General features: G+C 36.3%; 72 protein-coding genes and 1 tRNA gene (2 of these 73 only partly in view). 4 read left to right on the top strand and 69 right to left on the bottom strand.

The features are described 5' to 3' along the window. Positions 1–29, top strand: partial view of an SPJ_0845 family protein gene (locus MHB61_RS12015; protein WP_003132378.1) — the end only. 154 nt of this gene lie to the left of the window's left edge; only the last 29 of its 183 coding nucleotides appear in the window; its start codon lies off the left edge, out of view; its stop codon occupies positions 27–29. 58 nt (positions 30–87) lie between these two features. Beyond that, positions 88–204, top strand: coding sequence for a DUF4044 domain-containing protein (locus tag MHB61_RS12010; RefSeq protein ID WP_014570713.1), 117 nt, complete (start codon positions 88–90; stop codon positions 202–204). A gap of 57 nt (positions 205–261) precedes the next feature. On the opposite strand, the gene ileS is transcribed toward MHB61_RS12010, so the two are convergent. From ileS to MHB61_RS11945, 13 genes are all read right to left on the bottom strand, one after another. Then, positions 262–3,060 (bottom strand): isoleucine--tRNA ligase, encoded by a 2,799-nt coding sequence (gene ileS / locus MHB61_RS12005; RefSeq protein WP_003132382.1) that lies wholly within the window; start codon positions 3,058–3,060, stop codon positions 262–264. Positions 3,061–3,375: 315 nt separating this feature from the next. Then, positions 3,376–4,302, bottom strand: a complete 927-nt coding sequence (locus MHB61_RS12000) for a DivIVA domain-containing protein (RefSeq protein ID WP_003132384.1) — start codon at positions 4,300–4,302, stop codon at positions 3,376–3,378. Positions 4,303–4,358: 56 nt separating this feature from the next. After that, entirely contained in the window at positions 4,359–5,150 is a 792-nt protein-coding gene (locus tag MHB61_RS11995; RefSeq protein ID WP_010906173.1) for a YlmH family RNA-binding protein, read from the bottom strand. Further along, complete coding sequence (locus MHB61_RS11990; protein WP_010906174.1) at positions 5,147–5,422, bottom strand: YggT family protein; 276 nt, start codon at positions 5,420–5,422, stop codon at positions 5,147–5,149. The genes MHB61_RS11995 and MHB61_RS11990 overlap by 4 nt, the downstream gene beginning before the upstream one ends. Then, on the bottom strand, positions 5,422–6,012 hold the full coding sequence (locus MHB61_RS11985) for a cell division protein SepF (protein WP_003132390.1): 591 nt from the start codon (positions 6,010–6,012) through the stop codon (positions 5,422–5,424). Before MHB61_RS11985 ends, MHB61_RS11990 begins: the two co-directional genes overlap by 1 nt. A gap of 33 nt (positions 6,013–6,045) precedes the next feature. Further along, positions 6,046–6,723 carry a YggS family pyridoxal phosphate-dependent enzyme gene (locus MHB61_RS11980; RefSeq protein ID WP_003132391.1) on the bottom strand — a complete coding sequence of 226 codons (678 nt, stop codon included), beginning with the start codon at positions 6,721–6,723 and terminating at the stop codon, positions 6,046–6,048. 3 nt (positions 6,724–6,726) lie between these two features. Further along, positions 6,727–7,980, bottom strand: a complete 1,254-nt coding sequence (gene ftsZ, locus MHB61_RS11975; protein WP_003132392.1) for a cell division protein FtsZ — start codon at positions 7,978–7,980, stop codon at positions 6,727–6,729. 30 nt (positions 7,981–8,010) lie between these two features. After that, positions 8,011–9,381 (bottom strand): cell division protein FtsA, encoded by a 1,371-nt coding sequence (gene ftsA, locus MHB61_RS11970; protein ID WP_003132393.1) that lies wholly within the window; start codon positions 9,379–9,381, stop codon positions 8,011–8,013. A gap of 160 nt (positions 9,382–9,541) precedes the next feature. Continuing rightward, entirely contained in the window at positions 9,542–10,411 is an 870-nt protein-coding gene (locus MHB61_RS11965) for a DegV family protein (protein WP_010906175.1), read from the bottom strand. Between the two features lie 112 nt (positions 10,412–10,523). Next, entirely contained in the window at positions 10,524–11,252 is a 729-nt protein-coding gene (gene rlmB / locus MHB61_RS11960) for a 23S rRNA (guanosine(2251)-2'-O)-methyltransferase RlmB (protein ID WP_137015740.1), read from the bottom strand. Positions 11,253–11,397: 145 nt separating this feature from the next. After that, positions 11,398–12,516, bottom strand: a complete 1,119-nt coding sequence (locus MHB61_RS11955) for an NAD(P)/FAD-dependent oxidoreductase (RefSeq protein WP_010906176.1) — start codon at positions 12,514–12,516, stop codon at positions 11,398–11,400. A 130-nt stretch (positions 12,517–12,646) separates the two neighbouring features. Beyond that, positions 12,647–13,492: an aldo/keto reductase gene (locus MHB61_RS11950; RefSeq protein WP_003132398.1), complete on the bottom strand. Its 846-nt coding sequence runs from the start codon at positions 13,490–13,492 to the stop codon at positions 12,647–12,649. 11 nt (positions 13,493–13,503) lie between these two features. Continuing rightward, complete coding sequence (locus MHB61_RS11945; protein ID WP_003132399.1) at positions 13,504–14,832, bottom strand: MFS transporter; 1,329 nt, start codon at positions 14,830–14,832, stop codon at positions 13,504–13,506. A gap of 114 nt (positions 14,833–14,946) precedes the next feature. Here MHB61_RS11945 and MHB61_RS11940 point away from each other — a divergent pair, with 114 nt between their 5' ends. Next, the gene (locus MHB61_RS11940) at positions 14,947–15,894 is read left to right on the top strand and encodes an IS30 family transposase (RefSeq protein ID WP_003130410.1); all 948 of its coding nucleotides are present in this window, start codon (positions 14,947–14,949) and stop codon (positions 15,892–15,894) included. Positions 15,895–16,201: 307 nt separating this feature from the next. Here MHB61_RS11940 and MHB61_RS11935 read toward each other — a convergent pair whose 3' ends face one another. The 8 genes from MHB61_RS11935 to glmU all read right to left on the bottom strand — a co-directional run bounded on the left by MHB61_RS11935 (position 16,202) and on the right by glmU (position 22,594). Next, positions 16,202–16,954, bottom strand: a complete 753-nt coding sequence (locus MHB61_RS11935; RefSeq protein WP_249351786.1) for a LysR family transcriptional regulator — start codon at positions 16,952–16,954, stop codon at positions 16,202–16,204. Between the two features lie 15 nt (positions 16,955–16,969). Then, the gene (locus tag MHB61_RS11930) at positions 16,970–17,374 is read right to left on the bottom strand and encodes a MerR family transcriptional regulator (RefSeq protein ID WP_003130788.1); all 405 of its coding nucleotides are present in this window, start codon (positions 17,372–17,374) and stop codon (positions 16,970–16,972) included. 81 nt (positions 17,375–17,455) lie between these two features. After that, positions 17,456–18,766: an aminopeptidase C gene (gene pepC, locus MHB61_RS11925; RefSeq protein WP_032398888.1), complete on the bottom strand. Its 1,311-nt coding sequence runs from the start codon at positions 18,764–18,766 to the stop codon at positions 17,456–17,458. Between the two features lie 128 nt (positions 18,767–18,894). Next, the gene (yqeK, locus tag MHB61_RS11920) at positions 18,895–19,488 is read right to left on the bottom strand and encodes a bis(5'-nucleosyl)-tetraphosphatase (symmetrical) YqeK (RefSeq protein ID WP_017864967.1); all 594 of its coding nucleotides are present in this window, start codon (positions 19,486–19,488) and stop codon (positions 18,895–18,897) included. A gap of 57 nt (positions 19,489–19,545) precedes the next feature. After that, positions 19,546–20,226: a 5'-methylthioadenosine/adenosylhomocysteine nucleosidase gene (locus tag MHB61_RS11915; protein ID WP_003130794.1), complete on the bottom strand. Its 681-nt coding sequence runs from the start codon at positions 20,224–20,226 to the stop codon at positions 19,546–19,548. 31 nt (positions 20,227–20,257) lie between these two features. Continuing rightward, on the bottom strand, positions 20,258–20,536 hold the full coding sequence (macP, locus tag MHB61_RS11910; protein WP_003130796.1) for a cell wall synthase accessory phosphoprotein MacP: 279 nt from the start codon (positions 20,534–20,536) through the stop codon (positions 20,258–20,260). Continuing rightward, a complete protein-coding gene (locus MHB61_RS11905; RefSeq protein WP_003130797.1) occupies positions 20,529–21,113 on the bottom strand; it encodes an NUDIX hydrolase in 585 nt (194 codons plus the stop codon). Before MHB61_RS11905 ends, macP begins: the two co-directional genes overlap by 8 nt. 104 nt (positions 21,114–21,217) lie before the next feature. Continuing rightward, positions 21,218–22,594 carry a bifunctional UDP-N-acetylglucosamine diphosphorylase/glucosamine-1-phosphate N-acetyltransferase GlmU gene (glmU, locus tag MHB61_RS11900; protein WP_003130798.1) on the bottom strand — a complete coding sequence of 459 codons (1,377 nt, stop codon included), beginning with the start codon at positions 22,592–22,594 and terminating at the stop codon, positions 21,218–21,220. 227 nt (positions 22,595–22,821) lie between these two features. Here glmU and proC point away from each other — a divergent pair, with 227 nt between their 5' ends. After that, positions 22,822–23,610: a pyrroline-5-carboxylate reductase gene (gene proC, locus MHB61_RS11895; protein WP_012898440.1), complete on the top strand. Its 789-nt coding sequence runs from the start codon at positions 22,822–22,824 to the stop codon at positions 23,608–23,610. 78 nt (positions 23,611–23,688) lie between these two features. Here the strand turns inward: proC and rpsO are convergent, their stop codons facing one another. The 48 genes from rpsO to MHB61_RS11655 all read right to left on the bottom strand — a co-directional run. Continuing rightward, the gene (gene rpsO, locus MHB61_RS11890) at positions 23,689–23,958 is read right to left on the bottom strand and encodes a 30S ribosomal protein S15 (RefSeq protein WP_010906184.1); all 270 of its coding nucleotides are present in this window, start codon (positions 23,956–23,958) and stop codon (positions 23,689–23,691) included. A 181-nt stretch (positions 23,959–24,139) separates the two neighbouring features. After that, entirely contained in the window at positions 24,140–26,023 is a 1,884-nt protein-coding gene (gene pknB / locus MHB61_RS11885) for a Stk1 family PASTA domain-containing Ser/Thr kinase (RefSeq protein WP_003130801.1), read from the bottom strand. After that, positions 26,023–26,799 carry a Stp1/IreP family PP2C-type Ser/Thr phosphatase gene (locus MHB61_RS11880; protein ID WP_003130802.1) on the bottom strand — a complete coding sequence of 259 codons (777 nt, stop codon included), beginning with the start codon at positions 26,797–26,799 and terminating at the stop codon, positions 26,023–26,025. The genes pknB and MHB61_RS11880 overlap by 1 nt, the downstream gene beginning before the upstream one ends. 80 nt (positions 26,800–26,879) lie before the next feature. Further along, on the bottom strand, positions 26,880–28,154 hold the full coding sequence (rsmB, locus tag MHB61_RS11875) for a 16S rRNA (cytosine(967)-C(5))-methyltransferase RsmB (protein WP_014570715.1): 1,275 nt from the start codon (positions 28,152–28,154) through the stop codon (positions 26,880–26,882). A 953-nt stretch (positions 28,155–29,107) separates the two neighbouring features. Then, on the bottom strand, positions 29,108–29,887 hold the full coding sequence (locus tag MHB61_RS11870; protein ID WP_014570716.1) for a peptidoglycan amidohydrolase family protein: 780 nt from the start codon (positions 29,885–29,887) through the stop codon (positions 29,108–29,110). Next, a complete protein-coding gene (locus tag MHB61_RS11865; RefSeq protein ID WP_014570717.1) occupies positions 29,887–30,174 on the bottom strand; it encodes a phage holin in 288 nt (95 codons plus the stop codon). Before MHB61_RS11865 ends, MHB61_RS11870 begins: the two co-directional genes overlap by 1 nt. Before the next feature lie 12 nt (positions 30,175–30,186). Continuing rightward, on the bottom strand, positions 30,187–30,537 hold the full coding sequence (locus MHB61_RS11860) for a hypothetical protein (protein ID WP_014570718.1): 351 nt from the start codon (positions 30,535–30,537) through the stop codon (positions 30,187–30,189). A gap of 114 nt (positions 30,538–30,651) precedes the next feature. Further along, positions 30,652–30,891, bottom strand: coding sequence for a DUF7365 family protein (locus MHB61_RS11855; protein WP_418887594.1), 240 nt, complete (start codon positions 30,889–30,891; stop codon positions 30,652–30,654). A 35-nt stretch (positions 30,892–30,926) separates the two neighbouring features. After that, complete coding sequence (locus MHB61_RS11850; RefSeq protein ID WP_137016573.1) at positions 30,927–33,284, bottom strand: BppU family phage baseplate upper protein; 2,358 nt, start codon at positions 33,282–33,284, stop codon at positions 30,927–30,929. A gap of 17 nt (positions 33,285–33,301) precedes the next feature. Beyond that, positions 33,302–36,055 carry a phage tail spike protein gene (locus MHB61_RS11845; RefSeq protein WP_014570721.1) on the bottom strand — a complete coding sequence of 918 codons (2,754 nt, stop codon included), beginning with the start codon at positions 36,053–36,055 and terminating at the stop codon, positions 33,302–33,304. After that, positions 36,055–36,816, bottom strand: coding sequence for a distal tail protein Dit (locus MHB61_RS11840; protein WP_137015764.1), 762 nt, complete (start codon positions 36,814–36,816; stop codon positions 36,055–36,057). Before MHB61_RS11840 ends, MHB61_RS11845 begins: the two co-directional genes overlap by 1 nt. Before the next feature lie 9 nt (positions 36,817–36,825). Next, positions 36,826–39,639, bottom strand: a complete 2,814-nt coding sequence (locus MHB61_RS11835) for a phage tail tape measure protein (protein ID WP_014570723.1) — start codon at positions 39,637–39,639, stop codon at positions 36,826–36,828. 13 nt (positions 39,640–39,652) lie between these two features. After that, entirely contained in the window at positions 39,653–39,973 is a 321-nt protein-coding gene (locus MHB61_RS11830) for a hypothetical protein (RefSeq protein ID WP_371400166.1), read from the bottom strand. A 38-nt stretch (positions 39,974–40,011) separates the two neighbouring features. Then, complete coding sequence (locus tag MHB61_RS11825) at positions 40,012–40,347, bottom strand: tail assembly chaperone (RefSeq protein WP_014570725.1); 336 nt, start codon at positions 40,345–40,347, stop codon at positions 40,012–40,014. Positions 40,348–40,462: 115 nt separating this feature from the next. Further along, positions 40,463–40,960, bottom strand: coding sequence for a phage major tail protein, TP901-1 family (locus tag MHB61_RS11820; RefSeq protein WP_014570726.1), 498 nt, complete (start codon positions 40,958–40,960; stop codon positions 40,463–40,465). A 10-nt stretch (positions 40,961–40,970) separates the two neighbouring features. Further along, positions 40,971–41,366: a hypothetical protein gene (locus tag MHB61_RS11815; RefSeq protein ID WP_014570727.1), complete on the bottom strand. Its 396-nt coding sequence runs from the start codon at positions 41,364–41,366 to the stop codon at positions 40,971–40,973. Then, a complete protein-coding gene (locus MHB61_RS11810; RefSeq protein WP_014570728.1) occupies positions 41,363–41,701 on the bottom strand; it encodes an HK97-gp10 family putative phage morphogenesis protein in 339 nt (112 codons plus the stop codon). Before MHB61_RS11810 ends, MHB61_RS11815 begins: the two co-directional genes overlap by 4 nt. Further along, positions 41,698–42,009 carry a hypothetical protein gene (locus MHB61_RS11805; protein WP_003131945.1) on the bottom strand — a complete coding sequence of 104 codons (312 nt, stop codon included), beginning with the start codon at positions 42,007–42,009 and terminating at the stop codon, positions 41,698–41,700. Before MHB61_RS11805 ends, MHB61_RS11810 begins: the two co-directional genes overlap by 4 nt. Continuing rightward, on the bottom strand, positions 42,006–42,338 hold the full coding sequence (locus MHB61_RS11800) for a phage head-tail connector protein (RefSeq protein ID WP_003131944.1): 333 nt from the start codon (positions 42,336–42,338) through the stop codon (positions 42,006–42,008). Before MHB61_RS11800 ends, MHB61_RS11805 begins: the two co-directional genes overlap by 4 nt. After that, positions 42,325–42,522: a HeH/LEM domain-containing protein gene (locus MHB61_RS11795; RefSeq protein WP_014570729.1), complete on the bottom strand. Its 198-nt coding sequence runs from the start codon at positions 42,520–42,522 to the stop codon at positions 42,325–42,327. Before MHB61_RS11795 ends, MHB61_RS11800 begins: the two co-directional genes overlap by 14 nt. Next, the gene (locus tag MHB61_RS11790; RefSeq protein WP_058207139.1) at positions 42,522–43,343 is read right to left on the bottom strand and encodes a N4-gp56 family major capsid protein; all 822 of its coding nucleotides are present in this window, start codon (positions 43,341–43,343) and stop codon (positions 42,522–42,524) included. Before MHB61_RS11790 ends, MHB61_RS11795 begins: the two co-directional genes overlap by 1 nt. Position 43,344: 1 nt before the next feature. Further along, complete coding sequence (locus tag MHB61_RS11785) at positions 43,345–44,007, bottom strand: capsid assembly scaffolding protein Gp46 family protein (protein WP_081144361.1); 663 nt, start codon at positions 44,005–44,007, stop codon at positions 43,345–43,347. Between the two features lie 114 nt (positions 44,008–44,121). After that, positions 44,122–44,376, bottom strand: a complete 255-nt coding sequence (locus MHB61_RS11780; RefSeq protein WP_014570732.1) for a hypothetical protein — start codon at positions 44,374–44,376, stop codon at positions 44,122–44,124. Further along, positions 44,373–44,600 carry a hypothetical protein gene (locus tag MHB61_RS11775; protein ID WP_014570733.1) on the bottom strand — a complete coding sequence of 76 codons (228 nt, stop codon included), beginning with the start codon at positions 44,598–44,600 and terminating at the stop codon, positions 44,373–44,375. The genes MHB61_RS11780 and MHB61_RS11775 overlap by 4 nt, the downstream gene beginning before the upstream one ends. 14 nt (positions 44,601–44,614) lie before the next feature. Then, positions 44,615–45,325 carry a hypothetical protein gene (locus MHB61_RS11770; RefSeq protein WP_014570734.1) on the bottom strand — a complete coding sequence of 237 codons (711 nt, stop codon included), beginning with the start codon at positions 45,323–45,325 and terminating at the stop codon, positions 44,615–44,617. A gap of 39 nt (positions 45,326–45,364) precedes the next feature. Beyond that, positions 45,365–46,309, bottom strand: coding sequence for a minor capsid protein (locus MHB61_RS11765; RefSeq protein WP_137016034.1), 945 nt, complete (start codon positions 46,307–46,309; stop codon positions 45,365–45,367). A 3-nt stretch (positions 46,310–46,312) separates the two neighbouring features. Further along, positions 46,313–46,501: a hypothetical protein gene (locus tag MHB61_RS11760; protein ID WP_025016873.1), complete on the bottom strand. Its 189-nt coding sequence runs from the start codon at positions 46,499–46,501 to the stop codon at positions 46,313–46,315. After that, positions 46,488–47,876: a phage portal protein gene (locus tag MHB61_RS11755; protein ID WP_014570736.1), complete on the bottom strand. Its 1,389-nt coding sequence runs from the start codon at positions 47,874–47,876 to the stop codon at positions 46,488–46,490. Before MHB61_RS11755 ends, MHB61_RS11760 begins: the two co-directional genes overlap by 14 nt. 13 nt (positions 47,877–47,889) lie before the next feature. After that, positions 47,890–49,278: a phage terminase large subunit gene (gene terL, locus MHB61_RS11750; RefSeq protein WP_014570737.1), complete on the bottom strand. Its 1,389-nt coding sequence runs from the start codon at positions 49,276–49,278 to the stop codon at positions 47,890–47,892. Then, positions 49,271–49,687 carry a hypothetical protein gene (locus MHB61_RS11745; protein WP_003131930.1) on the bottom strand — a complete coding sequence of 139 codons (417 nt, stop codon included), beginning with the start codon at positions 49,685–49,687 and terminating at the stop codon, positions 49,271–49,273. The genes terL and MHB61_RS11745 overlap by 8 nt, the downstream gene beginning before the upstream one ends. A 59-nt stretch (positions 49,688–49,746) precedes the next feature. Further along, positions 49,747–49,821 (bottom strand) — tRNA-Lys (locus tag MHB61_RS11740). A 221-nt stretch (positions 49,822–50,042) separates the two neighbouring features. After that, the gene (locus MHB61_RS11735; protein ID WP_010905372.1) at positions 50,043–50,465 is read right to left on the bottom strand and encodes a RinA family protein; all 423 of its coding nucleotides are present in this window, start codon (positions 50,463–50,465) and stop codon (positions 50,043–50,045) included. A 524-nt stretch (positions 50,466–50,989) separates the two neighbouring features. Next, complete coding sequence (locus tag MHB61_RS11730) at positions 50,990–51,145, bottom strand: hypothetical protein (protein WP_137016032.1); 156 nt, start codon at positions 51,143–51,145, stop codon at positions 50,990–50,992. Next, on the bottom strand, positions 51,142–51,327 hold the full coding sequence (locus MHB61_RS11725) for a hypothetical protein (protein ID WP_014570738.1): 186 nt from the start codon (positions 51,325–51,327) through the stop codon (positions 51,142–51,144). Before MHB61_RS11725 ends, MHB61_RS11730 begins: the two co-directional genes overlap by 4 nt. Positions 51,328–51,334: 7 nt before the next feature. After that, a complete protein-coding gene (locus MHB61_RS11720; RefSeq protein ID WP_014570739.1) occupies positions 51,335–51,538 on the bottom strand; it encodes a hypothetical protein in 204 nt (67 codons plus the stop codon). Continuing rightward, on the bottom strand, positions 51,538–51,660 hold the full coding sequence (locus tag MHB61_RS11715; protein ID WP_014570740.1) for a hypothetical protein: 123 nt from the start codon (positions 51,658–51,660) through the stop codon (positions 51,538–51,540). Before MHB61_RS11715 ends, MHB61_RS11720 begins: the two co-directional genes overlap by 1 nt. Beyond that, on the bottom strand, positions 51,661–51,783 hold the full coding sequence (locus MHB61_RS11710) for a DUF1660 family phage protein (RefSeq protein ID WP_260313839.1): 123 nt from the start codon (positions 51,781–51,783) through the stop codon (positions 51,661–51,663). 50 nt (positions 51,784–51,833) lie between these two features. Continuing rightward, complete coding sequence (locus MHB61_RS11705) at positions 51,834–51,977, bottom strand: hypothetical protein (RefSeq protein ID WP_010905362.1); 144 nt, start codon at positions 51,975–51,977, stop codon at positions 51,834–51,836. A gap of 77 nt (positions 51,978–52,054) precedes the next feature. After that, positions 52,055–52,735: a hypothetical protein gene (locus tag MHB61_RS11700; RefSeq protein ID WP_063283376.1), complete on the bottom strand. Its 681-nt coding sequence runs from the start codon at positions 52,733–52,735 to the stop codon at positions 52,055–52,057. Between the two features lie 26 nt (positions 52,736–52,761). Continuing rightward, on the bottom strand, positions 52,762–53,034 hold the full coding sequence (locus MHB61_RS11695) for a hypothetical protein (RefSeq protein ID WP_014570742.1): 273 nt from the start codon (positions 53,032–53,034) through the stop codon (positions 52,762–52,764). Positions 53,035–53,037: 3 nt separating this feature from the next. Further along, positions 53,038–53,457, bottom strand: coding sequence for a dUTP diphosphatase (locus MHB61_RS11690; RefSeq protein ID WP_003129863.1), 420 nt, complete (start codon positions 53,455–53,457; stop codon positions 53,038–53,040). Beyond that, on the bottom strand, positions 53,454–54,128 hold the full coding sequence (locus tag MHB61_RS11685; RefSeq protein ID WP_014570539.1) for a DUF1642 domain-containing protein: 675 nt from the start codon (positions 54,126–54,128) through the stop codon (positions 53,454–53,456). Before MHB61_RS11685 ends, MHB61_RS11690 begins: the two co-directional genes overlap by 4 nt. After that, a complete protein-coding gene (locus MHB61_RS11680) occupies positions 54,121–54,300 on the bottom strand; it encodes a hypothetical protein (protein WP_043991166.1) in 180 nt (59 codons plus the stop codon). The genes MHB61_RS11685 and MHB61_RS11680 overlap by 8 nt, the downstream gene beginning before the upstream one ends. Continuing rightward, complete coding sequence (locus tag MHB61_RS11675; protein WP_014570743.1) at positions 54,297–54,497, bottom strand: DUF1125 domain-containing protein; 201 nt, start codon at positions 54,495–54,497, stop codon at positions 54,297–54,299. Before MHB61_RS11675 ends, MHB61_RS11680 begins: the two co-directional genes overlap by 4 nt. A 191-nt stretch (positions 54,498–54,688) precedes the next feature. Continuing rightward, a complete protein-coding gene (locus MHB61_RS11670; protein WP_014570535.1) occupies positions 54,689–54,895 on the bottom strand; it encodes a hypothetical protein in 207 nt (68 codons plus the stop codon). 110 nt (positions 54,896–55,005) lie between these two features. Continuing rightward, a complete protein-coding gene (locus tag MHB61_RS11665; RefSeq protein ID WP_014570744.1) occupies positions 55,006–55,245 on the bottom strand; it encodes a DUF1031 family protein in 240 nt (79 codons plus the stop codon). After that, positions 55,238–55,432: a hypothetical protein gene (locus MHB61_RS11660; protein WP_014570745.1), complete on the bottom strand. Its 195-nt coding sequence runs from the start codon at positions 55,430–55,432 to the stop codon at positions 55,238–55,240. Before MHB61_RS11660 ends, MHB61_RS11665 begins: the two co-directional genes overlap by 8 nt. Before the next feature lie 2 nt (positions 55,433–55,434). Then, positions 55,435–55,533, bottom strand: the end of a protein-coding gene (locus MHB61_RS11655) for a RusA family crossover junction endodeoxyribonuclease (protein WP_014570746.1). It continues 291 nt past the right edge of the window; the window shows 99 of its 390 coding nt (coding positions 292–390); its start codon lies beyond the right edge, outside the window — the gene reads right to left on this strand; the stop codon is at positions 55,435–55,437.

Here is a 55,533-nt window from a genome sequence, read left to right as displayed (position 1 = left end):
AAAATAATAAGGAGAAAGACCCAAACTAATTGAAAAGTCTTCTTTTTCTTGTTACAATTAGTTAAAAATATTTTTATTGAGGAACTTATGGCATATAAAAAACCACAAAAAAGTACTTTCCAAAAAGTAACCATGGTTGTTGTGATTATCATGGTTGTTCTTACGCTTTTCAGCGTACTTGCATCAATGCTTGCGGTATTGTAATTATTAATTTTAAAATAAAAAGTTACTGACAGTTTTGTCAGTAACTTTTTTTATTTATTAATCTTCAAAACCTTCTTCAAGAATTTCAGGGAATTCTGTTTCAACGATATGTGCACAATGTTCACAAAGCATTTTGAGATGTTCATTAGCATTGTGTCCAACTGTTTCATCTGTTCTACGGCAACGATCACAAACTTCTCCAGCCGCATGTTCAACAAGAACTGCAAGGTCATCAAATTTCATTGCAGACTCTGGGGCATTATTTACTGGTTCGTTGGCAACTACAAAGTTTGATACAATCAAAAGTTGAGCAACATTTTCATCAATTGCCGTCAATAAAGTACGCACAACTTCATTTGGATAAATAGTTACTGTTGCTTCCAATGATTTACCAATCAATTTTGCTTCACGAGCACTTTCCAAAGCTTTCAAAATCTTATCACGGAAATCAAGAAATTCTTGCCAGTTTCCTAACAATTCTTCACTTCCAGGAATTTCTGCTGCTTCTGGCATTTCTGCAAGATAAGCAAAATTTTCTGGTTCATGTTCCAAGTAAGTCCATGTTTCTTCTGCCGTGTGTGGCAAAATTGGCACAAGAATTTTCACTAGATCTTTCAAAATAACATACATAACTGTTTGCATTGAGCGGCGTTCTGGTGAATTTGCTGCTTCAATATAAACAACATCTTTAGCAAAATCAAGATAGAAAGATGACAAATCATTTGTGATGAAATTAATGATTGATTTGTAAACAGTCATAAAGCTATAGTTATCATAAGCTGTACGAATTTGTTTTACAAGTTCATTAAATTTCACAAGCATATATTTGTCTACTGGACGAAGTTCTGCAAAATCAATTGCATCTTCTTTTGGATTAAAATCAGATGTATTAGCGATTAAGAAACGCAATGTATTCCGGATTTTACGGTAAACTTCAGAAACTTGACTGAGAATGTCCATTGACACACGAACATCTGATTCAGTATCAATTGATGCCACCCAAAGGCGGAGAATGTCAGCACCAAATTTCTTAGTGACATCTTTTGGCACGATTGTATTTCCAATTGATTTAGACATCTTACGTCCTTTACCGTCTAAAACAAATCCTTGTGAAAGAACTGCTTTATATGGTGCAACGCCATTTACCGCAACTGAGGTTGTAATTGATGAATTAAACCAACCACGGTATTGGTCTGAACCTTCAAGGTAAAGGTCTGCAGGGAAGCTAAGGTAGTCACGTTCGTTAAGGACACCATTCCAAGAAGAACCTGAGTCAAACCAAACGTCCATGATATCTTTTTCTTTTGTAAATTCACCATTTGGTGAAGCTGGATGAGTGAATCCTTCTGGTAAAAGGTCTTTTGCTTCACGTTCAAACCAAACTTTTGAACCAAATTCAGCAAAAAGTTTGGCTACATGTTCAGTTGTTTCTGGTGTGATAATTGGTTCTCCATTTTCACCATAGAAAATTGGTAACGGAACTCCCCAAGCACGTTGACGTGAGATGACCCAATCGCCACGGTCACGAACCATATTGAATAAACGAGTTTTACCCCATGGAATTACCCAATCTACTCTTTCAACTTCATCTAAAATATTTTGACGGAAGTCATCGATTGAAGCAAACCATTGTGGTGTTGCACGGAAAATTACTGGTTTTTTAGTACGCCAGTCATGTGGATATGAGTGAGTGAAGAATTCGAGTTTCAATAAAGCATCTTTTTCTTCTAGCCATTTACTGACAACTTTATTTCCTTCATCGTAGAAAAGTCCTTCAAGTCCAGGAGCTTCATCAGTATAATAACCACGGTTATCAATTGGTGAAAGAACAGGCAATTTATACTTACGACTTGCAAAGTAGTCATCTTCACCATGTCCTGGGGCAACGTGGACAAGGCCAGTCCCAGAATCAAGAGTAACATAATCTGCATTCATGATTAAAGTTTCACGGTCATAGAATGGATGTTTTGCAACCATATATTCTAATTCAGAACCTTTAATCGTTTGAAGGACTTCTGGATTTTCCCATTCTAATTTTTCAGCAACAGCTTCAAGCATTTCTGAGGCAATCACAAATTTACGACCATTAACTGCTACAACTGAATAATCATAGTCAGGATGAGCAAAGATTCCCAAATTTGATGGAATTGTCCATGGTGTTGTTGTCCAGATTACAAATTCTACATCTTCTGGTAATTTACCTTTAGTATCTTTAGCTTTAAATGCCACAAAAATTGATGCTGAACGAACATCTTGATATTCGATTTCAGCTTCAGCCAGTGAACTTTCTGATGAAGGTGACCAATAAATTGGTTTTTGTCCTTTATAGATATATCCTTTTTCAGCCATTTTACCAAAAACGCGAATTTGAGCTGCCTCATATTCTGGCAATAGTGTCAAATATGGACGGTCCCAATCAGCAAGAACACCAAGGGATTTGAAATCTGAACGTTGCATATCTACTTGTTTCATCGCGTATTTACGACATTCCTCAAGATAATCAAGCAAATCCATTTCTTTACGCTTCATGCCTGCTTTAGCAAGTTGTTGCTCAATTGGCAAACCATGAGTATCCCAACCTGGAACATAAGGAGCACGAAATCCTGCCATTGATTTATAACGAACAATAATATCTTTTGAAATTTTGTTCAAAGAGTGTCCGAGGTGAATATTTCCGTTCGCATAAGGAGGCCCGTCATGAAGCATAAATGAGGGTTTTCCTTCATTTAATTCTTGACGTTTCTCATAAAGTGTCGCATCTGCCCAGTCTTTTTGCCAGTTTGGTTCTTTATTTGGCAAGCCTGCACGCATTGGGAAAGCTGTTTTCCCCAAATTTAAAGTATCTTTGATCTTCATATTTTCTTCTTTCTTTCGATTTTGTTTTTATTGAATAAAAAAAAACGATTTTTCGCAAAGGACGAAAAACCGTGGTACCACCTTCATTTTTTCTGTCAGTAAAATTTACTGACAGAAACTCTTTTGCGTAACGTGCAAGACGCTTGAACTTACTTTTAGTTCAGTCCAAGATTTTTCTAAAAATTCTTTGAGAAAATAAATTCTGTCAGTAACTTTAGAAGTCCAATCAGCTGATAATAAGAAAAATAGGGAATACGAGTCTTCCATCATCACTCGCTTGCTTGAATTATATTTTTTCTTATCTTGGTCTGATTATTAATTTTTTAATTCGCTTAAATCAATTGTTTCTTGATTATCTTTTTCAACAACCTCAGCTGTTTCAGCTGGTGCTTTTGAATCTAATTCTGGGAAAATTTCTGAATCATCTGCTTTTGGAGCTTCAACTTCTGACTCTTCGTTAGAATCATCAGTAGTATTAGCTTCGTCAGTAATTTCTACTTCTTCTTTTACTTCGTCAGGTACTTCGGTTTCAAAAACAATTTCCTCTGAAACAATTGTTTCTGTTTCATCAGATGTTTCATTTGCTTGTGCAATATCTTCATCTGTTAAAGGTTTAATTGCTTGAGTTTTTGCCAAAGTAGATTCAGCATTTTCCAAATGTTCTTCAATGATTGATTGCAATTTTTCTTCAGGATTGATTGCATAATCTTGAGTAGGTCTAAAGATTTCAGCCCAGTCATCCGATTGAATAGACGCAAGTTGATTTTCAATAATTGAAGTCATTCGTTGGTGATAGAGACGCATTTTACGTTTCAAATCATCAGTATCACGTACTAATTTACGCGCATCATCAGAAGCAGCATTCAAAATAAATCCAGCTTCTTTTTTAGCCGCTTCAATAATTAAAGAACTCTTTTGTCCTGCATTTGCAATAATATCAGCAGATTCTTTTTCAGAATTAATTCTAAGCGTATCAGCTTCACTTTTGGCTTGTTCACGGAGATTATCAGCAGCATCTTGAGCAACAACAATTGACTTGTTCAGTGAATCTTTCATGTCATCAAAATATTTCACGCGTTCGCGTAACGCCTTTAATTCACGTTCTTGATCTTTAATTGTTTGAGCGAATTCATCATAATCTCGAACAACGATATCCAAAAATTCATCAACTTCATGTTTACTGAAGCCGCGAAATTGTGGATTAAAAGTTTTGTTTTGAACATCTAAACTATTTAATGTCATCAATCACTCCTCTTTATCCTTAGAAAATCTTATAAATCTGATTTTCATCTTAGAATCTATTTTTTTCGATTTCTTATAAGTTCTATTTCAACTCTCTGTTTTCCTTTTTTAGTAAAATCTAAAATCCTTAATATTTTGATACGCCCAAAACCTCGAACGCTAATCAAATCATCAAGACCAACAGAGAAATCTTTTTTATCAATTTCTAGGTAATTAACCTTAACCTTCTTTGATTCTAACATATTTGTAGCAATATTGCGAGAAATTTTGAAAGCGACTGCAATCATTTTATCAACTCTTAAGTTATCCACAAGAACAACTTCTCTGACAGCTTTATCTGTTTCTTCAACTAAGTTTTCCAAAGAAATTTCTTGAATTTTGATCGCTGCTCGCCCAATTTTTTCTATTGCTTTAAAACTCTCAACAAGATGTTTACTGACAAAAACTTGAATTTTATTGTCACTAACAATAATATCACCCAATTCTTGCCGTTTAACACCAGCCTGTCCCAAAAAAGTTCCAAGGACTTGGGCATGTGAAAGTTCTACAAATTTTGAAGCATAATTAATTTCAAGTAAGCAAATATCAAAATCTTCTCTGTCAAGAACATAAAAATCTGGCGCCAAAATTATTTTGACTAATTCCGTTCTTGCTAGTTCCTCACTAGAAAAAATTTGAACATTTCTCTTATTTGCCAGAGTTTTTAAAGTATCCACTTCTCGGGGATTAAGAAAAAATGTACTTATCACCGAATAAGATTCTTCTACTCGATTTATCCATTCTAAACAACGATCAATAAAATGCCGTTCCTTTTCTTGAAAGTGTTGATAGATATTTTCAGTAATCAATAGAATACTCCATTAAATACAATAACAATAAATCTTTGAATAAATTTCAAAACAATAAAAGCAATAACGATTGAAAAATCTAATCCCCAAAATTGTAGAGGTAAATTTTCAAATAAACTTAAGTAGGGACGAGAAACTTTAACAATTATACGTCCAAACCAAGTTCCATAAAGAGTTGGTATCCAACTCATTAAGGCGTAAATAACTAGAATAATTGAATAAACATCAAGTAAGCGTAAAAGCCAATTTATTATTGTAAGTGTAATAAGCATTAGTAAATATCGTAACTTTCAAAATTTTGACCAGCTAAGATAGACATTTCTTTCGCTGCATCGACTGTGATATTTGCTGGAGTCATCAAGAAAATTTGACCACCAACATTTTGAATATCACCATCAAGAGTAAAGACCACCCCAGTCATGAAGTCAATTGAACGACGCGCTTGGGCGTCACCCATAAATTTAAAATTGACAAGGACACATTCACCGTTTTTCACGATGCGTGCTGATTCCATGATGTCTGCATAGGCACGTGGTTCTTTAATTGCAATAGTAGAAACCGTTGCAGCCACTGATTGAGATTGTGAAACGGTTTGTTGTTGTACGATTTTTTCAGGCATAGGTTTTGTGAATGTTGAACCAGCGCGTTTTGGCGCTGCTGTTTGTGTTTGTGCTTTTGAAGTTGATTGTGCAGGACGACGAGTCTGATATTCCGGCTGGGCTTTGCGTTCCTCAACCTTTGGTTTTGGCGTAGATGCCACCGTTGGCCTAGATTCTTGCACAGGACGTGCAGGTTCATTGAACTCTTCATCATCCTCTACAAAATAATCACGTAGATTATTCATCCAATCTTTAAATGCCATATTTTCCTCCGTTGTTTACGTTAATCTTAAGACTTATAGATTTTTAAAAAATTCTGTACCGATTCGAACAAAAGTTGCACCATTTTTAATGGCAATCTCATAATCTCTGCTCATTCCCATACTTAATTCAGTACAAGGAATTCTGGAAAGATTCATTTCGGATATTTCAACTTGTAATTTTTTCATTCGTCCAAAAATGTCATTACATTCACTTTCAGTCGCATCAAACGGAGCCATTGTCATCAAACCAACAATCTCAATATTTTCCAATTCAGAAAACTCAGGTAATATTTCCATAAGTTCATTGACAGAAAATCCATGTTTACTTTCCTCGCCAGAAATGTTAAGTTCAATAAAACATTTAATGGTGTGTTCAGCACGTTTATTTATTTCCTGAGCTAATTTCAGAGAATCTAAAGCATGGAAATAATCAACATAATTAATAACTTGTTTAACCTTACGTCTTTGTAAATTACCAATCAAATGCCAAGTAATTTCTAAATCCTTAAGAGCTTCGTATTTTTCCAAAAAAAGTTCTGTTCGATTTTCCGCTAAATGTGAAACTCCATTTTCAAAAACTTCACGTGCAAGATTAGCATCAACAGATTTGGTCACAGCGACGACTGAAACTGACTGATTAGAATAAGAAGACGCAGCCTTTGCCGCATCTACATTACTCAGTATTCTTTTAACATTCTCTTTAATCGTCATTGGTTAGTTTTTACGGAAGAATGGTGGTGTGTCAAGGTCTTCATCTGTTGTTGGAACTCCGCCGAAACTTGTTACTGAAGAAGTATCACGTGTGTTACTTACGTTTTGACGTGTTGAAGTTTCACGACGAATATCCCAATCTCCAAATGCAGAAGATTGATTTTGCCCTTGCGGAGCCGCTTGCGTTTGTTGTTGACTTTGCATTGGACGGCTTGTTTGAGCATGTTGCATATTAGAATTGTGAGTCAAGTTAGGTTGACGACGTGGTTCAGGTTGCAAACCCAAAGCTTCGTCAGCATCTTCCTTAGCAACACCAGTTGCAACAACTGTTACACGGATTTCGTCTTTAAGGTTAGGGTCAATCGCTGTACCCAACATAATATTAACATCATTACCAGCTGCTTGGATAACAATTTCTGAAGCATCTTGTGCTTCAATCAAACTCATATCCATACCACCAGTAACATTCAAAAGAACATTTTCTGCGCCTTCGATTGTAGTTTCAAGAAGTGGTGAGTAAATTGCTTTACGAGTTGCTTCAATCACGCGTTCTTCACCAGTCGCAACACCGATACCCATAAGGGCATCGCCTTTGTTTTCCATTACTGTTTTAACATCGGCAAAGTCAAGGTTAATCATTCCTGGGTTAGTAATCAAGTCAGTTACCCCTTGAACACCTTGACGTAAAACATTATCAGCTTCACGCAAAGCTTCAGTTAAAGGAGTTTTCTTATCAACAATTTCAAGCAAGTTATTGTTTGAAATAATGAGAAGTGTATCAACATTTGCACGAAGAGCTTCAATTCCTTCAGTTGCAAAGTATGAACGTTTTGATCCTTCAAAACCAAATGGACGAGTAACAACACCCACAGTCAAAGCGCCAAGCTCTTTAGCAATTTGTGCGATAACTGGTGCAGCACCTGTACCAGTTCCACCACCCATACCGGCAGTGATGAAAATCATATCTGAGCCTTCAAGGGCTTGTGATACTGTTTCAGCTGATTCTTCAGCTGCGCGCTTACCAACTTCAGGTTGCGCACCAGCACCCAAACCGCGAGTCAATTTTGGCCCAAGTTGAATAACTGTATCTGCTTTTGAGCTACGCAATGCTTGTACATCAGTATTAGCGGCGATAAATTCAACGCCAGAAACACCTTCTTCAATCATACGGTTGATAGCATTACCACCACCGCCACCAACACCGATAACTTTAATTACAGCACCAGAAGTTAAGTCTGTATCAAATGAAAATTCCATGTTTTTATTTCTCCGTTTTTTACTTTCAGATTAATCAAAGAGATTGCCAAAGAAATTTTTGGCACGGTCAACGAGACCTTCTTTTTCTTCTTCAGGCTCAGAAGCTTTTTGAGCTACTACTGGACGTGCCTGAGGTTCAACGTAGAAATCATTTTCTACGTCAGCAACTGTTGTTGCTTGTGGTGTAATTGTTGGAACAGGAGCAACATAAGTTTCTTCTGTCGTCGTATAAGCATAATCACCAGAAAATGCTTGAGATACTAAAATATCAATATCACTACGATTTCCAATGTAATTAACAACACTAATCACTTGAGCAAATGCTGGATTACGTAATCCCATTTCGCCTGGAACAAAAAGACGAGCATTTATTCCTAAGATTTTTGTTGCTAAATCAACAACACCAGGCATTGCAGCCGTTCCACCGACCAAAATCAAACCTCCAGGAGTTTCTGAAGTATGTCCGTGTTCCAAATCTTGACGTACACGATTAAAAACTTGAGTCATACGTGCTTCAATGATTTGTGAAAGATAATATTCTGTAATTTGTTCTGGTTCTTCTTTACCTACAACATCAACAAGGAAGTACTCATCTTGGCTAGCACGTTCTGTACTTGCTTCACCATAGTTGACTTTCAAATCTTCCGCTGCAGAAACAGAAGTGTTAAGAACTGTTGAAATATCTTTAGTTACATAATCGCCACCTTCGGGGCTAGTATGTGTAAATCTTAATGATTGTTCTTTAACAATGCTAACTGTTGTTTGCCCAGCACCCAAATCAACCATAATTGTTCCAAACTCACGTTCACCTTCTGTAAGTACGTATTGTGCCATTGCCAAAGGAGCAATTACAATATTGTCAACGAGCAATCCTGCGCGTTCAACAACTTTGCGAACATTATGAACAAGAGTTTTAGGTCCAGTGTAAACAACCCCACGAATCTCAAGACGTACACCAAACATTCCACGAGGGTCTGAAATACCTGTAAATCCATCAACTGTAAACTCTTTCGTTTCAACAGCAATAATTTCTCTTTCAGGAACAATCCCACGCATCAAAGCATTTTGAACAACTTGAATAACATCGTTATCCGTGATTTCTTTAGTATCACTGACAATAGGAACCATTCCTTGGCAAGGTTCCATTTCGAGGGAATTCGCTGGGATGCTCACGTTAATTCTATCAATCGTGATTCCTGCGCGTTCTTCGGCAGCATTTACAGCTTTACGCAATGCTTGTGCCACCTTCTCAATATCTACAATAATTCCATTTTTAAGGCCATCGGATTTTGCATTTCCGACACCGATTATATTCATTTCACCTGAGACGTATTCAGCAACAAGCACCTTTATTGTGTTTGTCCCGATATCTACGCCTGTATAAAGTCCACTTTTGGCCATAAAAGCGACTCCTTTCCCTCACACATCACGATTCATATTTTTTTAATAAATTAGGTAAGTGTAAAGATAATTTTGTATACAATTACACTCATTAATTATTTTAACATAAAATCACAGTAAAACAAGAGTTTAGCTGTGATTTTTTTCGTTTTTTATTGAATTATTCTCTACTTTTTCTACTTATTGAAAAAATAGCGATTGTCCCGTCACCTGTATGAGTTACAATTGTTGGACTAAGTGGACGAACATCGACATCACTAATCCCTTTTTTTTGCATAGCTTGTTTTTTAATTTCTTGTGCTATTTCATCTGTTCCAGAATAAGAGATAAGTAGGCGGGGATAGGCTGTATCCATCTCTTCAAGACTCTTTTCAAGGAGTTGATTAATTGCTTTTTTCTTTCCTCGAACTTTGGTCACTTGCCGAAGTCTTCCCTCAGGGTCAACATCAAGAAGAGGTTTGATATTTGCCATTGTTCCAACGAGAGCAACAGCTTTAGGAATTCTTCCACCTCTTGCCAAATGATTTAAGTCGTCAACCATGAAGCGACTTTGTAAACGTGGAATAATATCTGACAAAACTTCAAGCGTTTCTGTCAGTGATTTTCCAGAGTCACGCAACTTTACAGTCTCTTCAACAAGGAAACCTTCTCCAGAAGCTGCTGCCAGTGTATCAACAACGGTGATTTTTGCAGAAGGAAATTCTTCTAAAACCATATCTTGAGCAATCAGAGCTGATTGATAAGTCCCAGAAAGTCCTGACGAAAAAGCAAGATAAAGGAGTTCTTCATCTGCAGATGCAAATTTTTTAAAGACTTCTAAAAATTGTCCTGAATTAATTTGGGACGTGTGGACAGTAGCACCTTTTTTTATTGCTGCAAGAAGCGTGGAATTATCTAATGCGGCTTCACCTATTGTTTCATAAGTTTCTTCTCCAACAGTTACAGTCATTCCCAAAACTGTAAGATGATGTTTTTTAATATAATACGGACTCAGGTCTGCTGTTGAGTCTGTCATGATTTGAAAAGTCATAATAATCCTTTCTGCTGTTTCAACTTGCTGATAATATCTTGAATTTACTGACAGATTAATCATAAGTTTGGGCTTTAATGATTCCAAGCGCTAAAGCTTTCATCAGTATTTTTTATAGTCGATTTCTAAAAATTTCGTACATCAAAATACTTGCTGCTACTGATGCATTTAAACTTTGAACGTGTCCTGTCATTGGAATTGTAATCATTTCATCAACTTGTTTTTTGAGATTTTGACCAATTCCATGTCCTTCATTTCCGATAATCAAGGCAACTTTACCTTTGGTATTCCACTTACTGTAAACTGTGCCGTCCATGTCCGTCCCAAAAACCCAGAAATTAGCAGCTTTAAGTTTATCCAAGGTCTGAGAAAGATTAGTAACACGGACAATAGGGACGTGTTGTAAAGCACCTGTTGAAGCTTTGACAGCCGTTGAAGTAATTCCAACGGCTCGGTGTTTAGGAATAATAATTGCATCGACTCCTGTAGCATCAGCTGTCCGAGCAATTGACCCTAAATTATGAGGATCTGTTAACTCATCTAAAATTAAAATTGTGGCATCAGATTTCTCGGCTAATGCTGGGAGAATCTTTTCTAAATCTGCATAAGCAAATTCGGACACTCTTGCCATAAAGCCTTGGTGAACACCGTTTTCTGTTAATTTATTTAATTCTGTTTTGGGTGTCCATGAAATATTAACTTTTTTAAGTCGTGCTAATTCTTTTATTTTTTCAACATTTTTACTACGTAAATCTTCTTGAACGTAAAGTTTGTTGACAAGGTCTCCATTTAAAGCTTCCGTGACCGCATGTAGTCCGTAAATCAAATCTGTATTTTCCATGAAATCATTATATCATTTTTAGACAAAAAAACCTGACTCAATTCGTTACTCTGGCTCATTATGTATCTGACAAAAAAATTATGTAAAACACCAAAAGTTCCTCTTCTGATGATTTACATAATTTTTTAGTGTGATAATAAGCCTTTTAATTGCTCGTTTTTTCTATATTAATATAATTTTTTATGTCTTTTTGATAATTTGAACTATCCCAAGAAATTTCTGGATGATTAAAATATTGGGCAAGTAAATAGGCGATATAAGGACCAGTAGTTAATCCAGATGACCCCAAAGCGCTGGCAAAAGCTAATGAAGAAAAGTCAGGGTGCGGACCAAAAAAAGGCGAAAAATCTGAAGAATAAGCACGTGTTCCCACACGATAATGATATGGAAAGTCAATTAGTTTTGTATCTGATAAGTAAGATTTGACCCCCTCTGTCAAGCTTTCAAAAGCTTCCTGACTCTCTGACAAATCCCAACCCTCTTCATTTTCATGGGTTGCTCCCAAAAGAACTTGACCATTTTGAAAAGGAATGATATCTGCAGCCCCTTCTAAAAATAAAACTGGCCAATTTTTTGTTTCAAAATCCGTTTGAAATGAAATTAATTGTCCTTTTTGTGGCTTGACATCCACTTGTGTGCCAATTGATTCCAAAAGTTCTTTTAAAGCTGGCCCCGGGCATAAAACTAAATCATCTACCACTTCCGTCACACCTTCATGAATGACTTGCCATTTATCTAACGCTCGAGCAATTGTTGCCCGCTCTGAATAAAATTTGACCCCTCTTTTTTGAGCTCGCTTTTTTAATGACGATAAGTAAGCTTTTCCATCTAATCTTGCACCTCCTGAAAGATACAAACTTTCTCTTGGTTTTAATAATGGAAATAAAGCAACAGTTTCTTCCTCCGAGAGTCTCTTAATCTCACCCATCTCGGGAGCTTCTTTTTTTCTTTCAATTGCCAATTTTTCTAAATCAATTAAGTCTGATTTTTGTCGCAAAAAAAGAGTGCCACATTTTTCATAAACATCCTCAGTTAACTCAAAATCATTTTTCATTTTTTCAAAAAAAGCTGCACCATCTTTTGCCAATTGATACCATTTTTTATTTCTTCTTTTAGAAAGCCAAGGAGAAATAATCCCAGCACTTGCTTTAGTTGCCTGATTTTTCTCATCATCAAAAAGACTAATATCAAACTTATCAGTATCTAAATAATTGGCTAAGGTCATACCGATTATTCCGCCACCAATAATTGCAATTTTTTTCATCACATTCTCCTTTTTTTCAATGAAATATAGAAAAAATCAAGACCATATAGGCTTGATTTTATTTTTTGTTTTAAAAGTTCTAACTCTCTAAAGTATATCACTTTTGCATAAAAGCATAAGAATCTGTGCTTTAGTCTTCTAGTTTCCATGACAAAAAGTTTTTTTCTTGCTCCTCATAGGTCATCGTAAAATAAGGTTGTTTTTTATTTAATTTACGAATTTCTTTTATTTCGGAGCAGGATAATTCAAAATCAAAAATATTTATATTTTCTGCTAAATGTTCTTTTTGCGTTGAGCGTGGAAAAACAATAATTCCCTCTTGAATATGCCAACGCAAAATGATTTGTGCGACTGTTTTATTATATTTTTTAGCCATTTTTTTAAATATTTTTTCTTCAAGTAAGTTTTTATCGCCATGTCCCAGAGGATACCAACTTTCAATTTTTGTACCATAAGGTTTCAAAAATTCCTGTAATTCTACTTGTTGATGATAAGGATGAGTTTCTACTTGAATGACACTCGGTTTGATATCAGCAAAATTAAATAAATCAACTAATCTTTCTCCATCAAAATTTGAAATTCCAATTGATTTCACCTTTCCCTCTTTTACAGCATTTTCTAAAGCAATCCATGCTTTTCGATAATTTCCAACCTGTTGATGCAATAAGAGTAAATCAATTTGTTTAACTTTTAGGCGTTTTAGCATTCGCTCAATTGCTTCTGGCGCTTGCTCATAATCAGAAGGCCAAAGCTTGCTTGTAATCCAGATTTCAGAATTTGAAATTTCTGAGTCTTGAATTGCTTGACCGACAGAAGTTTCATTTTGATAAGCGTGTGCCGTATCCAGATGACGATAACCTAATTCCAAGGCAGTTTTTACAATATTTTGCGTTTCTGTTCCTTCTGGAAGCTGATAAAGTCCCAAACCGAATTGGGGAATGACATTGCCATCATTTAATGTTAATTTTCTTTGCATTTTTTCTCCTTTTATTTTTTATTATTGTCTGTTCTAGTAAAAATTAAGACAAGAAGGCCTACTGATAGAAAAGCGGTGATGAATCCCATGACCAAATGATAATAAGCACTTAAGTCAACAATATTTGAGCTAAATAACACAACAATAGATAAACCAACAGGTCCTCCAAGTTGATGCATCATATTTGTCAAACCTGATGCAGCTCCTGATAATTCTGGGCTGACCTCTTCTACTCCCGCTGCCGTCAGCGGAGCAAGAAGCCAACCTTGCCCTAATCCAATAATCATCATTTGAAAAACCATCGCATAGAAATATCCCCATTCTGGTTGCGAAACTAATGACAAAATCATTCCAGTCAGTAAAATCACTTGTCCTAAGATCATTACTTTACTATTTCCTAATGCTCTAGTTAATCTAGGAAGAAAAAGAGCCGCGATAAAATTTACGATTGTTAAAGGAAGAAAAGCAAGTCCGGATTGCAATGGTGAAAAATGATACATTTTTTGCATAATCTGCGGCAGAATAAACCAGTAAGTCAACATTGCCATCATAAAGGCAAAGCGTGCAACATACGAACCCGTCCGTACTTTATTTTTAAATAATTCTAAAGGAATTAATGCGTAAGTTAACTTTTTTTCCCAAAGTATAAATAAGATAATTAAAATGAATGAGAGGATAATGATGAACAAATTACTTACCGTAATTCCGAAAACAAATAGGACTGAGATAAGGACTGACAGAAAACTTCCCAAAAAGTCAATTTTGCTAGCTTTGATATCGCTTTGATGAACATTAACAAGAGTTAAAATAATCAATAATAAACTAAAAGGAACATTTAATAAAAAGCCAACACGCCATGAAAGAGCCGAAGTGAGCCAGCCACCTAGAATAAGTCCAAAACTTGAACCAATTCCCGCAGTTGCTCCATAATATGAGATAGCTCTAACTCTTAAATCCCCTTTATATGTATCCATTAATAAAGCTAAACTTGTTGGAGCAAGAATAGCCGAACCAATTCCTTGAACTGCTCTGGCAATAATCATCATTTCTGAAGAAGTTGACAAACCGACAACTAAACTAGAAAATCCAAAAATGAAAAGTCCAAGAAGGAAAATTATTTTTCGCCCTAATAAATCACCCAGGCGTCCTGCTAATAAAAGAAAACCACCAAACGTAATCGTATAAGCATTAGAAACCCAAGATAAAGTTGATTCATTCATTTTTAAATCTTGAGAAATTTTTAAGCTACTTGTAAATATTATTGAGTTATCCATTAAAATAAGGAAATAGGAAAACAAAATAATAAAAAGGATAAGACCAAATGTTTTTTTATTTTTCATAGATTTATTTTAAACGCAAATTGTAAAATGAAGTTAGCCACCTTGAGTCAAGCAAAAAACATCTGAATCTCTTATACTAGAAGTTCGACCAAATAGTATAAAAAGGAAATTCAGATGCAAGACTATTCTATCACAAGCCAGAGCAAAGGGAAACACCTGACCAATCAAGACCGTTTAAACATTGAACGTTGGCACAATAAAGAAGGACTGAGCAACCGTGAGATTGCGCGCTTATTGAATAAAGCTCATGGGACGATTGACAGAGAGATGAAGCGAGGGGAAATCCAGCTCAAGCGGAAGGTAAAATACTCTGCTAAAAAGGCTCAAGAAAATTATGAAGGATTGAGGGCTCACAGTGTTCGTCCGAGTAAACTCACGACTGAGATTGATTGTTATGTGAGTACACGTCTTAAAGAAGACAAGGACTCTTTGGAAGTCATTCATCAGGCTCTAAAAGGAGTTTCTCTGAGCAGCCTCTACAATTGGGTCAACTGGGGCTGGTTAGAAGCCAAGCGTCATCATCTTTTCTATCCGCAGTATAAGGCGGCAAAGAAAATCAAACCTCGTGCGCCAAAGCATCCTTTTGGCAAGTCTATTGAAGAACGGCCTGAGTTCATTAACAATCGCTTAGAAGTGGGGCATTACGAGATTGACACGGTCATTCTTACGAGAGCTAAGAACAAGGTGCTTTTGACGCTCACAGAGCGAAAATACCGCACGGAGATCATTCGCTTGATTGATGGGAAAACAGCACAGGCGGTCAATGATGAGCTGGTGGAACTTCAAAAAAGTTATGACTTCAAATCCATTACCCCTGACAATGGCCATGAATTTGCAAGGCTCTCTGAGGTCGTAAGCTGTCCAGTTTACTATGCACACGCCTACGCGAGCTTTGAGCGAGGGACGAATGAAAACCATAACCGAATGATTCGTAGGCATCTGCCAAAAGGCACAACAAAGACGACCCCTGAAGAAGTCGCCGCTATCGAGTATTGGATGAACCATTATCCAAGAAAAATGTTCAACTATAAGAGTTCATATGAGATGAGCTTGGCTGGCTAACTTGGACTTGCAATTTGCGGATTTATTTTAAAATAAAAATTCACTGATTAGAAATGCTTATTTTAGTTATTATTATGCTTTGTAAGCATAATACTGACAAAAAAGTTACTGACAGAGCTGTCTGAGAATAGCTGTTGACACTTTAGTCTTTACAAATATGCTCTAATTTCTGTCAGTAACTTTTTATTCATTATCTTGAAGATATTGCTTAATAAATGCTCTTGTAAGAGGAGTCAGTGGAATATTTTTCTTCCAAGCAAGCACACTTAAAGTTTTCACTTCCGGACTCAATGGAATAGCTTTTAAATCAGGGTAATCTCGAATACGCCCCTTCTGTAACAACTGCTTCGCCAATTCCTGCACGAGCAATTTCAAAAAGATGAAAACCGAGATTAAAGCCGCCAATAATTTCTAAATCACTCACTTGGAAGCCTGCCCAATCGGCTATAAATTGACGAACTTCTGGTCGTTCTGAAATTAATATTCTTTGCTTTTTAAATATTTCTGGACTTACTTCATCTAATTCTGCAAGTTCTGAATCGGATTGAGTGAGCATCATCCAACGTTCAGGAAAACCAATTTTTTCAACATTATATTTTTCAGTTGATGTTGGCTCTAACAAAAAACCAACATCAACTAGTCCGTTGTCAATCTTCCATTTGATATCATCAGCATTTCCTGACAAAATTGTAAAAGTAATTGACGGATATTTATTTGTCAGTCTTTGGAGCGTTTTAGCGATACTGGAAGTTGTCCAGCCTTCTAAAGCACCGATCGTCAGATGGCCAGATAATTCTGCATTTTTTCGGTCTTCAAAAACTTGTACTGTTTTACTGGTCAGCTGTAAAATTTCCTCAGCCTTAATTTTAAGAAATTGTCCATCTTCAGTTAAGATCAGTTTTTTCCCATCACGCATAAAAAGTTGTGTATCTAGTTCGCGTTCAAGTTCTTTAATTTGTCTAGATAATGTTGGCTGCGTAATATATAACTGTTCAGCAGCTTTGGATACTGTTCCAGCAGTTGCAACTGTCCAAAAATATTTTAATAATCGAAGTTCCATTTATTCTTTTCCTATTTAAATCTTGATTGTTTCTTTTGAACTCTGGTTCAAATTAATTTCATTTGGCAACATCACTTCATCATAATTTTCAATTTTGAATGTTAAATAATCCAAGGCAGATTGCTTTTCAATAATTTCTGTTCTCAATTGTTCAACCTGGTTCTTCAAAATTTCAATTCTTTCTTCTTTCGTTTCAGGATTTCCCTCATTCACTAATGCCATATAACGGGTCAAAGGTTCAACTTGCACACCTGCATCTCGCATGTGTTTGACAAATTTCAAAGTTCTAATATTAGCTTCTGTAAAATTTCTTATTCCAGATTCTGTCCGTGTAATTTTAGGAATCAGCCCAATTCTTTCATAATACCTTATATTATCTGTTTTTATCCCTGATAATTCAGCAGCTTTTTTTATATTCATTCTTTTATTTTAACACTTGAAGTGAACTTTAAGTCAATAAAAAAACATTTAACCTAAAGTTAAATGTTCTTTGTTTGCAAATTAAGCTAAAGCACCCATTGGGTCCCATGGTAGAAGTACTTGAGGTTTCTCTTCGTAAGCAGCCAATTCTTCTTCAGTTAAAAGGTCTTTACGGACAACAATTTGATAAGTATATTCATCCATCCATTCATCAGAGGCAACAAAATATCCTTTTTGACCCGCATCTTTACCCCATGAATTTTCAACTTTCCATTTAGTTGAATTTCCGTCAGCATCTAAATCAACACCCGCTAAAACCATGGCATGCGTCATCAACGACTCACCATAGTCAAGACGTCCTGCTTTGCTTTGAGTAAATTCAATATCCAATGAAGATTTGAAATCATAAGAATCCATTGTCAAAAGTCCTGCTGAACGATTTGATTCTTGACCCACGTCACAACCAAACCAAACTGTTTCACCAGCTTGCATTTGGGCAATGGCCAATTTTTTAAAGCGGTCCATTTCAACATTCAAATGTTTCACTTCTTTACCACCGACAACATTTCCAAGAAACTCAACTGTGTAGCTCTTATTATAAGGTTTGTCAGCAGTTGGAGCATTGATTACTGACACATAATTATTCAAATCAATTCCAACATATTCATTGTAAAATTCTTTTGGACTACCAACAAATTTTTTGTATTCATTATCTTTATTACGGAAAGCAAATTCAAAATTTTGTGGTGGCAAACCTAAAGTTACCGCAAGGAAATTAAAGACTTCTTGCAAAAGTTCTTCTTTAACTGCTTCAACATCTCCACCTTGCTCAATTGTATAACGCAAAATTTCAGCATCTTGACGGAGTAGTTTATTCAAGTATTGATTCAATTCACGTGAGCTACTTGAAGCTTGTGATTCAGGATAAACAGCTTTGGGAACAATTCCATATTTTTCAAAAATTGCAACCATCATATCCCATTGGCCGCCATCTTGTTGTGGTGTTTGTAAAAGGAATTTCAAACGACGATCGTCCATTTCAATATCACTAATAATTTGTTCCATGAACCAGTTTGATTTTTCATATTTATCCCAGAAGAAAGTGTAAGCTTGTGAAAACTCAAAATCCTCTGTTTTAAATTCATTGATAAATTTATGACGGAAAGTGTTCAAAGCAGCAAACATCCAGCAACGACCAGATTGTTTTTGATTCGTTACAGGGTCTTTTGTCAAGTCAATTGAAAACTCAGGCAAATTTGCTGCATGTGAACCACGGACTTCGAGTGATGAAAGCAAACCATTTTTAGTCACGGCATTTTCCACCGCACGCAATTTTGTATTTTCTGCAAAATTTTCGTAGAGTTTTTGTGTGAAATCTGATGTTACTGTCATAATACCTCCCAATAAATCGAAACTTCTGACAAAAGTTTCGATAAAAATAATCATTATCAATTTTGAATAATGATATTCTATTATTTTTTACATTCTTCTATTATAATCTAAATTATCAAAAAAATCAGCTAGGAAAGCTGATTTTCTAAATCTTTCTTTGCTTCTAAAAGCCATGGGTGGGCAACTTTCAATCCATCAGCAATAATGAAATTAATATAATAAAGTGCCGCACTTTGCAAATTTACTGACAGAGCTGTCAGTAATCCCTGCCTAAATGGCGCATTATCTCCACCATCCCAGCTAATTTTGTCAGCAAGAAAAACAATCAAGTCCAATTCTGTAAAATTTTTTCTTAGGGTAGTATGACATTCAATTGCTGACAGAACTTGTTCGTCAGTAATTTTAAAATGTTGACTCGCCAAATACTTAGAAAGTTTCTGATGAATAATTAATGGAAATTCACGCTCTTCTGTCAGCAATTCGATATTAAAAATTTCTGCTTTTTCTACTCTTTGATCATTTGGATAAATTCCACCAATATCATGTAAAAGTCCTGCTATAAAAGCTTGCGAACGTCTTTCATTAGAATCAGTTAATTCTTCTGTCAGTGCCTCAGCCGTCTTTGCCACTGCTAAACAGTGCTCAAACAATTGGTCATTATTCAAAAAAATATTAACTTCCTCAATTAAGAGTTCTAACCTTTTATCCTTGATTTCTCCCATTTCACTTCCTCTTAGTTCTCATAAAAAGAAAAATCTATCAAAAGATAGATTCCAATTTTATACCATTTCTTTGAGTAAACGAATCAAGCCCTCAGCTGATTTTTTTCCTGCTTCAATAATAAATTTATCAAAATTAACATTAGCATCATGGTCAGCAGTATCAGACATCGCACGAATAATTACAAATGGTTTTCCAAGTGCTGTTGCTGCTTGAGCAATTGAAGCCCCTTCCATTTCAACGGCTAAAACATCTGGAAAATGCTCTTTAATCTCAGCAATTTTACTAGAGCTACTGATAAAACTATCCGAACTAGTAATCAATCCAACATGCACATTTTCTAAAACTTTTTTCAATTCAGAAACAAAATATTTACTTGATTCAAAATATAAAGGTTGTTGAGCCATTTGGCCATAAGCATAACCAAAAGCAGTAACATCAACATCATGATAAGCAAGTTTATCAGCAACTACAACATCACCAATTGCTAAACCTTGAGCAACTGCTCCCGCTGATCCAGTATTGATAATGGCGTCGACATCAAAAATGTCAACCAAAAAACCAACTGCCAAAGCAGACATCACTTTACCAATTCCAGATTGGACAAGGACCACTTCATGCCGGCCAATTGAACCTGTATGAAAAACTAAACCATGACGAGTATGTTTTTCTGCATTTTCTAAGTTTTCAACAAGTATGCGAATTTCTTCATCCATCGCACAAATAATTCCTATTTTCATTTTTTTACCTTTTTTCTAATCTTTTTACTCTCTAAAAGTAGTACAAAAAGAAAGCTACTGCCAATAGAACAACAATTAATGTAACGATGAAAAGCCATTTATTAATTGCTTTCCCACGTTTTTGAGCCTTGGCATTTTCAATTCTTCGACTTTTATAAACAGCATTTTTGCTTAAATTTTTCTCAATACTATCGTATTTTTCAGCGATTTCAGTATCTTCTTCAAGCTCTCTTTGCAATCTGCGTTCAAGATTTTTCTTATCCTGTTTTGCTTGTTCAATTACTTCGTCTGTTAAAAGAGGTTTAGGCATTATTTTCAAGCTCCTTTTTCAAATATTGCATTTCCCAATACCAAATAGCCATAATTGTTTTTGCATCCGCAATTTGTTCAAGTTCAATCATTTTTTTTGCTTCGCTTAAAGTGACTTCAATTTGTTCCAAAAACTCACCGTCATCAGCGGGTTTTGGATGTTCCACTTTTGTTAAATTTGATGAGAAATAGACATATGTTTTCTCTGATGAAAAACCGGGTGTCCCATAAAAAGCTGTAATTTCTGTCAAATCTTGCGCCAGATATCCAGTCTCTTCTTCGAGCTCTCTTAAGGCCGCAGCTTTGGGATCTTTTTCTTCACCTTTTTCAAGTTTTCCTGCTGGAATTTCAAAAATAAATTTTTCCAATGCTTTACGATATTGACCAACTAAAATCATCTTATTGTTGTGGACAGGTGCAATCGCTGTTCCTCCTTTATGAAAAACAAGTTCTCTAAAACTCTCTTGTCCATCATGCAAAGAAACTACGTCTTTTACAACATGAAAAATCTTCCCACTAAAAATTTCTTCTCTAGCTAAAGTTTTTTCTTCAAATTTTTTATCATCAAAATTTAACATTGTGTCCTTTCTTCCGAAAACTTTTTAAAATAATTTAAAGAATAGTTTTCTCATCAAAATCGAAGGAAAGAGCTTCAGGAGAAACTCTTTCTTTTATTTGTTAATTATTGACCACGATAATGTGGCATTTTTTTAGCACGTCCAAGTTTATTCACTTGTTTTCCACGTCCAATTTCGACTGCTTCATCTGGTACATCTTCTGTTACAACAGAGCCTGCTGCTGTTAAGGCATTTTTACCGATATGCAATGGAGCAATAATTGTTGAATTCGAACCAATAAAGGCAAAGTCATCAATTTCAGTATTGAATTTATTTTTACCATCAAAGTTTGCTGTAATTGTTCCAGCACCAAAGTTCACTTTCTCACCAACCGTTGCATTTCCAATATAAGTTAAGTGACCAGCTTTTGTACCTTTACCAAGCGTTGAACCTTTAATTTCGACAAAGTTTCCAACATGAACTTCTTCGCTCAAAACAGTTCCGGGACGCAAGTGAGCATAAGGTCCTACATTACTTCCAACACTCATTCTGCTTTCTTCAACCGTTGAATTACGAACTTCACAATTTGAATGGATTTCTGAATTTTCAATACGGCTACCATTTGTAATCAAAACATTTTTACCAATAAAGGTATTTCCTTTTATTGTTACATTTGCTTCAATCACAGTTTCTTCACCAATCGTAACTTCACTGTCAATATAAGTTGTCGCAGGGTCAATAAGCGTTACACCATTCACCATATGTTGATGATTGATTCGTTTGCGCATCGTCAACTCAGCTTGTGAAAGGGCAACACGGTCATTAACTCCTAAACTTTCGTCAAAATCATCAAGAATATGAGCCGCTACCGTTTGACCAGCTTTTTTGAAAATTTCAATGACATCTGTTAAATAATACTCTCCTTGGGCATTATCAGTTGTGATTTCATTCAAGGCTTTGAAAAGTGACTTATTATCAAAAATGTAAGTCCCAGTATTAATTTCGGTAATTGATTTTTCAAAATCATTCGCATCTTTTTGCTCAACAATCTTTTCTACTGAGCCATTTTCATCACGAATAATTCGTCCATATCCTGTTGGATTTGGTGCAATTGCTGTCAAGATAGTTGCTGTTGCATTTTGTGCAAAGTGATAGTCAAAAAGTGCTTCTAACGTTTGTCCAGTAATTAATGGTGTATCACCAGCAATAACAAGAGTTGCTCCATCTTCATTTGCCAATAAATCCGCAGCAATCCGAACGGCATGACCCGTTCCCAATTGCTCAACTTGTTTCACAAATTGAGTCCCTTTAGGTAAAGTTGCAATCACACGATCCGCTTCATGACCAACAATCACTACATTTTTAGCAATTTCTACCTCAGAAACACTTGTAAGAACATGAGCAAGCATTGATTTTCCAGCCACTTGATGTAAGACCTTCGGAAGTGCTGATTTCATACGAGTTCCTTTACCAGCCGCCAAGACAATTGCGAATTTATTCATAGATTTCTCCTTTATTATTACAAATAAAATAAAATGTTTACCTAATTATACCATAATCAAGGGGCATTTTCGTTATCTTTTTAATTCAAATCCTCTCAATATGCGCTAAATATGCGAGCTAGTACTCAGACTTAGAAAAAATCTGATTTATTTTACGATGCTACTAAAGTGATTTATTATTACTTTTTATGATAAAATGGACGAAAAGAAAAGAAGGGATTTTATTTATGAAAACAATAGGTTTTATTGGAGTTGGAAAAATGGCAACAGCTATTATTTCTGGACTTGACAAAAATAAATTCAAAATCATCATTTCCGGACACAATTTAACAAAAACTCAAAAACAAGCGGAAACCCTTAATGTTACGGCTGCAAGTAATCATGAAGAACTCGTTCAAGAATCTGATTTTATCATTCTATCAGTTAAACCTCAAGTACTTCCCTCTGTTTTAAGTAAATTAATCAATCATTTAACTAAAGACAAAACATTAATTTCAATTGCAGCGGGACTCACTTTATCTGACTTGAAACATCTGGCTGATTCAGAAAATCAACCAATCATCCGAGTGATGCCAAATATCAATGCACAAATCGGTCAGTCAACATCGGCCATTGTCAAAAATGAATTTGTTGATGATTCTGCTTATGCTACAGTTCAAGAAATTTTTAAATCAACTGGTTCTGTCCATGAAATTGCTGAAAAAGATTTTTCAACATTTGCAGCAATTGCCGGTTCAAGCCCTGCTTTTATTTATATGTTCATTGATGCCATGGCACGTGCCGGTGTATTGCATGGTATTCCTAAAGATCAAGCCACAGCAATTGTTGCCGAAACGGTTCGTGCTTCAGCTGAAATGATTCTCCAAAGTGGTGAAAATCCTTGGTCATTAGTCGATAAAGTCTCAAGTCCTGGTGGAACTACTGTCGCTGGTGTGGTAAGTTTAGAACAAAACCATTTTATCGGAACAGTTATTGATGCTATTAGCGCTACTATCGAAAAAGAAAAAAATCTTTAAAAATAAAAAAACTAGAAGGAAAACGATCCTTTTAGTTTTTAATTTATAAAATAAAAAATGCCATATGGCATTTTTTTATTAACGACGAAGTCCCAATGAAGCGATAAGTTCACGGTAACGTTGAACGTCTTTTCCACGAAGGTATCCAAGAAGGTTACGACGGTGACCGATTTTTTTCATCAAACCACGTTGTGTTGCGTGGTCTTTTTTATGAGATTTGATGTGGTCGTTAAGGTGGTTAATTTCCCAAGTCAATACAGCGATTTGTACTTCAGGTGAACCAGTATCGCCTTCTTTACGAGCGTATTGAGCGATGATTTCTTGTTTTTTTTCTTTTGAAATTGCCATGAGTTTTTCTCCTTTATTTGTATTGCCCAGTCCGAGTGACAGCTTGGCAAGCATGAAACCAAGAACGGGTTGTAAAAAACTACTCTACCATGATACACTTTTTTGCCTAATTTTACAAGCTTCTTGTAAATTAACTTATTTATCAAAAAACTAGGAACACGAGATTCCTAGTTTATTTTTCTCAACTACTTGATGACGTTGTTGAAGATTCTTTGCTGCTATTGTTGTTATCTGTTGACGGCTGACTTGTTGTAGAGCTTGAAGTACTTGAAGTTGTACTTGATGAAGTTTCAGACGTCGTAGTTGATTCAGAAGTTGTTGAACTTGAACTTGGAGCAGTATAGACGCTATAAGTGACTACAATTTCTTGAGTTGGATCAACAGATGTCCCTACATTTGGATAGACTGAGTAAACATAACCATCAGCTTGTTGATTCGTTGTTGCTTGAGGGTCTAGTGTAATATTAGTGAATCCTGCAGCTTTTAAGGCAGCTTGATACTGTGAATAAGTCATATATTGACCGTTCGGTTTATAATCCGGAACTTCAACTTGTTTTCCACTTGAAACTTCAAAGGTAATTTTTTCACTCCCTTTGGTATCAAAACTAGAACCTTTTTTAGGGCTTTGTTTAATGATTGTACCTGCTGGGTAAGAATCACTAGGAACGGAAGTTTGAGTGACTTGGCTTTCATCAATACCATAATCCTTAAGTAATGTTGCCATCGCCTCATCAATCTTTTCACCGACAAAGTCCTTCATTTTGATGATATCTTCATTTCCCGTAGAAACATAGATATCAACGGAGCTATTAGATCTCACGGTTGTTCCACTAGTTGGATCAGTCTTGATAACTTTTCCTTCAGCAATCGTTGAACTTTGTTGTTTATGAACTGTTCCCACTTTAAGTTTTGCATCTTTAATTTTGCTTTTTGCTTGGCTAAGTGTCGAGTTTGTCACATTAGGTATCTTAACATTAGTTGGTGTTGAGACAACCCAAGCCAAAGTAGCACCGCCAACAACTAAAAGAAGGATAATAAGACCAATAATCAAGCCTTTTTTAGATTTTTTGTTTTTATTTCCTACTTCTGAGCTTGCAGCTTTTTCATCTGTTTGTGAATCATTATCTTCTTTTTTATCAATCAGAGGCTTGGTGTCATAAGGATTAATTAGATTGGCAGGCATAATTTTTGTTTCATCATGATCCTTATTGAAAACTAATTTTTCTTCCCCACGACGGTCAAGACTCGTTGAAGTTGCCACATCAGTCATCATTTCTTCTACATCAGTATAGCGATTTTTAATATCTTTCGCTGTAGCTTTAATGACAACATTTTCCAAAGCTTGCGGAACTTCTGGATTGAGATTAATGATGCTTGGAATACTCTCTTGGAAATGTTTTAGAGCGATAGCAACTGCAGAATCTCCATCAAATGGAATTTGACCTGTTAAAAGCTCAAATAAAATAATTCCAATCGCATAAATATCTGATTGAACAGTTGCATTTGAACCACGCGCTTGCTCTGGTGATAAATAATGAACCGAACCAAACATTGTATTTGTTTGAGTAAGTGAAGTTTCAGAGAGTGCTTTCGCAATTCCAAAATCCGTTACTTTTACAGTTCCACTACTGGAAACTAAAACATTTTGTGGTTTTAAATCCCGGTGAATAATACCATGTGAATGGGCCATGTCCATTGCTGATAAAATTTCAGTAATAATTTCAATAGCTTCATCATTGGCTAAAGGTGCATTTTGATTGATGTATTGTTTAAGTGTCATGCCGTCAACAAATTCCATGACAATGTATTGTTGACTTTCAAATTCACCAACATCAGAAATACCTACGATATTTGGATGTGAAAGTTCTGCCATGGCGAATGCTTCTCGCTGAAAACGAGCAATCGCGATATCATCGTTTTCAAAATTTGAACGTAGCACTTTTATTGCAACTAAGCGGTCACCAAGAAAAGTATCTTCACCTTGATAAACGTTCGCCATTCCGCCACGTCCGATTTCTTTGATAATCCGATAACGATCGGCAAAGATTTTACCGATTTGAATCATCAACTAACCTCCTGCGTTGGTGTTTCGCTTTCTGACGTTTCATCATACTTAATCAAAACGACGGTAATATTATCCAAACCTCCATGTTCATTGGCTAAACGAACTAAAGCTTCAGATTTATTATCTAAAGTTAAATCTTCCCGCTCTAAAACTTCCATAATTTCGGTAGTTGAAACCATGTTTGTTAAACCATCGGAGTTCATCAAAATAATGTCCCCAACTTGAAGTTCTAAAACTTGAATATCTGCTTGAACTTCACTAGTTTGCCCAAGTGAACGAGTAATGATATTTTTATTCGGATGAACTTCAGCTTCCTCTTCGGTAATTTGTCCTGCATCTACAAGCTCTTGAACTAAAGAATGGTCTGTGGTTATTTTATTTAATTCACCATCGCGCATTAAATAAGTTCGGCTATCACCTACATGGGCAGAAACGAGCATTCCTGCTTTAATAACCAAGGCTTCAAGAGTTGTTCCCATTCCTTGGTATTCATCAAGTTTTCCAAGGCTGGCAATATTTTCATTTTCATTACGAACTTGATTTTTTAGCCAAATCTCAAGAGTTGCTTCTGGTGTTCCCGCATCAAAAAATGTCTCTGACCAAAGTTTGCCGAGATCTTCTACGGTAAGTTTACTTGCGACATTACCTGCTTTGTGTCCTCCCATGCCATCAGCTAATAAAAAGAGCTGATAACCTGCACGGTTGACATAAGTACCGGCATAGTCTTGATTAGTACTACGTTTTGAACCGATATCTGATAAAATACTGTATTCCACTTTTTCTCCTTAACAAGAATAAAGTTTTATTTTTAGGTCTAAAAATTACTGACAGAATTAAAAAAAATATTTGTCAGCAGTTATTCGCCTATTTTCTTAAATTTCGCGATGAAAAAGCCATCTGTATGATACATTTCTGGAGTAATAAAAATACATCCTTCTTTAATCATATCTGCCTTATCGCTAGAAATTTCAACTTGTTCAAAATTAGGATGACTTTCTAGAAATTGACGAACAACGTCAAAGTTCTCTTCATCAAAAATTGTACAAGTACTGTATACCATTATACCACTTTTTTTCAGGCTTTTCGAGGCGCTGTTCAGAATTTCTAGCTGAATTTTTTGTAAATCGACAAAATCCGAACTTTCTTTTCTATAGCGAATATCTGGTTTGCGTCGAATTAATCCAATACCTGAACACGGAGCGTCCACAAGAATTCGGTCAAATTTATCTGAACCAAATTCTTCAAAAATCATTGTCGCATCGGCTTTTTGAGTAGTAATTTTATCCGCAACATGTTGACGCTCTGCATTTTGATTAATTAAATCAAGTTTATGATCATATAAATCTAGTGCTGTGATATGGCCACTTGTTAAATATTGAGCCATATGAGTACTTTTACCACCAGGAGCTGCACAAGCGTCAAGAACTTCTTCTGTTCCTTCTAAATCAAGTTGAGGGGCAACTAATTGACTTGTTTCATCTTGAATCGTAATTCTGCCAGATTGAAATTCTTCTGTCATTGCAAAATTTCCACTGTCAGCAATTAGAGCACTTTCTGTCAGTAGAGAAGCACGAGTTCCTGAAATTTCTACGGTTGGGTCAATTTTTCGTAAGCTAACGTGACTTGGCTTTTCAAGACTTTCTAAAATTTCTCCTGTTCTTTTTCCACCAAATTGACGAACCATTTTATCCAATAAAAGTTTGGGCATTGAATATTTTGTTTCCCAATCCTTTGGTTCTTCATTTCGATGTTCAGAACGCATGAAATTACGTAACACAGCATTGATAAAGTTAGCCGTCGCTTGACCATCACGACGTTTAGCGATTTTGACTGCTTCATCTACTGCTGCCGAAGTTGGGACCTTATCCATGAATAAGATTTGATAAACTGTAAGCAATAGGAGCATTTTTGCCCAAGGTTTTGGTTCTTTTTTCAAGAAGGGAGTAATATGCCACTCCAATAAATCCTTTTTAGAAACCACTCCATATACAAGGGCAGTCACAAAAGCTTTATCAACTGTGGATAGTTCAGAATCTCGCAAATTTCGATCCAATGAAATATTGGCATAAGCATCATTGCCAAAAATGTCATTCAATACATCGAGTGCGGTTTGTCTTGCATTTTTTGTCATAGAGCTATTATGGCATACTGTGTCAATAAATGTCAATAGATACCGCTAAACCTTGTTTTGTGGGATTTATAAAAATTATTGTACTAATGAATACCTATGAGTTACTTCTAAAACGTAACTAAAAACGTAACTAATTTTTGTCGGGCAAGAGGCTGTATATCTAAGATATACAGTTTTTTATTTTAATTAACGTAACTAAAAAAACTCCTTTTAGAAGTTTCTACTATTTTAATATACATTTTTATGGTTCTTGCTGGACTCGAACCAGCGACCGAACGGTTAGCTACCAACTGAGCTAAATAACCGAAATGTACGCATTTATCGTACACTCCGTATAACAGTCTAGTACTGCTATCCTCTCACTTATATTATATCATATTTTGCGACCATCAAAAATGAGGGTCACAAACTCACAAACCGCATAATACCAAATATTGCTGAGGTCAGGGATAATGAAGATGTTGCATAAAGTGAAACAGCTGGATTTAATTCGGAAAATAAAGATGTGCGAATCTATGGACGATTAAATCGCTATGTATCAATGTATATTGTGGTTTTACGGACTATTAATGGACGATTAGGTTTAATTTGGAAAATAAAAAAAGCGCCTTGGGTAGAGACGCTTTTAAAAATATGTTTTTAGAATAAACTTATGAAAAAGTATATTTTTTGGAATATAAAAATTATATAACTTTCTATTTCCGTTGTCAAGAAAAAAACACCCTCGCTTTGGAAAAGGGCGCTTTATCTCTCCCGAAATACTTAGTTATTTGTACTTGTATTTGGAATAGCATTTACGATAAGGATATTATACTAATTTATCTTAAGAAAAACAGTAACATTTGTTAACAAAAAAAGACCCCCAATTAAGGGGGATCAGTGTTAGAAATTAATTATAGCAAACTTCTTAACGAGAACAAAGAAAAACGTTCGACAGAAGTCAGGGTTAATTTTTATAATTTATTCGCATTCAATCGACGTTGTAATTCTCTCACAGAATCAGATACTGGGCTAATTGTTCCATCTTGTGTTGTTCCAAGATGTTTCTGTAATGCTTTAATTGTACCTTGACCAAACAGACCGTCTTGTCCAACTCCTAAGAATCTTTGCAAGGCTTTAACAACGTTTGAACCTGTCAGCGATGAATCAAACTGTGCAGCATAGATATTTTGATTAAAGGTTTGTTTGTACTGGTGACTGATTACTCCGTCTTTGCCGGCCGTATCAAAGTATTCTTGTAATCGTTTAGCAGTCGCATTACCAAACTGGCCATCAACATTTAATGTAACCATTTGAGGTTTATTGTCAGTATTTCCAGAACCTGAACCAACAATTCGATAAAAGTGATGTGGTAAGCGAGTACTCATATATGCATCATTCGTATCAACCGCAATTCCATTGCGAGTGTAAGAACAGTGAATGAATGAACCATTGCTTAGGAAAATACCTGTGTGTCCGTCTGAACCAGCCGAACCTCCTGGAGTGCCTGAGATGAAGATATCGCCACGCTGGACCTCTCCACGACTGATTTCTTTCAGTTTTGTTCCTGACATTCCAAACAAGGTTTCAGTATTACCCATTGAACCTGCTGACAGAAATCCGCCAGCAATCATGGCAAAGAATACTGAAGAGCTACAATCATAAGAGTTTGGACCCATTCGTGAAGTCATTGAATAAGTAACTTTACCTTTTCGTGCTTGCATCCAAGCAATCATATTTTCAATACTTGACATTATTCGCCTCCTTCTGTGAATTCATGGTCAGCGTCAGAAACTTTAACCACTTGAACGCTATCACCATTTTTCAAACTTTTAGTAAGTTCAGTTCCTTTTTTAGCTGCATGAGTGAAGTCGTTATTCTTCCACCAAGCCCAAAGTGCAAAAACTGTTGTGATAACTGTGCTGACAGTATTATCATCAAGAGGCAATGGATTAATACCCAATGCTGTTAGAATTTGGTTTAAAATTGCCAACCAAAGTAAGATTGTACGTGTAAGTGTTCCTTTGTCGATTGTTTTCATGTTCTTTCTCCTTTATTTAAAAATTACTTTGATTATTTCAGTTAATGCTGCAAAAATTGCTGCTGCAGAACCGCCGATTCCAATCGTCAACTTCCAAAAGTTTGTTTTATCAAGTAATTTCAACTGAAACTGATGTTCGTCTGAGCTTTCATTACCTTTGATAACTGCTTGTAGTATTTGAGCATTCTGTTCAGATTGTCGAGTATTCTGTTCTCTTAAAAAGCGATTGGATTCATCCACACGAGTCAGACCGTCATTCATTTGCTTTTGCATTTCAACCGACATATCATTAAGTCGAGATAATTCTTTATCGTGCTGCTTGAGTTTGTCCTCGTGTTGCTCCACAAGTTGTTCTAATTCCATAACCCCTGCTTTCTATATTAAGACGGAAACGCGTCTGTTGTAATCCATGATTGAATTGGAGTCATCAATGTATCGCTTGTTAATACACTTCCATTTTGCCAAATGCTGTTGTCCTCATCTTTTTCCATCTAAATCCTTTCTATTACACCGTTTCACGCATTTTTTGACTTGCTCAGCCAAAACCAAAATAGCCTTATTTTGCTCATCGTGGCTATCTAAGCGATGATTGGCGCTCTCTTTAAATTCTTTTAAATTTTCAATGTCTTTTTCAATCACCGTATTGCGGTTTTCCTGTTTCTTCATTTTAGCGGATAAAGTTGACCACATGCCAAGAATGCTGGAAACAAAGGCAATGACTGTCTCACTTTCATTTACCGCACAGTAGGTGTCTAAGCCAGAGTAACATATCCATTTGTATAAACTTCGATATGGTCTTCTGATCCATCTGATTCTGCTGCTTTTCTCACAATACCGTTACCGCTACAATTTTTTATGTTAAAAATCGTTTTGCCCAAATGCCCTTTACCATGGTAGGTGCAGTTAAAACTATTACCTCCACTAGCTTTTACGATACCTACACAACCTTCCACATTAAAGTGTGATGGTACTTGATTGTGGTTAGTATGGTAGCTCCACGCTTGACCATAGGTTGTCGTAATAAATTGGCTGTTGATAAAGGTGTAATCACTGCCACCGCCAGCGCCTCCACCTAAAACGGTTGGGTATTCCCACAAGCCTGGCACATTTCCCAGATGGGTAAAACGGCAATTTTTAATATAGCGGGTCAGATAAGGATTCCCACCGTTTGTTTCGTCATGTAGCGCATAACGGCAGTTCTTTGCGATAAACTCGATGTTTTCTATACTGTTTGTCTGATACAGGTTTAGAGCTGAGGTACATTGACTTTGTACATATGTTGCTGTATCTGGTAATTCATAGCGCAAAATAACATAGCCAACACCAAACAGATTGACATTTTTCTTTAAGCGCAGTCCTTGTCTTTCAGCAAATACACCAGACCGATCAATGGCGGATAAAAATGTTGAACCGCCCAACTCAGCCAATAGGTCATAGTCACCCTCGTAAATGTTGATGTTGACTGTTTTTCCGGCATCGCTAAGCACGTTTGCTTGTGTGACCGCTGCTACAACAGTTGTATAGTCACCTGTACCGTCTTTTTTGACGGTGAGCGTTGTCGGAAATTTGTCGCCTACTGTTTTAGCGTCTGCTGCCATCCCCGCTTGCGTCAACGTTGTATCCACGATGTCCAAAACATTTTTATAAATACCCTCAATGTATGTTTGCGGTAAAATGTTTGAGCTGTTAACAAGCATTGGCACTTCGGTGTTAACAGCACTCACATAAACGACACAATTAACGCTGGGTGTGTACGTCACCGTAACTGACACATCCGTAGAAGTAGTTAGTTTGTCGATAAATACACCGGACTTGTCAAATATCTGTGTAAAGTAGCCGTATACGTTGATAAATGTATAGGTTTCGCCCGCGATTAAATTTACACCCGAAAAGATACTAGTTTCTGCTTTTGTGGGTGTTTCAAGTAAACCGGAATAGGCGGTGTAATATTTACCTGTCGTTTTATTTGCCTTTAAAAGATACTGCTCCAAATGCTTAAAAAAAGTACAATTTTCTTCGGTGATTTGATTACCAACACTATCATTTTTTAATTGCCAATTTGTTTTACCCTCAACGTAAGCGTAAGCCGCTTGCGTATAATCAGCATCAAACACCATTGCGTTTGTACCTGTCGTCGTAGTCACGTACAGCAAGCCATCGCCAGTTGCGGTAAAGCTCAAATCACTAACTCGTGTGCTTGTTCCCAGCATCAACGAGGTTGCTGTCGCTCCACCATCATACGAAACCGTTGTAAAAATGCCGACAGCATCTACAAGGTTATATGTTTTTCCGCTGTAAATGGGGATTTCCGGATAAACAGCAAAATCAGCGTTGTCGCCTTTGATATGCGTGTCACGATAATAATATTTACCGTTTACTCTAGCACTCGCTTTTAAAAGCTGAGTAACAAAAGTAAAATTAGCATCAACATCGCTTTTTAGCCCACTAACCTGTCCTCTAACCGCCCCGCCAATATTAGCGTAAGTGATACCGTCCGCTCCAGTTCGCCCGTCAATCAGTTCAGCATCGCCCGTTGTGCTTCCAACGGCAAGAGTAGTAAAGCTGTCAATCCTTGCTTTTTCAACGTTCAAGGCTGTTTGGTTGGCCTTTTCTGCCAACTGTTCATCATATTTTTTTTCGATTGACGAAATTTTAGAAAATATAGAAGTAAAATCTTTATTACTAATAATTTCTTCAATTTCTCGTTGTATTTCCGAAAGTTCATAAATGTAATTACCTTGCGGAATACATTCCTTCCATCCGCCAATAACCGAGTATTGAAAATTCTTCGTGCTATCAATTATTTTTTCATCATTTTCAAATGAAAACCAAGCAGTGACTTGAGCAACCTCTTGCAAAAAGCTATCCGCAACAACGTAATTAAGTTTAGAATTGGCATAATCTACGTTGGTCACTTTGTCTCGAACAACGTAACCGTTAGGCAAGACTGCATTAAAAAATACAGCCAAATGGTCAAAATTAAAGAGTTGACCGTTTGCTGTGATTGTTGCTTGGATTGATTGTGAAGCGACATCTCCCTGTCGTAACTTAATGAGTCCTACATAGTTATTAGGCTCTGTAGTACTCAAAGTAACTGAGTAATCACTCATATTTATTCTCCTTTTTTCTAAAATTTGATATAATCTCTTGGATTCTTAAAGTGAGCGCTTGATGATGGCCAATATTGGTCCATAAATTGGAAGTGCAAATGTGGTCCAGTGACCGGACCAGTCGCTCCCATAAGTCCAATTTGTTGGCCCTTTTTAACATTTTGACCCACAGAAACATCGATTCTGCTTTGATGTGCGTACCCTGTATAAAGTCCATCCGCATGCTTGATGACCGTGTAATTTCCATACCAGTCATAATAATTACTTCCCGCTTGGACCACTTGACCATCGCCAGAAGCTAAGATTGGAGTTGTTGGATTGCCATTAACCAAGTCCATAGCATTGTGAAATTCTTGCGCTCCGGTGATTGGACTCGTTCTCCAACCCATTTCACTTGTTACGGTAATAGGACTTGAAATTGGAGCGATATAACCTCCGCCACCGCTTGGGATTTTAAGATTAACAAATTTGTTATACCACTCTTGTGCCCAAGTGCTACGTTCAGGGTGTCCGTTTAAAGGACGTTCAAAGTTAGCTACAAAAGCTTGCGTTGCAGTATTGATATTGGTCAATGTCATGAATTGAGTCCAAGAATAAGGATAAGAACTTTTCGCAATCCATTGGCCGTTTTGTGCATGCCACATCAAGAGTTTGAATTGGGCTGTGATTGTGTCAGGATTGTCAGTCACTCCTGCTCGTGTCATGAGGTTAATCATATAAACACGTCCAGAGCTAGCGCCTGAACTATCCGTCCATTGCCAAACCCCATAACCGAATCCAGGACGTCCGCCGCCCTCATCAGCCGTTGGATTGGCATCAGATTCACCCTGTGCATTTCCGAGTAATGCGGCCGCCGCTTGTTTAGAGAAACCAGCCCCAATTGCCATTGCCCAGATTTGCCAGTACCGTTTATCACGATCGCTTGTGACTTCTGGTGGATATTGGCCATTCCAACCACCGCCGCCACCAGAGTTTCCTCCACCGTTGGTATCGATTTTTACTCCATTAACATAAAAGTTACCATCAACTTTTACTTCTCCGTAAAGATTTAATTTTCGATTTTCAGCCGTACTGTCTTTTGGAATTTCTAAAACATTTAAAAGCGCTCCGTTGTTTCCCTTTGATGACAAGGCAAATGAATATCCTTGATTTTGAATTGCATTAATCCCTTGGAGTTGTCCGCCTGCATAAGTTGGCGCAAAAGCAAACATCTCATTTTCGGACGACCCATTTCTTTTAATAAAACGAATTTTCCCTTGGTCAAGTTCAATAATGAAGTCATGATGAACTGAACGAATCCTGACCCCTTGCAAAACTCCGGCATTAATAAAGTTAGCATTGAAAGTCCCATCAAGTGTCCATGCAGTATTACTTTTGCCATTATGAACATCTTGAATTGTCGTCCATTGACCTTTTTTACATTGCTTGAAAGATATTCCAGCATTATTTTGAATCATGAAATACTGTGAATCTTGAATCCTTGGGCCATCCATAAAGACTTGCTCATAGGTCTCTCTTGATTGTGATACACCAGCTTCAATTCCGTTGACCATGTAAATCGAGCCACCGTTCGCACCAGCACCTCGCATAATATCGTCTTGATACTTTCCAATTTCTGTGGAGTCATAAAATGTCATTTTATTATTATCAAGGTCAGAGATATTGCTTTGAACTTGTGACAACTGGCGATTAATTGAGTTTCCACTTAAATTATCGCCTAGACTAGCTTGCACTCGCCCATTAACATGGTCAGTAACTACTTTAAAGACTCTTGTCTGATAGTGATAATTTCGGTCTCCTCTATGGATTGAAACAGTATTTCCAATTGAATCACTGCCTAATATCTCAGTACTAAACTGAACAAGTGGCCGGCAGTAGTAAGCCAGTTGGTCATAAGTCTTTTGTAAAAGTTCGCTTGCATCTTCCACATCATCAAAGACAACAACCGTTTTACGTGGTAACATTTTTCCGTTTGATGGAATGCCATATTCTTTCGTCATTTCTGAATATTCAATCCAATTTTGACCTTTAGGCTTATCAAGTGGTTTACCATTTGACTTTCTCCACTCGACATCTGAAAACTCAAGTCTTCGTCCATATCCGTCCCCAACTTCTTCACCTTTTCCACGCCCAATTAGTGCAGTGACAATATTTGTGCGGTCTTGTTGGTGAACGATTTTCAGAACTTCCTCACCATATTCAAAGCGTTTATTGGTTATTTTCCCAATTTGGTTATAGCAGTGAATGATTTTTTTAGCAATCTTATTTCCTGTAATTTCAATAGAAAAGGTAAACTCTGCACCTAACTCTTGTAGAGCTTTTATAGCTTCACGCATGGAAGTATAGTAGAAAGTACTGGAAACTGTTTTAATTGGTTCACAGACACCTAATACCCAGTCACAACCTGAATCAGATAAAAGCTGATTAATCACATAAGAAAAAGACCTATTTTTAGGTCTTATATCTTTAATGATAAAATTATCCAGTTCATCGACGGCGAAATTTATCGCTTCAAATGAAAGTAAATTATCTTCATCTTTTGCGGTTAAAATTCGATATAAAGAAAACTCTTGTTCTTTCGTATCATTGACTGCAATATAGCTGGCATCTTTAATTGTTTCATCAAAAGGTAAAGAAACTGAAAGTGTGTCATTCATTAATTCAGAAGCGTTAGTTGTGATTTCTTTTGTCTGAACACATTCTATGAATTCATCGGAATCATAACTTTTGATGACTTGTTGCATCTTATCTAAAAATAAGATATTACTCACTAAAGTACCGCCTTTCTATATTGAATCGTTAACTCATAGTTTGAACTTGAAAAATCTGTTCCAGTTGTCAATCTGATATTTTTAAAATCAGAATCAAGGTCTAAGAGGTTGTTATTTACTTTTCCATTAATAAAAGTATTGCCAGATTGAAAATCAAATTCCAATAGGTCGCCTTTTTTAGCCTGTGATGATTTCAAGCGATAATTTCCATCAGTCGCAAGTAATCCCCCTGTCAGTAATTTAAATGACAACCTATCTGGTTTAACTGGATAGGGCAAAACTTCAATGACTTTATTTTTTACAATTTGAATTTTTCCGTGTTTAAATGGATCACTACAAAGTACAGTAAAACTTGAAATAATTGAATTAGTATCTTCCGCTACAGTATCAGCAGTTTGGAAACGGCCATAAAAAGTATATTCCAGATCATCATTAAAAATAATGGGAACATCTTCTTGACGAATCAAGAATGCTTTTAAAGTATCGAACTTTTCTTGTAATACTCGAGGGTCCCTATCCTCAAGCTTATATTTTATCGTCAGCTCCCGAGGAGGATATTTCACATTGGTGATTACTCCTCCCACTTGCATTTCTTGTGATTCAAAGCTGAGAGAATACATCTCTCGTCCCTCAACTGCCAATGTTTGATAACCTTCTATGAGTTCTTCTAACCAAGTCCCATCATAACTCATGGCACTGGTTGGAATAAAAGGAAGGTTGCGATAATGCTTCTGTTTTGTCGTATCTCTAAACTTGTACATTTCTACCTCCTAAAATCCCATATTTAAGTTAATTGCTTGACCCTGTGCATTAGAAATGTCATCCACAAAGGCTTTAAAGATTTGATTCCCAAGCTTCACAGTGAATGAAGCCGGCTGTTTGCCTTGGTTAAGATTCACATCATGAGAAACTTGACTGCTGATTGAGCGATTAGCTGCCGCAACGTTCGCCCCAATATCCACAGAATAGTCAGAATTAATTGCATTAGCAATCATATCCCCCATTCCTGAAACGTTAGATTGAACGTTACGGAAGCCTCCAGTTAAACCAGAATTTAAACCAGTCATAATGGCATTACCAGCGGGAGTTAAAAGTTTTCTATCGACACGGATTGGCCCTTTATGCTTCCGAATCCAATCTCCAATTCCACTTATAAATTTCATCCCATCTTCCCACTTTTTCTTCAGACCTTTTACAAGTCCATCAATGATGGCTTTACCAATATCTAGCAAATTTATATTTTTTAGATTGTTAAATGTCGTTTTTACATTATCAATCAAATCACCAACACTTTGTTTCAAACCATCCCAAATTCCTTTGAGTCCGTTAATCATTCCGTTCCACAAGTCAATTGTGCCTTGTTTGAGGTTTTCCCAACCTTGTTTGACTCCATTCACAATAGCATTGGCAGAATCAACGACCCACTGTTTAAACGATGCCCATGTATCCTTAACCCATTGAATAGTAGCGTTCCATAAATCAACGGTACCTTGCTTAAATGAATTCCAACCATTAACAATTCCGTCAACAATAGACTTGGCCATATTAACGACCCATGTCGTGAAAGCTCCCCAAAGACTTTTGACACCATCTACAATAGCATTCCATATATTAACTACAGTTTGGAAAAATGACTTGTAAAATCCAACTACGATATTCACAAAAGTTTGGACTATTGTTTGAATCGCTGTTGCTAGTGTTTGCCAGAGCATCGCAAAATCTTCTTTGAATTGGTTAAAGTCCCCAGTGATTAAATCAATGAGTAGTAAAACAGGCCCCATAACAACCGTCTTAATAATCTCCCAAGCTGAACCAAAGATAGTTTGGACTTGCCCCCATAATCCGCTAAAGAAATCAAGAATTGGTTGAAAGATTGTTTTGATTGTCTCAACAAATGGTGCAAGGGTAGTTGTTACACTGTCCCAAGCACTAGCTAAGCCGCTTGTTGTACCTTTCCAAAGATTAGCGAACCACTCCTTGATGCCATTCCAAGCATTTTTAACACTATCAACGGCATCTTTTGCACCTTGGATTGTTCCATCCCAAAGTCCTTTGGCTCCATTTTTCAGATTATTCCAAGTATCAGAGAACCATTTGGTAATGTCTCCCCATTTTTCTTTGATTGCTTCTGCTGCATCGGACGCAAATTTCTTCACATTTCCCCATACTTCTTTCCCGAATTTAGAAATTTTATCCCAATTTTTATAAACTAAAATTCCTATAGCTATAACAGCCGCTATGGCAGCGATTATTCCCAAAACAGGTAAAGAAATAGCAGTAAAACCACTACCAATTAGAGCAAGTCCAGAACGCAAGGCTAGAAAGCCGACTTTTACTCTTTGTAGAACAAGAACAGCTTGCCCAAATATTACCAATAAAGGTCCAATTGCAGCTACTATCAGCCCAATTGTAACTATCATTTTTTGTACAGGCTCAGGAGCAGAAACAAATTTATCAACTAAACCTGAAACAGCATCAGCAACTTTCCTAACTGCTGGAGCTAAAACCTTTTGAACAACTATTGCAGCTGACTCAAGCGCTCCCATCATTTGTTCTAATGATGAGTTCATATTATCCTGCATAGTTTTAGCCATTTTGTCAGCTGCACCGTCTGAATTTTTAAGAGACTCAGTTAGTTTCCCTAGCTTATCTGGCCCTTTATCAATTAATGCCATCATTCCAGATAATGATTCTTGTCCGTATAGTGTGACTAAAGCATTTTGTTGTTGCTCGGGCGTTAAACCTTTAAAGGCATCTTTTAACATGCCAATTTGGTCTTTCAAAGGTTTCATTTTACCTTCTGAATCATAAAATGATAGACCAAGTTCATCCATTTTTGCTTGCATTTCATCAGTCGGTTTTGCTAACCTAGAAAGCGCTCCTCGAAGTGAAGTACCAGCCTGAGAACCTTTAATACCTGCATCTGACATTATACCGATTGCAGCTGCAGTTTCTTCAAGAGACATTCCCATAGAACTTGCAACAGGAGCGATATATTTCATCGCTTCACCCATATCGCCAACTTCAGCATTTGTGTCTGCGGCAGCTCTTGCAAAAACATCGGCTACATGCCCAGATTGGCCAGCATCAATATTAAATCCTCTTAATGCTGTGGCAGCATTTTCAGATGCCAACGCAACATCACCACCAGAAACTGCAGCTAAGTCAAGAAGCCCTGGCATAGCTTTCATGATTTCTTTTGAATCAAATCCGGCTGATGCTAAATTTTCCATGCCTGCCGCTGACTCTTTCGCACTAAATGCAGTTTTTGCTCCTAAGTCAATTGCTTGCTGTCTAAGTTCATCGAAACTTGACCCTGTTGCACCAGAAATAGCTTTAACACGGCTCATTTGAGATTCAAAGTCTCCACCAATTTTTGCGGCAGCAACCCCAATCCCCACAATGGGGAGTGTAACTGCTTTAGTCAACGTTTTACCTGCTGATGTAGAAACTTGACCTACAGCAGACATCGTGCTATTAGTATTTTTTTGGAAGTTTTGAACTTGCTTAGCAGCGTCTTTAAATGTACTAACAAAATTATTATCTGTAGCCTTCAAATAGGCTTGTACACTGAAAGATTCCATATTTTCCTCCTTCCTAATTATTTGCTTTTTTCATGAGGTCAATTAATTTGTTATCCTTTTTAAACTTATTCTCTGGGCTTTCGATTCCTAAAATTTCATTTTCTAGTTTTCTCTTGTCAAAGAATTTTTTAAATGTTGGATAAACTGGCTTTTTACCTTGTTGTTTAGTTGCTTGAACTTGCCAATTGGCCCATGCTTGTTCATAAATGAATTCTTCTTCGTCCAAAGTTCTCAACTGAAAGGCGATTGAACGGATTGAATATTCTCGAATTGTCATGCGTTCAAATACAGATAAGTCTTGGATGCCGAAACACCGTAAGAATCTAATCATCATTGACTCATAAGTGTCCTCCGAACTTTCAAACTTTTCGGCTATTTGGTCATTTTTGCTTTGATTAACTTTCCCGTATTGCTTTCAGTAATTTCTTTCAAAACATCATCAAATAATTTTTCAATATCTTCGCATTCATCAATAAAATCATCAATATCCCCTTGAGAAAGTTTAGGCGTTTCTGTTCGATTTCCTAAAAATAAAACATTCGACAAAGTTGCAATGTTAGCCATTTCTAGTTCAGGGATGATTTTAACAGCAAGTGCCAGACCAAAAGATACGCCATTCTGTTCAATTACTAAATTTTTATCTAGTTCACGTACAAACTTTACTCCGAATTTAAAATGAACTTGTTTACCATTAATTGTTAATTCCATTTTGATTTCTCCTTAAAAAATAAAGACTAGAGCGAATCTCTAGCCTTTTGTTTATAGTATTTAAATTGTCACTTCTACAACTGTACTCCAGGCAGAGCCAGTAATATTTTCAGCTTTATCCCGCAACAGTATCTTTGAATACATACTGAACAACATTAGCTTGTTCTTCAGTTAGTGTGGCTTGGCCCTTTTGAGGTTTGCCAAACACTCCAAATTCTAAACTCAATTCAAGCGCATCTTCTGAGTTAGGTTCATAAGAGAAACTTGTAAGATAAGCACGAAGATATTTAGCTTTGTACTTTCCGTCAGATCCTTTTTCAGCTTTATCAATTTCCCACACTTCAATAATTTCTCCATCATCAAACGCTTTGTCCATTTCGTCAAGATGTGGGTCACCATTTGCTGCAATAGATGTGGCAGATAAACTGTATTCAATTGCTGCAAGAGAACCTATTATCCCATCTTTGGTAGCTGTAGTGTTGTAATATCGAGTTTTTTCATTCGAGTGTTCTGTTTGGAATGCAAGTTTCCAAGCGGCTTCTTTTGATGCTTTACTAAGCACACGATAGAGCAAGATAATATCTTTCCCTTGTTTAGCTGTTAATTCTGCCATATTAAATCTCCTATCTTAGTCTAAATTCTAAGTTAATCAACGCTCTTTTAAGCGGTGTACCTGTTGTTGTATCGTCTATCATTTGAATGGTACTTGCCTGTGAATTCAAAGCCCAAGAATAGCCCTCTGTGGCACTTATATTCAATGCTTGATTAAATATATTACTTGCCATTTTTGAAGCTAGTACACGACCTGCTTTTTCGGCTTTATTCCAAACAGACAATGAAAGACTTACTGTGCCTTTGATATCTGTTTTATTTGGTTCATGAATTATCTGAATACTTTCCATTTCAACAAATGGATAGCCCACTTCATTCATTTGCTTATAATCATAAACGGTATACCCCAAAGCTTGTATTCGTTTGAACAATTCGTCAAAAATAGATTGGTCTCGAGTTTTAATCATTTGAGTAACCTTTCTAAATCTTTAATGAATACGCCTTTTTGCACATTATAAGCTGGTTTTACAAAAGGTTGAGCAGATTGAAAACGAGTTCCATATTCAACGTATGCGGAATAATCTGTGTGTGGCCCAGCTTGTCCGCTGAATCCACCTTCTGTCAACTCCATTTTTATGGATCGCTTCATATATCCGGTGTCAACTGGAACAAGTTTCTGCATATTCGCTGTCATATTTGACGTGTTAGACTTTACAACTTGTTGAACATCCTTTAAAGAAGCGGCTTTATCCAAATGCTTTACAAGCTGGTCAATCCCTTTTATGGATAAGCTAGATTTCATTGACTTACCTCCTGCAAAATAAAAGTGTTTCGCTCACTTGGATTGCGGTAAGTCATTAAAGCCCACTTTTTATTATCAAACTCAATGTAATCATATTCTGGCATAGTAAAAAGGGGCATCATTCGCATGACTTTTGCCCCTTGTTTAATATCCCCGAAAACTTTTATACTTCTGTCAGTTCCAATATCAGTGATGTTTGCACTAAATACTGCTCGAGTTGGTTCTTTTTCAACCCATTCGCCCAAATCGGGGTCATAATGTGAGTCGGGCGATTCTTTGATAAAAGTAACTTCATCTAAATATCTCAATACAATCTGAACCTCCCAATCTTCTTATCGCCCTCAGTTTCTTTTGATTTTCGCCATGATTCAATTTCATCGGCATACTCATCAAAATCAGATTCTGAAAAAGTCATGCTTAATCCTTCTTGTGAGTAGGACTGCATGCCTTCTTGACCGATACGATTAAAACGCTTCAAGGAAACGTCCAAAACAACATATTCTAGTTCTGGCGGTACTTCTTCAATGTCAGAACCAAGAATAAGCAATAGACGTTCACGAGTGCGTTTTTCGATTACTTCCAAGCGCTCATCCGATGAACCGCCTAAAAGCTTTTTTAAATCATCAGTGATAGCCATAAGCAACTCCTAATTTTGAAATCAAATCTTCTTTCTTATCGTTTTTTGTATATTCTATCCCTTTAGTTTCAAGAAGCTCTTTTAGCTGATTAACGGTAAGCGTCGTTAGTTCATCATTTTTCACTTGCTTGGTCGCATTTATGTTTTCATATTTATGCAAGTGGCGACTTAGTAGCCGTCCCATTATACACCAGACGTAAATGTGATATTAACAACTTTTGTTAAATCATAGAGATATGCTGCGTAATGTTCATCTGCAGTAATTACAGTTGTTTTAGTAACAATATCACGGTCAGTTTCTACCTGAACTCCACGTTTTAAAACTAATTTCAAAGCTGGGCTATTTGAAACAATCTTGAACATTAGAGCTGAACCCTCAGCTAGTTTTTTAGATCGTACAATTTGAGCGCCTAAAACATCAGCGTAAGTTCCGTTGATAATAGTATTTGCTCCTACTTCTGAACCAATTTTTTGTGCGTTTGCATCTTTACGAATTTTTGCCGCATCTTTAGGATTGACGATAAGAACATAGGCTTGTGCATCCTCATCATTAAAGATATCCAATGCAGCTTGAACCCCGTCAACGTTTGCTTTAGTAGAAACAGTTTGAGAGGTAGTCTTAGCTGCGCTCAATAAGTCGTCATCGACTTTATTTGCAAGAGATAGCCCAAGTTGTTTATTAGATTCTCCAATTGGATCACCATAACCAGATAATGCGGCTTCATCCGTGATTTCTGTACCTTTTGCAGCTTTTTTAATTGTTACTGACTTAGTAGTAGTTCCGATTTTATCTAACGAAATTTCTCCGCCTTCTGCAACATCAGCAGCATCGCCAATATAAGTAAAAGCTGGGAATTTCAAAGTATTACCTGGTTGTCCTTGAAGTGTTGTGTCAACTTGTGCAAGAGGTGCAAACCGAAGTGCTTTATTCAATTCGTATGAAACAATTGGTGCAAGCACCTCTGGATTTACTAAGTCTGCAAGTGTTGTTTTTTGTTTTGACATTTTAATAGCCTCCTGTTAATTTTTTAAATTCATCTGGATTTGATTTTGCTAATTCAGCTTTTTCAGCATAAGTCATCGAATCAAATTTATCTTTATCGACTGATATTACATTACCCGGAACACGTTTAGGCGTTGTTCCTGTGTTTCGTGCTTTTTCCCACTGTGAGCGTTGATTATCAAGCAAATTGAGGAAAGTTTTTACATTGCTGTAAGTTTTTTCTTCATCAACATCAACTAACAATCCTAACTCCGCAGCACTTAAAGCAATTCCACTTTCTTTCAATACTTCGTCAGCTTGACTGGTAATGTTTGAAATTTTGATTTGTGCTTTAAGGCTTGCGATTTCATCGTCTTTAGCTTTTTGAAGTTCGGCAGCTTTTTCTTCGTCAGATTTTTCTTTAACTGACTTTTTGCCACCTTTTTCAAGTTCTTCAATACGAGCCAGCGCTTGGTCAAGCTGTGTTTTTGTTTCATTTTTTTCAGCCTGCTCTTTTCCGATTCGTTTTTGAAGCTTTTCGACAATTTTGTCATTGTCAGTTGATTGTTCTTGTTGCTCTTCTTCGTTTGTTTCTGTTTCAGTTTCTGAACCAACTTCAGACGTCTCATCAGCTGCTTCTTCTGCGAACAGTTGCAAATTAAGGGGTAAAAGTTCTGTTTGTTCCATTTCTGGTTCCTCCTACTCGCATTTAAAGACTTGGGAGTCTGATTTTCTCGTGTTTTATTTAGTGTCCACAACGTTCGGAAACGGACAAGAAAAGCGCCTGTCAGTGACAAACGCTTAGTTTTGAATATTCAGGTTTCCTGCTTTTATAATATCCCCAGCAACATCACCCAAATTACTATTTTTAAGACTATCTGTTTTTATTTTAAAATTAGTCCCTGATGTTTCTACATAATCAATAACAATAGACAAATGTTTTGAGCCATCTTCGTAATTCGTATTATCTACAGAAACACCAGTAATTTTTTGATTAGCTACATCTCCCAATAGCTCATTTGCAAGAACAAATAATTTTTTATCATTTTTATTCATTGAAATCTATCCTTTTCTAATTTTTTTAATACCTCAATCGGAAGACTTCCTTTATGATATTTATCCATATATGGATTGAATCTTAAAACCTCTTCGGGATCTATAATTTCTTCAATTACATTTTTATCACCATCAAAATAATAATGATAGAATTTATTTTCTTTTTTGAAGATGAAGTTAAGGGATTCAAATTCTCCATCATAGGAATAATATAGTATTTTCAAAATATACCTCCATATTATTTGGGAGTAACTAGTACTTCAATTCCCATATTTTTTAGCTGTTCAAATTCTTTAGAAAATTTATCTAAATAACTTTTATCTGGTACAATGATTCTCTTCACGTCATTTTTAAAAGTTAAATCTCCATGATATTGAGCTTCAATATAACGATTTGTTTTTTTATTTGAATTTAAAAATTCTGAGATACTGTTAATTTCCCCAATAGCTTTCTCTTTGATACCATTGTAAGTTGGCTTTGTACCTACTGGTGTAGCAGATGTTATCAAACCTCTTCTGTTAAATAAGCTATCGTTAACGGTATAAGTCGTGCGTTTTCGAACACTATCATCGAACTCAATGGTAATGTCCCCATAACCTAAAACTGAATGTCTTGCTTTCTTTTCAAATAAATCATCAGAATCTGAAAGATAGCCATATTTGGGCATTTCGCTTCTCTTAATATTTTCTGGCAAATTAAATAAAGTTTTTTCAATCCTTATTCGTCCTTTATCGAAGCCGTCCCCAAATTCATGGGAACTTTTAAAATTTCCGCTTTCTACTGCTCTTCTAAATCCAATACCTGAAATTCTCATTCTCATAGAAGATTCATTGGTCAGCTTCGCAAAGGACTCACTTTGAGCATCATATTTTTTAGCATTAACTCGCCCAGCTTTTAACCTTGATTCTTCACGTTTCTCGTTTAAATAATCATCGTTCAGACCTTTCAATGAAACTGGAATATTTTCACCACTATTTTTCTTGTCTTGTTACTTCAACCGATCATCCCAGAAACCTTTATCATCAACATGCGGTGCTGTGCTACATCTACAAAACGGATGCATGTTTGGTGCATTAATACCAGGCGACATATCTTTTAATTTGAATATTTTACCATTCAATGCCCCACAGATAGGACAAGCTAACGGTTCAGCAATATATTCATAACTTTCAATATCCGCTTTTTTATAGCTTTCTTCTTGAATAGCCGTTTGAATTCTCGTTGTTTCTGACACAAGCAATCGTTGTGCGTTGTAAGTCGCATTAAGCTTTCCTTGTTCAGTCATCAGCCTTTTAAGTTGTGGGGCCAATGCTTTTGGATTGATTCCGCCAGTCACTGACCGGATGAGAAGTTTTTCAATATCAGCTTTCAATTCAAATTGGTACTGCCAAAGCTTGTCAGAAAAACTGGCAAATCCTTCGACCTTATAACTTCCGTTAAGAACTGATTCAACTAGACTGTTATAGCCTTTCTTTGGAACGCTTAAACCAAGAATTCCCGCTTGTCTTTCAAATTCTGTAAGAGCTGCACCAGTCAAATTATTTGAGAAATACTTGTCCAAGTCATCAAATACTGAAATAAGCTCCAGACCAATATTTGCTTTCAGAAGTTCTAAACGATTCACTCTCATAGTCAAGTTATAAAGTTTCAACACTTGATTTGCTTGGTGCGAAAAGTCTTTTTCTTTAACATACTTTTTGGCTTTATTTTCAAATCCTTTGACGTCCATCTTATCCGCACGTTTCATGGCTTCACTAATAGAAATTCCTTGACCATTCGCAAAGTTCTGCCAGTTGGCATCGATTTCTTTTTGAATAGCCTCTTGAGCTTCAAATAGCTTATCCATGATTTGTTTCATGCGTTTGGTATCATCTTTGATTTGTTGCGCCTGCCACGCTTGCTCACGTTTTATCCAATAGTCGGGAGTTCTCATAGGTTACTCCTTTGGTGATTTGACCTTACACAGAAAGTATTTTTTGAAATTAGATTCAATATCTTTAATCAATTCCTCTGCCATCTTAGATGCAAGTTGCTTATTGAAAAAAGAGATAAATCTTATTTTAATAATACTGAATCTGTAAAATAGGCGCTGCTTTACTACAGCTTCAACTTTAATCTTGGGCATTGGTTACCTCCTCGTTCGTTTCAGGAACTACTGTTCCCTTTTCACTAGATTGCTTGTCCTTGTCAAAGATAGCTGTAGAAACTTCTTCCTTTTTGATTTTTTCCATTTCAGCTTGGACATCTGGAATAACAGAAATGACACTCAAAGCAGTCTCTTGGCTTGTAATTCCCATAAGAATATTAGCAGTCTCGGCTTGCTCTTTAATATCTTTAGGCTCATTACGTGTAAAGGTGTACTCAATATCTTTCCAAGCATCTTTGTTTGAAACGTTCGTACTTAACTCACAATATAGTTTGTATCGACTATTCAAAGAAGATTGGAACTTACGTTGAAATGACAAAGCTAGGTTACTCATTGCTTGAAGCTTGTAAGCTAACGAGACACCACTTGATGACCCGAAAGATTCATCAGAGATATTCGCAACCATTGTTGTTTGGAAGATTAATTTAGTCAGTCGGTCCAATAGATTTTCTGTTTGAGAATCACTATCAGGCTTTTCTAAGAATTTAACATCTAATTTTGAAGCAGAACCACTTTGATCATTCTGATTCTTATCATAATAATTAATTAGACGATTATCTGTGATATTTTTAACATCTTCTTCGTCTATTTCTGCTCCCATGAAAACCATATACTGATCGCTAAAATAATCAACGTCATTTGCTTTTTCACTAATAGCTTTATTAAAAGCGTTGACTAATGAAATAACAGATTCAAAGATACTCATTCGTTCTTCATTGAAATAGAACTCTACAACTGGTAAATCTGGATATGGGTTGTAAGTCTTTTCTCCAAAACTAATCTCATCATTTTCTCCGCTGATTTTAATAGTTTCAAGTAGAGTATAAACTTCTCCATGAATTTTTTTGTCCTCGTCAATACCATATCTCACGGCAAATAAAGGCTCTTGTTTGACTGTATCATCATAGACCATAAACATATTTTCTGGACCATTATAAACAACATTCGTTTGAGTGTCCTCGTCTTGATACAAGAGTTCAAAAGCTCGTCCATAAATACAAGCCATCTTTGCAAGCTCTGACTCTTCATCTTCCATGTCGTTCAAATTATCAAATTCTTGTAATTTAGTAAGTATTTCTTTATCTGAATGTGACTTTTTAACTGGAATCCCATTAAAGTAACCTGTGAAAGTATCAACGATATATTTTGCGAAGTTATTAGTTAAACGATTGTCAGGCTTCCAAGAATCTTTTTTTGGTTCATCATCAATATCCATGATTCCAAGATACATATTTTTCAAGTACTCATACCGAGCAACCTCTAATTTATGTTTTTCCATGAACTTGTTAACCACTTCAACTGTGATTGGCTCATCTTTTGAAAATGTCATTAATTTAGGTGGTTTGTATTTCAATTAGAAATCTCCTTTATATTTTAAATGATTTTAACCCGGCTTTTATTCGCTTACCGCTCATTGTTTCTGCAATACCCGTTGTTGCATCGGGCGCATCATCGTGTTTATTTTTACCTTCACGTTGATAAGTCGTCATTGCTTGATAGTATTCGGGGAAACGAGTTCGCCAGTCATTAGGAAATCGAACGTGCTGCTCTATCCAATAACTATTGGAATAAATTCGGGCTTCTTTATTATTTCCTTGGAAGAAATCTTCTACAGCACAAGCCACTTTGCCTTGAATCTTATCCCTGACAGAACGAGCAAAAGACCGACCGCCATTGTTACGCTCGATTCTTGATGCATTTACTCTGTTATTAATTAATTGATTGGCCACTGCGTTTTCTGTGTATTCCATCGGTTTTTGAGTGTAAATGATATCCAGTACATCCGCAAAGCCGTCTGAGGTTTCACCCCACACAATCGAACAGAGATAGTCTTTCCCGGTGTCTGCAGTATCGCAATAGTTCCAAATCTTTTTGTACTCTGAACGAGCATTGTAGGTTTGGAACTCACTATATAATCGACCTTTGACATCAATCGGCTCTTGTTGGTAGTTGGCGCTGGCAATATCAGCACCCATTGTTTTTACCTTGCGCTTATAATCTTCAAGAGTCAGAACGTCATCACAAAGCATTTCATTCGTTTGTTCATTGAAAGCCTTGAAATTAATATGCTTTACTCGATAGCCATTCTTAGGCAGTTCACGCAAAGCACGTCCAGCCAAATCTTCGCTATGCCAACGAGTCATATTGATTATGATTTTACCGCCCGACTCCAAACGTGAAAGCATGGTATTTACGAACCAATCCCAGTGTTTCTCTAAGACTGTCGCATTGTTGGCTTCCTCAGCATTCTTGATAACATCATCAATGATAATAATATCAGCACCAAAACCTGTTGCGGTACCTGTTGGAGAAGTCGCCAGATAGTTGTTATAACCGTCTGACAAACTCCACAGGTTTTTCGCAGCATCTCCGTCTTTAATCTTGGAATCAAAAATATCGGAGTAAACAATCTTATCCACATCCGCTTTATTTTGTTGAATAGTGTTACGAACATTTTTAGAGAAAACTGTTGATAGAATTTCGTTATATGAACCAGTCATGATTTTCTTCGTGTGGTCATTACCAAGCACCCACTCTACAAATTTACCGAGCGTGAGCGACTTCCCGTGACGTGGCGGAAGATTCAAAACTAAAACATCGTGTTCATCATCATTTAGAAATGACTGAAACTCTTCACACATTGTCACCAGATAAGCTCTATCTCGTTTATAAAAGCTTGGCATGATGAGATTACAGTAATCAAAGAAAAAGCGCTTAGACAGCTCAATTTTTGCCCCTAGCGCTATTTTATCCATCACGACTCGCCAACTTTCTAAGCTCTTCTGTCGATAAGTCTACAAAAGGATTGGTTTTGACTGAACCAGATAACTCAACTTTGCTTGTATAATCGCCATCCATTTTATTAAGAGTGTCAATTGCCTTAATCATGTCAGCTTCTTTTTCAGCGTTTTTAGCTATCTCTGATAGAGTGACCATTCGCTCTTTACGAGTCATAATCGCAGCATCTTGAGCTTCTTCTTGAAGTTCTTTATACCTACCCAAAACCTCACTGGCTTTTATTAATTCACTTGCTCTACTATCAACTGTATTGTCTTTCCATCTTTTTGCTTTAGGGAACGATTCACGATAAGAAAGTCTTTGACTCATGCCAGAAATTAGGCATTGAACGAACTTTTCATGTCTTGCATTTTCTAATACTGGCATTTAATCTCCTTTCCAACAATAAAAGGCTGCCCATTGGACAACCTGTAATAAAATAATAATGTGACTGAGTGAGATTCGAACTCACGCCTCTGCATTAAAAGTGCAGTGTCTTAACCCCTTGACCATGCAGCCACTTATTAGGCAATGGAGGTAGTCGACTTCGTCCATTCTTACCCTTAGCTCCATCCGGAGCCAGACCTAATATAATTTTATGAAGCAAATTCAAACCGATACTTATGATATTTTTTGCTTTTGCCTTTTACTTCATAATACAAGTATATCAGCAAAAATAAGGAGCAACACTCCAATTTCGTGCCTTTTTCGTTTCATTTTTATCCCAATTTGACCCATGCTTTCAAATGAAATAGCCAATATGAGGGTTTATATCTTTTCTAAAGCGATAATAAATAAACTTAGCTTTCTTTTCTGAAATCTCAATCCCTTCATTATCAAGTTCCATCATTACTCTGTACCATGTAAAACCACCGTAACCACAGTGTTTTAGCTTGATTATTTCTTTTTCCTCCTTAATTAAAGGTTCGTACCACAAGCTGAATTGGTACATCAGGTCTTTGAGCTTGATGTATTCCTCATCATTTTCAAGCGCTTCTTTATTTAAAACATGACTTTCAGGTTCCGAACCACCAGAATAAGCTGTACGAATACCTAAGTTATCTACTTTTTGCTTATAAAGATATCTGCTTTCAATTGATTTTATTCTGGCTTCAAGTCTGCCATTAACGTAATCTCCAATAATTCTATCTAACTTATCAGCCATTCATCAAATTCTCCTTTTGTGGTATAATTAAGTTAGAAAACTTCTTGCCGAAGCCCATTGCAGTGGGCTTTTTTTGTTTAATAGTGTATAATATACATTGGTCAAAAATATTACACAAACTAAGTTGATAATTAGTTGCTCCATACTACTGACCAAGTGTGGAGTTTTTTAGTACCCAAACCATATAAAGCGCAATATTCGAAGTAATAACCCTAAAAATATTAAGCAAATTGCTATAAATAGCAGCCACACAAAGGCATTACCAATAATTTCTCCTGATTTTTTAAACATTTTCTCCTCCAGTTGAGTTTAGCGAGTTCCTAGCTCAGTATGATATAATTTGTTAGACCATAAAAATTATCCATGAAACATTGTTCTATTAAGCTCGAATCTGGTCAGTTCGGGCATTTTTATTTTGGTATGAATTATTGTTATGTGTGCTATAATGTTAATGACTAAAAATAAAAATCGAAGTAATCTTCAGTATTTCGCTCAAGCTTGGTCAGCTTGGGCTTTTTTTGCGTTCAATTATCCTTCCATAAATAGAGAATCATAATTAAGATATAAAGAAATTGTCTTGTTTCAGCCAATCCCCAATTTCTAGAAATATGTTCAAATATGAGGTAAAAGATAGATAAACAAGTTACTCTTATTAACCCTTCGATAACTTTATCTTTCATTCCACAACCTCCTCGATATAGGCGACTTTGAAAGCTCCGTTGATACCAGTGTACCAACCTGCGTTGCTTTCGATATATTCAATAACATCAGCGAAACTATCGGCTTCAACAAACTGTTGTTTTGAACGAAGTGCTCCATTTTGGTCAATAAACGAATTGCTTACTAATCTAAATCTTTTCATCTCCACCTCAATCCATATGTTTATCAAGCCATTTCTCAGCTTCATAGTCTTTTTGAAACTGTCCGCTTTGAAAATATTCAACTGATTTATTAAGTTTTCTAATGGCTTCAAAATCAATTTCTGCAGTATTATCAGCCATTAAAAGAGCTTCTTTCTTATTCATACCAAGTTTGACAGCAGCATTTACTATCGGATTTGCGTATTCTGTCATCATTCCTCCCATTCGTGAGCTGTAGAACAATATGGGCAATAGAAACCTAAAGGCGCTTCATCCAAATTTATGAGAAATTCGTTTTTGCATTCCAAACACTCAATTAATTCAAATTCATCCATTTATTTCTTCTCCCCTCTCACGTTCTCAGACTCGTCAAGGTCTGAGCGGTTGAAATCATAAATGAAGCACCCAGCATTATGCTTGAGTATTTCTCCGCATCTTACGCAACGGTCTTCGCTCATTGTAAATGGCAATGGTTCCCACTTATGCCCGAACAGCTTACACAAAAGTTTCATTTTCTATTCCTCCACCATTTTTTAATATCATTTTTGAAAATGAATATGATAAAAGCCATGATAATAAGTCCCCAAATTGGAATAGCAATCATTGCTGCTTTTATGATTTGTATTAATAATTCTTGCAATTCATTATTCATTCAATCCCTCCCCACCAGTCATTGACCAGATATTAGTTTGTCGGTCATTCAAATCTCCTTAGTATTCATGAAATAATTCATTCAAATAAACTCATCTGTCCTTTCTTTTCTTCTATGAGTGGAATCCAGTCAGGAAATTTACTTTCAATATGTTCAATTGCCTGTTCCGTCCATTCATGAATCCCTAAAAATTCCATTGCATCTTTGCTGTGAGGGATAACATTTATCTCTGAGAAACCAATCGGATTATTAGCACTGTTTTGAATGAAATAAACTTGCTTCACGGCCATTTCCAATGCATCACCATGAATGATTACACCATTCATCCCTCGGATTGCAAAGGCATGAATCAAGAATGAAATAGCTTCATCCGATAATTCTAATGCCTGGTACCAATAGTTACTCGGCAAATAGTTAAAAAAGTCTGCATTCATTCGATCATTTTGCCATTTTTGGATAATTAGAGTTCCTGTTCCTGCTCCAGTTAAATCAGCACCTCCAGAACCACCTACAAGCAACGCTGTGAGCTTACCAAGTTCATCTGGTGTATAATGCTGCCCTTTTGCTGAAACAGCTGAATGAGCCATAAAATAGTCTCTAAAGAAATCAATGCCCATGTCATGGTGGATATTTAAGATTTTAGAATAAAATTCTTCACGTCCTTTTTTATCAAAAACAAGCTCTTGGATTCTATTTGTAAAATTCATGTGTTCATCAACATTGAGCATGTCATAGAATTGTTGTTCAGTAATTGTCATCTATCCCCTCCACCACTTTCACTAAATCAGTCATCATCCCCTCCAATCGCTGCGAGTGCTTTTTCTAAATCAGGCAAAATCCAGTCTGTTTGAATAGTTCCTAAATGCCCATCACGTTTAATCGTTCCAATAACATGCTCGATATACTTTTTCGCAGTGTTAATCTGTTCTTGGAGTTTTTCAACCGTTTTTTCGTCAGTGTCTGAAGAACATTCATCACATACAATAAATTCTCCTTCTGGAAGCCATTCAGGTTCGATTGGTTTATCACAGCTATAACATGTTGTTTGCTTCATCATTTTTCACACCTCCCCAGTGCTACCAAAACCGCCTGTACGCTTTCCATTTGCGTTGTCATCGTCTGTTGTAAGGTATTTGACAAATACCCCTTGCATTATTCTTTGACCTTTAGAAATGGTTACAGGCTCTTTTGAGATGTTCATAAATAAGCCTTTAAATTCTTGCGGATAGTAATCTGAATCGATAATTCCTACTGAATTAATCAATGCAATGCCACGCTTAACTGGATTACTTGAACGGTCGTATAATTTCAATACTTCATCATCACCAAGTTGAACAGCTAGCCCAGTGCTTACCATTTTAATTTCATCAGGTTGAATCGTAACTGTTTCACTTGCTGAAATGTCATATCCTGCGCTATGTTCTGTCGCTCGTTCTGGAATAGTCGCATTTTCGTTTAGTTTTTTAAATCCTCTTGTCATTCTCCGTCCTCCACAGGCACAGCAAACTGCCAGTAACGCTCATCAATTGACTTGATTTCTTGTTCTGTTAATTTTAATGCATAATCTTTCCCTTTTGTAAATTCTAAGATTATTCCACTTTCCGCTTTTGATACGAAGGTTGAATCGCTAGTTGAATCGCTTAATCCAAAAACTTTTGGTAAGTCAATATAGAACAGCTGCGGTTTTTCTACTTGATAGCCTGTAATAGCTAAATGAGAAAGGATAAATAACTTATTATTTAGACCTCCAAAACCAAATCGTCTATCTTTAAATTGGAAATCATTCAGCCACCAAAAGCCTTTTTCTGTCAAAATATCAAGATTCTTCAAATCAGTAAGTGTGGCAAAATTATTCTGAGTTTTCAAGTATTTGATAGCTTTATCAACCTCTTCAGGCACGACTGGCAGGGCTTGCTGTTGGAGTTGGGATTTTAAATCAATGATTTGCGATTCTAGTTTAGAACTTCTGATTACTTCTTTTTCATAGCTATCATTGAGATTACTATATTTATCAAATAGCTCCTGATATTCTTCGTCAGCTTGTGCTATCAATGTTTTAACATGAACGGCCGCATAATATTTAGTGTCACCAATAGGATGCTCAATATTTTTTATTGGCAACTTTTCCAATTTCTCTTCAAACTTAGTCATTTTTCGTGTCCTCCAAGACAAATGGCATAAACCACTTGCCTCTGTTTAGTTGTATCTGTGCTACATCTTCTTTTTTACATTGATTCAAAGCTCTTCGTAACTCCAAGTTCTCAGCTTTAGATAGCTCTATTACGATATCTTCGCCAATATAACTTCCTTTAGTGAATTTCATTTTGAATCCTCCAAGATAGCAATTAGTTCGCTACCATTTTTTATTTTGATAATTTTTATTTTTCTGTAAAGGAAACCGCAACTGAAAGCTTCAATATCATTACCACATTCAAATTGGACTATGATTCGATTTTTTTCAGTTTTTAAAATAACTGTCATTCCTTCTTCAATCACTTTTAATAAACTTTCAACTGTCATTTCTTATCTCCTTTAAATATCGAATGGGTCATAATCAGGGTCATTGGCTAAACTCCAGCATGCCCCAGCTTCCCAACCGTCAATATGGCAAAATCCACACGTTTCACAAGTATATTCTGGATGGCACTCATGGCATCCCATGCAATCACAATCTATTTTGTTACCGCATTTTTTACACTTCATCTCATCCCTCACTTCACAACTCTGTCAAAGAGTTCACATGCATGGTATCTTCCATTTATTTTTACAATTCTAAAATCATCACGCTTAACTGATTTTTTAGTGAACTGGTCTTTTTCAACCGTTATGTATTTGTCAGTAACTTCGATAACTTTTAAGAATTTTGTGTCGCGGAAGCATATTTTATCTCCACGCCTTATTTCATTTTTGCTGAACATATTACTACCTCATATTTTATCTTCTAAGCGCTTTTAGCTTGTTCGTGATAAATTATCCATGAAACGTTTTAAGCGCTCAATGTAACCGTAATTTTCATGAATTATAGCTATTACAGTTCTATTTGTTTATCTTTGGTCAATTCTTCAAGTATTTTGTATAAATCTTTCCATTTCATTTGCTTTGAATGGTTATATTTATTGCAAATATCTAAGTAAAGCTGAGAAAGTTCGTGATTGTGCTTAGTTCGACCGCTAATTTTCACAGATAAGTCTTTTTTAGTGGCTTTGAAATTGTTATTTCTTGCCAATCCATACAGCTTTTTCAAAGTGTCAAAATTTGTTTTAATCAATTTTTTCTCCAATCGCTTCGAGTGATTTTTTAGCATAGTATCTAATTTGTGATGGATACTCCTCAATGCTGATAATTCCATCATCTTCAGGTTGATTATAAATGTTCTTCAGTGTCTTTTTCATGGTTTCGTTATCGGCTTTGAGCTTTTCATACTCTGATTTAATTACGATAATTTCTTTAATCATTCTTACACCTCTGTAATTTCAATTTCTATTCTGTTTTTCTCGTCATTAACCTTTTTAGCTTCAAGCCATACAATCTGGCTGTCGTCACTGTAATAACGCAA

It is taken from the genome of Lactococcus sp. FSL K6-0773, from assembly GCF_038006485.1.
In the GTDB taxonomy this organism is placed as follows: Bacteria; Bacillota; Bacilli; order Lactobacillales; family Streptococcaceae; genus Lactococcus; species Lactococcus lactis.
Note: the sequence above shows the minus strand (reverse complement) of the source record. Positions and strands in the feature narration are given on the sequence as shown.

Excerpts from the sequence above, each read along its gene's own strand:
- MHB61_RS12010 (WP_014570713.1), top strand. The coding sequence starts at position 88 with ATGGCATATAAAAAACCACAAAAAAGTACTTTCCAAAAAGTAACCATG.
- ileS (WP_003132382.1), bottom strand. The coding sequence starts at position 3,060 with ATGAAGATCAAAGATACTTTAAATTTGGGGAAAACAGCTTTCCCAATG.
- MHB61_RS12000 (WP_003132384.1), bottom strand. The coding sequence starts at position 4,302 with ATGACATTAAATAGTTTAGATGTTCAAAACAAAACTTTTAATCCACAA.
- MHB61_RS11990 (WP_010906174.1), bottom strand. The coding sequence starts at position 5,422 with ATGCTTATTACACTTACAATAATAAATTGGCTTTTACGCTTACTTGAT.
- MHB61_RS11985 (WP_003132390.1), bottom strand. The coding sequence starts at position 6,012 with ATGGCATTTAAAGATTGGATGAATAATCTACGTGATTATTTTGTAGAG.
- MHB61_RS11980 (WP_003132391.1), bottom strand. The coding sequence starts at position 6,723 with ATGACGATTAAAGAGAATGTTAAAAGAATACTGAGTAATGTAGATGCG.
- ftsZ (WP_003132392.1), bottom strand. The coding sequence starts at position 7,980 with ATGGAATTTTCATTTGATACAGACTTAACTTCTGGTGCTGTAATTAAA.
- ftsA (WP_003132393.1), bottom strand. The coding sequence starts at position 9,381 with ATGGCCAAAAGTGGACTTTATACAGGCGTAGATATCGGGACAAACACA.
- MHB61_RS11965 (WP_010906175.1), bottom strand. The coding sequence starts at position 10,411 with ATGACTTTTCAAATCATGACAGACTCAACAGCAGACCTGAGTCCGTAT.
- rlmB (WP_137015740.1), bottom strand. The coding sequence starts at position 11,252 with ATGGAAAATACAGATTTGATTTACGGACTACATGCGGTCACGGAAGCT.
- MHB61_RS11955 (WP_010906176.1), bottom strand. The coding sequence starts at position 12,516 with ATGAAAAAAATTGCAATTATTGGTGGCGGAATAATCGGTATGACCTTA.
- MHB61_RS11950 (WP_003132398.1), bottom strand. The coding sequence starts at position 13,492 with ATGCAAAGAAAATTAACATTAAATGATGGCAATGTCATTCCCCAATTC.
- MHB61_RS11945 (WP_003132399.1), bottom strand. The coding sequence starts at position 14,832 with ATGAAAAATAAAAAAACATTTGGTCTTATCCTTTTTATTATTTTGTTT.
- MHB61_RS11940 (WP_003130410.1), top strand. The coding sequence starts at position 14,947 with ATGCAAGACTATTCTATCACAAGCCAGAGCAAAGGGAAACACCTGACC.
- MHB61_RS11935 (WP_249351786.1), bottom strand. The coding sequence starts at position 16,954 with ATGGAACTTCGATTATTAAAATATTTTTGGACAGTTGCAACTGCTGGA.
- MHB61_RS11930 (WP_003130788.1), bottom strand. The coding sequence starts at position 17,374 with ATGAATATAAAAAAAGCTGCTGAATTATCAGGGATAAAAACAGATAAT.
- pepC (WP_032398888.1), bottom strand. The coding sequence starts at position 18,766 with ATGACAGTAACATCAGATTTCACACAAAAACTCTACGAAAATTTTGCA.
- yqeK (WP_017864967.1), bottom strand. The coding sequence starts at position 19,488 with ATGGGAGAAATCAAGGATAAAAGGTTAGAACTCTTAATTGAGGAAGTT.
- MHB61_RS11915 (WP_003130794.1), bottom strand. The coding sequence starts at position 20,226 with ATGAAAATAGGAATTATTTGTGCGATGGATGAAGAAATTCGCATACTT.
- macP (WP_003130796.1), bottom strand. The coding sequence starts at position 20,536 with ATGCCTAAACCTCTTTTAACAGACGAAGTAATTGAACAAGCAAAACAG.
- MHB61_RS11905 (WP_003130797.1), bottom strand. The coding sequence starts at position 21,113 with ATGTTAAATTTTGATGATAAAAAATTTGAAGAAAAAACTTTAGCTAGA.
- glmU (WP_003130798.1), bottom strand. The coding sequence starts at position 22,594 with ATGAATAAATTCGCAATTGTCTTGGCGGCTGGTAAAGGAACTCGTATG.
- proC (WP_012898440.1), top strand. The coding sequence starts at position 22,822 with ATGAAAACAATAGGTTTTATTGGAGTTGGAAAAATGGCAACAGCTATT.
- rpsO (WP_010906184.1), bottom strand. The coding sequence starts at position 23,958 with ATGGCAATTTCAAAAGAAAAAAAACAAGAAATCATCGCTCAATACGCT.
- pknB (WP_003130801.1), bottom strand. The coding sequence starts at position 26,023 with ATGATTCAAATCGGTAAAATCTTTGCCGATCGTTATCGGATTATCAAA.
- rsmB (WP_014570715.1), bottom strand. The coding sequence starts at position 28,154 with ATGACAAAAAATGCAAGACAAACCGCACTCGATGTATTGAATGACATT.
- MHB61_RS11870 (WP_014570716.1), bottom strand. The coding sequence starts at position 29,887 with ATGTCAAGTATTGAAAATATGATTGCTTGGATGCAAGCACGAAAAGGT.
- MHB61_RS11865 (WP_014570717.1), bottom strand. The coding sequence starts at position 30,174 with ATGAAAACAATCGACAAAGGAACACTTACACGTACAATCTTACTTTGG.
- MHB61_RS11860 (WP_014570718.1), bottom strand. The coding sequence starts at position 30,537 with ATGGAATTAGAACAACTTGTGGAGCAACACGAGGACAAACTCAAGCAG.
- MHB61_RS11850 (WP_137016573.1), bottom strand. The coding sequence starts at position 33,284 with ATGAGTGATTACTCAGTTACTTTGAGTACTACAGAGCCTAATAACTAT.
- MHB61_RS11840 (WP_137015764.1), bottom strand. The coding sequence starts at position 36,816 with ATGTACAAGTTTAGAGATACGACAAAACAGAAGCATTATCGCAACCTT.
- MHB61_RS11835 (WP_014570723.1), bottom strand. The coding sequence starts at position 39,639 with ATGGAATCTTTCAGTGTACAAGCCTATTTGAAGGCTACAGATAATAAT.
- MHB61_RS11830 (WP_371400166.1), bottom strand. The coding sequence starts at position 39,973 with ATGATGATTAGATTCTTACGGTGTTTCGGCATCCAAGACTTATCTGTA.
- MHB61_RS11825 (WP_014570725.1), bottom strand. The coding sequence starts at position 40,347 with ATGGAATTAACAATTAATGGTAAACAAGTTCATTTTAAATTCGGAGTA.
- MHB61_RS11820 (WP_014570726.1), bottom strand. The coding sequence starts at position 40,960 with ATGGCAGAATTAACAGCTAAACAAGGGAAAGATATTATCTTGCTCTAT.
- MHB61_RS11815 (WP_014570727.1), bottom strand. The coding sequence starts at position 41,366 with ATGATTAAAACTCGAGACCAATCTATTTTTGACGAATTGTTCAAACGA.
- MHB61_RS11810 (WP_014570728.1), bottom strand. The coding sequence starts at position 41,701 with ATGAAATCTAGCTTATCCATAAAAGGGATTGACCAGCTTGTAAAGCAT.
- MHB61_RS11800 (WP_003131944.1), bottom strand. The coding sequence starts at position 42,338 with ATGGCTATCACTGATGATTTAAAAAAGCTTTTAGGCGGTTCATCGGAT.
- MHB61_RS11795 (WP_014570729.1), bottom strand. The coding sequence starts at position 42,522 with ATGGGACGGCTACTAAGTCGCCACTTGCATAAATATGAAAACATAAAT.
- MHB61_RS11790 (WP_058207139.1), bottom strand. The coding sequence starts at position 43,343 with ATGTCAAAACAAAAAACAACACTTGCAGACTTAGTAAATCCAGAGGTG.
- MHB61_RS11785 (WP_081144361.1), bottom strand. The coding sequence starts at position 44,007 with ATGGAACAAACAGAACTTTTACCCCTTAATTTGCAACTGTTCGCAGAA.
- MHB61_RS11780 (WP_014570732.1), bottom strand. The coding sequence starts at position 44,376 with ATGAATAAAAATGATAAAAAATTATTTGTTCTTGCAAATGAGCTATTG.
- MHB61_RS11765 (WP_137016034.1), bottom strand. The coding sequence starts at position 46,309 with ATGAGAACTCCCGACTATTGGATAAAACGTGAGCAAGCGTGGCAGGCG.
- MHB61_RS11760 (WP_025016873.1), bottom strand. The coding sequence starts at position 46,501 with ATGCCCAAGATTAAAGTTGAAGCTGTAGTAAAGCAGCGCCTATTTTAC.
- terL (WP_014570737.1), bottom strand. The coding sequence starts at position 49,278 with ATGGATAAAATAGCGCTAGGGGCAAAAATTGAGCTGTCTAAGCGCTTT.
- MHB61_RS11745 (WP_003131930.1), bottom strand. The coding sequence starts at position 49,687 with ATGCCAGTATTAGAAAATGCAAGACATGAAAAGTTCGTTCAATGCCTA.
- MHB61_RS11735 (WP_010905372.1), bottom strand. The coding sequence starts at position 50,465 with ATGGCTGATAAGTTAGATAGAATTATTGGAGATTACGTTAATGGCAGA.
- MHB61_RS11730 (WP_137016032.1), bottom strand. The coding sequence starts at position 51,145 with ATGAAAGATAAAGTTATCGAAGGGTTAATAAGAGTAACTTGTTTATCT.
- MHB61_RS11725 (WP_014570738.1), bottom strand. The coding sequence starts at position 51,327 with ATGAAAAGATTTAGATTAGTAAGCAATTCGTTTATTGACCAAAATGGA.
- MHB61_RS11720 (WP_014570739.1), bottom strand. The coding sequence starts at position 51,538 with ATGACAGAATACGCAAATCCGATAGTAAATGCTGCTGTCAAACTTGGT.
- MHB61_RS11715 (WP_014570740.1), bottom strand. The coding sequence starts at position 51,660 with ATGGATGAATTTGAATTAATTGAGTGTTTGGAATGCAAAAACGAATTT.
- MHB61_RS11710 (WP_260313839.1), bottom strand. The coding sequence starts at position 51,783 with ATGAGCGAAGACCGTTGCGTAAGATGCGGAGAAATACTCAAGCATAAT.
- MHB61_RS11705 (WP_010905362.1), bottom strand. The coding sequence starts at position 51,977 with ATGAATAATGAATTGCAAGAATTATTAATACAAATCATAAAAGCAGCA.
- MHB61_RS11700 (WP_063283376.1), bottom strand. The coding sequence starts at position 52,735 with ATGACAATTACTGAACAACAATTCTATGACATGCTCAATGTTGATGAA.
- MHB61_RS11695 (WP_014570742.1), bottom strand. The coding sequence starts at position 53,034 with ATGATGAAGCAAACAACATGTTATAGCTGTGATAAACCAATCGAACCT.
- MHB61_RS11690 (WP_003129863.1), bottom strand. The coding sequence starts at position 53,457 with ATGACAAGAGGATTTAAAAAACTAAACGAAAATGCGACTATTCCAGAA.
- MHB61_RS11685 (WP_014570539.1), bottom strand. The coding sequence starts at position 54,128 with ATGACTAAGTTTGAAGAGAAATTGGAAAAGTTGCCAATAAAAAATATT.
- MHB61_RS11680 (WP_043991166.1), bottom strand. The coding sequence starts at position 54,300 with ATGAAATTCACTAAAGGAAGTTATATTGGCGAAGATATCGTAATAGAG.
- MHB61_RS11675 (WP_014570743.1), bottom strand. The coding sequence starts at position 54,497 with ATGACAGTTGAAAGTTTATTAAAAGTGATTGAAGAAGGAATGACAGTT.
- MHB61_RS11670 (WP_014570535.1), bottom strand. The coding sequence starts at position 54,895 with ATGTTCAGCAAAAATGAAATAAGGCGTGGAGATAAAATATGCTTCCGC.
- MHB61_RS11660 (WP_014570745.1), bottom strand. The coding sequence starts at position 55,432 with ATGATTAAAGAAATTATCGTAATTAAATCAGAGTATGAAAAGCTCAAA.